Below are 57,671 nucleotides of genomic sequence, written 5' to 3' on the forward strand. Positions count from 1 at the left end.
AAAAAAGTAAAATATTCTCACCTTAAAACTCTATCTCTTTATGGGTAGAGTATTCTGAATTCTGAATTCTGTATTCTGACTCCTGTTTTATATTTTTTATGTTTTTAAAAAAAATCTTTTAAGTGTTCAGCAGTTCATTGAATCCCTGTAGCAATTAGCTCATACTTTTCTAAAGTTAGCTAAGTTACAATTAAGCGGATAAAAATTAAACTAAGCGTCACATACAAAATAAAACACAAGTTAATTTACGGATTAGAAAACAAGTAATAAAAAAATTATTGTCTGTATTATTTTTATCTTTTTAGGCTTGAATGCTTTTTAAATAATTCCGATAAATTTAAAAAAAATAGCGCTAATTATAAAAAGTTGAGTTAATCTTGGAAACTAGCAATTGTTAAGAACATACGTTGCTACTGGGTGGCAACATTGGAGATTCGCTCTGGTCTCTATGTAATCAAACCAGCAAGTAAAATGATTAACATAGAATATGCAAGAAGGAAGCTTTATTTGGAGTCATCTGGAAAAACAGCATCGCACGGTTGGCAAATGGATTGATTGGGTATGGCTAATAGTGTTGCTGTTGGCAGCAGTATTACTATTTAGCATCAATCTGGGAGGATTGCCACTGCGAGATTGGGATGAAGGGACTGTGGCACAGGTTGCTCGTGAAATTTGGCACGCACCAGCAGGTTCAATGCGTTGGCTTTACCCAACACTAGGAGGCGAACCGTATCATAACAAGCCGCCTTTGATGCATTTGCTAATTGCTTGGGCTTATTCTCTCTTAGGTGAAAATGAATTAACAACGCGTCTACCTGGAGCAATTTTAACCGCGACATCTGTACCTTTTCTGTATTGCATTGCTCGAGAGATATTTCGCCAGCGTTGGGCAGCGATTTATAGCGCTTTGATTTACCTAACAATGCTACCCGTGGTGCGTCATGGGCGGTTAGCAATGTTGGATGGGGTAATGGTAAGTTTTTTGATGGTGATGATGTTGTGCGTGTTGCGATCGCGCCGAGATTTACGTTATTGCCTTGGTGTTGGCATTAGTTTTGGCTTGATTTGCCTAACTCAAGGACTTCTAGGCGCATTTCTCGGCGCGATCGCTCTTGTATTTCTGTTTTGGGATACGCCACGACTACTCACCTGTTACTATCTTTGGATCGCAATCTTAATTGGCATTCTGCCTGTAGTTGGTTGGTATAGTGCCCAACTATTCCACTATGGTTACACTTTCGCTCAAGTTGGCCTTGCAAACCCATCAGTAGGCCGAATTGCTTCAGGTGTAGAGGAAAATTCTGAACCACCTTGGTACTATGTGATTGAACTTCTCAAGTACACATGGCCGTGGTTATTATTCTTACCACAAACTGTCCGCTTAACCTGGGAAAATCGCAACCTTAGCTGGGCAAAACTAGTAATGGCCTGGAGTGGTGTTTACCTGCTGCTAATTTCTTTCATGATTACCAAAGTTCCCTGGTATCTATTCCCGATTTATCCTAGTTTAGCTTTAGCTTTTGGTATCCAATTATCAGATACAGAAAATTCGCCTTTAATCTCATCCTATCCCCGTGCTTGGGTTGCTGGTTTGGCAATACTTGCTGTGGCTGCTTCTGCTGGTAGCATTTATTTCAGTTGGGGTACAACACCCAAAGCAGACTTACAACTGATTTTTGCAGCAGTAGCTTTAACTATGACCTTAGCCGCTATTTTAGCAGAGCGGGGCGACGGGCAATTTCTGAAGATTTTGTTTTGGGGAAGTTATATTTCGCTGCTGCTGTTAATGAAATCTAACTACTGGGTTTGGGAATTATCTGAAGCTTATCCAGTTAAACCAGTCGCCGCTATGATTGTGCGGGCAAATCCAGCTACGAAGAAGATTTACACATCTTTTCCCCACCATCGTCCCTCGTTGGATTATTATAGCGATCGCACCATCATTCCTGCTTCTGTCGGTGAACTCCAATATTATTGGCACTACAACAGCCAACCCTACTTTCTACTTCATACATCTGCTTTCACCAATCTTCAATTAGAGTCGATGAAGCTAATTGATCAAGCTGAAGGTTGGAAGTTAGTTACTAAAGATACTAATCGATTGTAAATGTTGGATATGGGGCATTGGGCATTGGGTATGGGGCATGGGGCATTGGGCATTGGGTATGGGGCATGGGGCATGGGGCATTGGGCATTGGTTATTCATTCTTATTTCCTTGTCTCCCTTGTCTCTCTTGTCTAGATAGGCATAAATAATGAATGTAAAACCGTGTCCTATTTGGGGCAATAAGACACGGTTTCACATAAGTATTTAGTTTATAATATTACAAAAATCAAAGTAAGATTTGATTTATACCAAATTAATCCATTTACTGAGATTTGTTTCCTGGTTCATTAACTTTCTCTGTTGTGGGAGATATTTGGCGATCGTAGCTTGTCTTTTCTTGGGTCAAGGCGATCGCACTAAAGAAAATAGCACTTCCTACAGCCAAGGCTACCATCGGACGCTTGAGCAAGACAAAATCTCTGATAATCCTCGCTAAAGGTCGGCTTTGCTTTCGTAGCGCCGAAGACATCATCAAGTGTCTCCAAGTAAACGGATCGCGGACATAATGACCACTCTGGCAAACTACTAGCCTCTCCTGGCAATAGGGACAGCAAAACAAGCCCATGCGCGTTTTGACTGGTTTGGGCGTAGCATTTCTTTGGCAAATTGGGCAAGTAACATAATGATTATCAAAGGTGTGTATATTCATTTACCTCGTCCGCCTAGTCCATTTACTCGCTCTATAACAATAGCTATATTCAATTGGAATCAATGTATGGTCTGAAATCAGGCATAAACTATACATACATTGTATTACTACCAAGGATGGCTCAATGGTCGCAACACGAGTATAGCTAGATTTAGGCAAGGATGACTCCTAGTTGATGTTTACGGGTGCGTCCACCCAGCCAACAAAAACTCTCTTGTCTCTATTAAAGAATAGTGTTGGCGCTCGTTTGCACCCCACTAATCGCAGCTACGCCCAAGCTAGGCATCGTTGACCCTTAAATAATAATTGTCTCCCATTTAACCATTCTCCCCACAAAAATTTCGCACAATGAAATTTTTTGCTAAAGCTTTGTAAATCAAGCAAATAAAGTCTACTTGTCTGGTTGCTAAAGAATGGCTCACAATGAGAAGTAACAGATAAAAATTTAAATTTTTTCTTACATTTACCCCGCCTCTCAATGACTCTCTTGCCTCCCACTCAACTGAGGAAGGTAACGGAACAACCTGCCTTTCCTACACCTTCCGCGCGTTTAGCTCACCTAATTAATCGTTTTCAACCATCACCAGAAACCGTAGTGCTATTTTTAGCCATGCTTATTGGCGGTGGTACTGGTATGGGTGTAGTCACCTTTCACTATTTAATCCAGTTGATTCACCAGCTGATGCTGGAAAATTTAATGGGTCAAATTGGCGTCTGGGGTGCTTGGACTCTAGCCTGCGTTCCCACCCTTGGCGGGTTAATTGTTGGCTTGATGCGCTGGCGCACTCAAGACTTTGGCCCTGGACTTTCATCTCTCATCGCCGCTTCTCAAGGAAAAGAGATTAAGCGACCACTAAGACCAGTTACAAAGATGCTGGCCGCATCTGTTTCTTTGGGGAGTGGTGCTTCTTTGGGGCCAGAGGGGCCGAGTGTCGAAATTGGCGCAAATTTTGGGATGTTGTTCTCTGTGATTCTCAATGTATCTCAAGAACGACAGCGGTTGCTGTTGGGTGCTGGGGCGGCGGCTGGACTTGCTGCGGGATTTAATGCTCCCATTGCTGGAGTATTTTTTGCCCTGGAGGTGGTGATGGGAGCTACATCTTTCGCTACTTCTGCGGTGAGTGTGGTGCTGCTAGCGGCGGTGGTAGCAGCATTAATTGCCCAAATTGGTTTGGGGGCACAACCTGCTTTTGATTTACCTGTTTACCAAGTCCGCAGTCCTTTGGAATTACCCCTTTACCTGGGATTGGGTTTAGGGGCCAGCCTAGTTTCTCTGGCTTATACTCAATCAATTCGGGGAGCAAAAGCTTGCTTTGCTGGGAATGTTCCAGGTTTTGCCTTCTTGGGACGAATTCCTCAGCCGATTCATCCAATCATTGGCGGTGTGATAATTGGCGCTGTTGCTTTGCGCTTTCCGCAAATTCTGGGTGTCGGTTATGAAACTGTAGAAGCAATGCTTCAGGATGTTGAGTTTCCACTCTACCTATTAGTTGTGCTGTTGGTAGTAAAGCTACTGATGACTGCAATTAGTACGGGTAGTGGTTTTATCGGTGGGTTGTTTGCACCAGCAATGTTTTTAGGTGCTTCTTTTGGTTCAGCTTACGCCAAAATTTTGGCTGTAGCATTCCCGACAATTTGCGATCAAATGGCAGCTCCCCCAGCTTACGCAATGGTGGGAATGGCAGCAGTACTAGCTGCTAGTGTCAGAGCGCCGTTAACAGCTATTTTAATGCTGTTTGAATTAACCCGCGACTATCGTATTGTTTTACCATTGATGGCAGCTGTGGGTTTGAGTGTTTGGCTAGTGGAAAGGATTAAACCAACTTTTAACTCTAACTCTAATCTCCAACAAATTGGTCTTTCGGCATTGAAAGATGAACAAGCAGAAATTGTGCAGCAAATTTTGGTAGAAGATGCTATGTATCCCTGTCCAAAAAAGTTACCTGCAACTCTTGGAGTGTTAGATGCAGCTGTAGAAATGACCCGCGATCGCGTCCGCAGTGCTTTAGTAATAGATGAAGCAGAGCAATTAGTTGGTATACTTTCTCTGGAAGATATTAATCGTGCCCTTAATTTTTGGCAAACATACCCAAATTCTCTAACTGAAATTCCAGATAATTTATCCAGTCAAACTCTCATAGACATTTGTACTACTGAAATTCTCTATGCATGGCAGGATGAACTATTATCTGAAGCTTTAGACAGGATGAGTCTTCGGGGTTTGCATCAATTACCAGTAGTAGCACGAGAAAAACCCGATCGCATTTTGGGTTTACTAGAAAGAGAGCAAATTGCATTAACCTGCAATTTAGCAGTAACGCGCAAGGCACTTCGCCACTATTTACCAGTTTTACCCACTACAGATATAGTCATTGGTCATTAGTCATTAGTCATTGGTCATTAGTTTTCACAAAGGACAAATGACAATTGACTAATGACTATTTATTAAGCTGTGGCTTCTATGGCTTCATCTTCTTCCCGATCTTCTGGATCTACCTGTCTCAGACGAATGTGCTTTTTGCCTAAAGTGATCAGAAACTCATCTCCTGGTTTCAGATTCATCTGTTTTGTATAAGCTGAACCTATAAGTAAGTTACCATTCGATTGCACACTAATTCTATAGCTAGCACTACGTCCACCACGCCCATTAGCACTGGGTGTACTGTCCAACTGAATGCCTTCGGCATCAATTAGGGCATTTAAGAACTTCATCATATTGACGCGCTCTATACCATTTTTGGTAACGGTATAGTAGCCGCATTTTTTGGCTTTATCTTCCTTGCTCTCGTTCTCTAGCTCTTTGACTTTTCTGAGCAGTTCTTCACCGAGTAGGGGTTCAATTTTTTTCTGTTTAGGCATCAACTTAGGTCGAAAATGAATGTTTGAAGTGTTTGAATCGATTTTATTTTAGCTGACGTTGAGCTAATAGGAACATAATCCTTTAGTTTTTATCTCAACCTAGCCAAGTATATTACACTCAGATGCACAATTGTTATGCCATTACCAATATTGCCAAGACAATCTAATTTATAGAATGCTGGCAATGCTGATAACTATATATAGTTTGTGAATTACTGCTAGACTATACAAGTTTGAAGTTTTCTAAACTAACGCTCAAAAGGTTGTCTAGTTGTTGAGGATGATAACTGAGTCACAGAATGATAAGCAAAACTGATCCTTAGTTATTGGTCATTGGTCATTGGTTATTTACAAATGACAAATGATAAAGGACAAACAACAAAGCTTGCCAAAATGAAACTAACTACCAGAGGACACTATAGTGTAAAGGCGTTGCTAGATTTGAGTTTACAGCCAAAATATGGCCCTGTATCTGTGAGAGCGATCGCAAAACGCCAAGATATCCCAGCTCCTTACCTTGAAAAACTACTAATAGAAATGCGTCGTGCTGGGTTAGTGAAATCAATTCGTGGTAGCATCGGCGGGTATCAATTGGCAAGAGAGCCTATACAAATATCTATAGGGCAAATTTTAGAAGCAGTTGGCGAGACTAGCCATTTACCCCATCACACCCCAGCACCAACACAAGCGGAAGATTGGGTAACATTTAGCCTCTGGCAGAGACTCAACCAAAAGCTCAAAGAAGCTTTGTACAGTATTACCCTCGCAGACCTTTATTACGATGCTCGTAGCTGGCAAGCTTCCCTTGGAGAAGAAGCTAGTTTTGTGGTTTAGTCATTGGTCATTGGGTGTTGAGCATTGGTTTTCACAAAGAACAAATGACAAAGAACAAATGACATCCGCTGTTGTTTTAATTATTGCTGCACTTTTAGATTATTTAATTGGTGATCCTTGGGATTGGCCTCATCCAGTGCAAGTTATGGGGTGGGTAATTTCTCGCCTGACCAAATTTTTTCTCCAATTGTGTCAAAATTCTCTAACACAACGCCTAGCTGGAATTGTACTAGGTATTATCCTAATAATTGGTAGCGGTCTTGTTGGCTTTTTGATTATTCAAAGTGCCAAATGGGTTCATCCATTGTTGGGAATTGCAATAAATAGCATTCTTTTAGCTAGTTGTTTTGCTGGTAGAAGTTTACGAGCAGCAGCGGAGGCTGTTTTACAACCTTTAACAGCAGGAGATTTGGAGAAGGCTCGGAAGATTTTAAGTAATTATGTTGGTCGAGATACCCAAAACCTCTCACAAGCAGAAATTTTACGAGCCGTTTTAGAAACCGTTGCTGAAAATACCACCGATGGGGTAATGGCTCCGCTTTTTTATGCAATTATTGGTGTCTTTATACCAGTTGTAGGGCCAACGCCCTTGGTTTTAGCATATAAAGCTAGCAGTACCCTTGATTCAATGGTCGGCTACCGAGAAGCACCCTATACTTATTTTGGATGGTTCTGTGCGCGATTAGAAGATTATTTGACTTGGCTACCTTGTCGGTTAACAGTCATGACTCTGGCGTTGTTATCGGGTAAACCAATGCATGTTTGGCGAATTTGTCGTCGGGATGCAATTAACGATCCTAGTCCCAATTCTGGCTGGAGTGAGTGCGCCTATGCGGCTTTTTTGGGAGTGCAGATGGGCGGTACAAATTGGTATCGTGGGGTAGCTAAGTACAAACCACTGCTAGGAGATGCTATTTATCCCATAACTGCAACTTCTATTCAGAATGCTTTGCAGCTGACTCGATATTGTTTTTTGCTATGGTTAGGGATAGCGATCGCTATATTCTTAATATTTCCAAACAGGGAGTAGGGAGTAGGGAATAGGTGATTAAAATTTTCATATTCTCCACTCCCCACTCCCCACTCTCCACTCCCCAAATCTCTAATATGATTCATCACTCATGGGTATCATTCTATAGCTATGTCTGCCAAAGTAGTTGAAATTCTCTCATCAGAAGAAATCCGTCGTACCTTGACTCGTCTGGCCTCTCAAATTGTGGAAAGGACACGTGATTTGTCTCAACTGGTACTTCTTGGTATTTATACCAGGGGTGCGTTATTAGCCGAATTGTTGGCGCGTCAAATAGAGACACTGGAAGGTGTTGCTGTGTCAGTCGGCGCTTTAGACATTACATTTTATCGAGATGACCTCGACAAAATTGGATTGCGGACTCCAACGAAAAGCGAAATTCCTTTTGACCTTACGGGAAAAACGGTTGTACTAGTGGATGATGTGATTTTCAAAGGACGGACAATTCGTGCTGCTTTGAACGCAGTCAACGATTACGGTAGACCAGAAGTGATTCGTTTAGCTGTATTGGTAGACAGGGGACATCGAGAATTACCAATTCACCCAGATTTTATTGGCAAAAAGTTGCCTACCGCTAAAGAAGAAATTGTCAAAGTTTACTTACAAAATTGCGATGGACGAGATGCAGTTGAATTGATTAGTCATTAGTCATTTGTCATTGGGGATTGGGCATTGGGGATTGGGCATTGGGGATTGGGCATTGGGCATTGGGTATTACAAAACTCTGAGCTAGTCCCCAGTCCCCAGTTCCCCAAACCTCATCGCAAAATTGGACTGCCATGATGATGAATTAAATACCACTTACCACCAAGAAACTGAAATATATTTGTAGCTGTTGATTGTGCTTCAAGTCTTCTACCGCCTACGACTTGGAACACATTTTCTCTCAGCACAACATAAGCGATATTATCAGTTATCTCTGTAGCAATTATATCTGTGTTTATTTCTATATAAGCGGTATTTTTAAATATCTGCTCCCAAGAGATGCGAATCTCTTTCCAACCTCGCAGTATGTTACTTCCAGGATGAATACAAAAACTACCAGTTCCTTGTGACCATACTGCACTCATTATCTCAATATCTTTTCTTTCAAAAGCTCGATAAAAAGCTGCATTAGCCGCTAAGACTTCATCCTTCGTCATGGGGGATTAAATATTAAAAGTGAAGAGTTAAGAGTTAGGAGTTACTAAAATTATAACTCTCAAGTTTGACAAATAAATTAGTAATTCCCAATGCCCAATGCCCAATCTCTAACTCTTCTTGACTGTGCTAATAGTTTGCAATAATTGGCTAGCTGTATAGGGTTTGCATAAAAAGGCTTTGATACCCATGTCATAAGCTGTATTAACTTTATCAGATGAACTAAGTCCACTGACAGCAATAATTTTGACATCTGGGTTAATTTTTCGCAGGGTACGGATAGTAGTTATGCCATCCATAGATGGCATGACCATATCAGTTAATACAAGAGATATTTCATCTTGATGTTCTGCATATAAGGCTATGGCTTCAATGCCATCACTAGCTGTGATTGCTTTGTAGTTATGGCTTTCTAGAGATGTTTTTGTCACATCTCGAATAGCAGCTTCGTCATCTACAACTAAAATTAATTCTCCTTGGCCTGGAGGTAATCCCTGTTCTTGTTCTTCTATAGTTTCTCTCGCATCTTGTGCTGGCAAATACACCTTAAATTGACTGCCTTTTCCTTGTTCGCTGTATACGTCGATAAACCCGCCGTGGCTTTTAATAATGCCAAGTACCGTAGAAAGACCAAGACCAGTACCTTTGCCGAGTTCTTTGGTAGTAAAAAATGGCTCAAATATCCGATCTAATATTTCTCTTTGAATCCCAATTCCCCCATCACTAATAGTAATTACAATGTGATGACCAACTTTCGCATCTATATGCATCTTGGCGTAATTTTCATCAATTAAGAGATTTTCCGCCAATATTTTCAAATTACCACCATTGGGCATAGCATCACGAGCATTGACACACAAATTCATTAGTACTTGGTGCAGTTGGGTGGCATCGCCGGATACAGTCCAAAGATTTTGCGGAATATGAGTAGAAACCTCAATGGATTTGGGAAAAGTTTCTTTGATAATGTGCTGGATTTCTATTATTAAATGTCTTAATTGTAAAATTGTGCGATCGCCTTCCAGCCCACGTGTAAAAGATAATACTTGTTTGACTAAATTTGCCCCACGTTTAGCGTTTGTGATCAATATTGGCAGCAGTCGCCGAGAACGCTCATCATGAAGTTGTGCCTCCAATAGTTGGGCTGTCATCAAAATGGGAGCAAGAACATTATTTAGATCGTGGGCGATACCACTGGCTAAAGTACCAATGCTTTCCAATCGCTGGGCGCGGAGGAATTGCGCTTCGAGTTGTTTTTTCTGTGTGATGTCTGTGTTAACAACGAGAAAAGATTGTGCTTTTTTGCCGAATTCATGCACTAGTGTCCAACGGCTTTCAACAATAATTTCTTTACCCAACTTTGTTTTTTGCTGTAATTCACCCTCCCAAGACCCATTTTTCATCAGAATACTGAGTGCTTCTTGAACTTGAGACAGATTTTTTTCATGCCAGAGAACTTGTGTCTTTTTATTGATAGCTTCTTCTTTCTTCCAACCGTACAGACTCTCAGCAGCTTTGTTCCAAAATAAAATTTTATCGTCTAAATCACACACAAAAATTGCATCGGTGGCAACATCTAGTAAAGCAGCTTGTTCGCGGATTTTCTGTTCTGTTTGTTTGCGCTCAATGGCGTAGCGGATAGAACGCTCTAACAACGGTGCTGTCAACTGGCTTTTTTCAAGATAATCTGCGGCTCCAGCTTTCATCGCTTCGATATCTATTTCCCAGTCGCCTTGACCAGTTAGCAAAATTATTGGAGAACAACAGCCGTTGGCAATTGCTTCGCGCAAAAGTTCCAGTCCATTATGGGGGCCCAAACGGTAGTCTACAAGATAAATGTCATGTTGGTGGCGAACGATCGCATTTCTTGCTGCTTCATAATTATTAACCCATTCCAGCTCGCAGTTTGCTACCTGAAATTCATTGAACCAATAACGAGTCAAAATATAGTCGTCTTCGTCATCATCAATGAACAGAACTTTGATAGGGCTGTTGTCCATGTTTGTCTCCCACTGCTTCTAGTGGCAGTTTCACAATTTCAAACCAGTATTTGACTAGAGTCTTCATAACTTCAACTAATGAGGCAAAAGCCACTGGCTTAATGATGAAAGAATTAGCGCCCAAATCGTAAGTATTATATATATCTTCTTCTCTTCGTGATGTTGACAGGATTACAACTGGAATTCGCCGCAGATGTGGGTCAGTTTTTATCTCTTTGAGTGCCTCAATACCGTCAATTCTCGGCATATTCAAATCTAATAAAATCAAACCCGGATGCGGTGAACTGCTGTTCTCAACATATTGACCACGATGGTAGAGATAATCCATCAACTCTTCACCATTACTCACGATGTACAGTTCAATTGGCAATTGACTTTCTGCCAACGCTTCACGAACTAAGATGCCGTCATCTTTATCATCATCAGCCATTAAGATTGTCAGGTTTGCTTTTCGACCGTTCACTATGCATCGTCTCCTTTGCATTGGTTTATTAGTATGAATCAAGTTATTAACTTGGCACAGATGGCAACTCTTACGTTGACAAAAATAGTCAAATATGCAATCTATATGTTTAGATATAAAAGGTTTATTCTGTTGCCATTTTTTTGCTATTAGCAAGCGATATCTAATTACAAACTGCCGTGGTAGTCACCAATAGCCTGAAATTATCGAATTGTATTAATAATTAACATGATGGTTGATTTGTACAATGCATGAGTCCTACAAATTACAGGGTGCAATTGTACAATTAAGCTAATTTTGGGATCTAGTATTAATCCCTCTCCAGGAATAAAAATCAAGAATGGGAATTAATTGACAATGTGATTATAAACTTTGCTCCTTGCCCAAGTTTGCTTTGGGCTGTGATATTTCCATGATGACGCTCGGCAATTTTCCGACAGATCGCTAAACCTATGCCAGTACCTTCGTATTCAATGCTACTATGCAAACGTTGAAAAACATTGAAAATCCGATCGAGATATTTTTCTTCAAAACCAATACCATTATCTTCTACGATGATTTGACAGAGTTCAGAATTAGCGGATGTGTTATCTGCTTGATTGTTTAAAACAATACCATAGATTTTGATTACAGGTGGTGTCTGGGGGCGGTGGAATTTGAGGGCGTTACCAAGCAGATTTTGCAGCAATTGGCGCATCTGCAAAGGATCAGCTTTAATGGTGGGTAACTCTGCTATTTCTACACTTGCGCCAGTTTGCTGGATATACACTTCTAAATCACACAATACCTCTTGGGCAATTTTTGCCAGATTTACTGATACAAAAGGCTGTGCCCTGGTAGTAACTCGTGAAAGTGTCAATAAGTCTTCAATCAATGTCTGCATTCTGTTGGCAGCATTCTGCATTCGTTCTAAGTAATCACGTCCCTGTTCGGTTAATGTATCGCCACAGGTGGTTTTAAGCCGATCGCCAAAGGTTGTAATCTTACGTAGTGGCTCTTGCAAATCGTGGGAGGCGACAAATGCAAATTGTTGCAGTTCTTTATTGGAACGGGCGAGTTCTTGCCGCTGCCGAGTTTCTTGTTCTAGGATTAGGCTCTGAGTTGAGGCAATGGCTATTTGATCTGCCAGCTGTTGTAAAAGTTGAATTTCCCAGTGAGTCCACTGGCGGGGATGGGCGCACTGATGGGCAATTAACAGCCCCCACAGTTGATTTTTGAGGAAAATCGGGACTACAAGGTTGGCTTGAACGGCGAATTGTTGGAGAAATTCGACGTGGCAAGGTTTGATATTAGCTTCCTTGATGTCGTTAATCGAACTAATTTGCCCTTGACGGTACTGTTCGATGTAATCGTCGCGAAAGCAAGGGTCGATAATTTGTTGCCCCAGAATAACAGGTAAACCCGGAACTACTGCCTCTTGCACCGCCATAAAAGAACCGTCTGGCTGTAGGCGCAGGATTAAAACACGGTCGGCAAGCAGTAGCTTTTGCACCTCTATGACGCTGGTTTGAAGAATTTCATCGATTTGTAAAGACTGGCGAATTTTTAGGGTAATATTAGCGAACAATTGCGATCGCATATTTTGGCGTTCTAATTCTGCTTGTGCTCGGTTGCGATCGCGTTGTGCAGCTTGCCGTTCGCTCATATCCATCATCGCCCCAATCATTCGCACTGGCTTGCCGGTCTTATCATGAATCACATAGCCGCGATCAAAAACATAGGCATAAGAACCATTGCCGCGACGAAAGCGGTATTCATTTAACCATAATGTTCTACCGCTATCTATCAGTGCCATCGTTTCTGAGGCGATTCTCTGCCTGTCATCTGGATGTATGTGTTCATACCACCAATCAGCATTCAATGTTATTTGCTCTACTGAGTAACCAAAGAGTGTTTGTAAAGCTTGATTCCACCACACCTCATTAGTCAGCAAATCCCAATCCCATAAAAGATCATTGCTAGCACGAGCAACTATTTGGAAACGTTCTTCACTCTGACGCAGTTGTTCTTCTGCCTGTTTGCGTTCAGTGATATCTGCATGGCAACTTGTCATCCGCACTACATTACCATCTTTATCCCATACTGCCTGACCGCGATCCAAAACCCATTTGTAAGTGTCATCCTTACACCGGACTCGATGTTCGCTGATAAAAAATGGGGTAATTTTGGCAAAGTGATCAGCGATCGCTTGTCTGACAAATCCAATATCATCGGGATGCACTCGTGTTGCCCATTCATCAAAATGATTGGAAATCTCATCTTCTGCGTAACCAAGCATTTCTTTCCAGCGAGTTGAGAAAAATACTTGATTATTTTTAACGTTCCAGTCCCAAATCCCATCATTATTGCCCTGCACAGCTAACTGACAGCGTTCTTCGCTTTCTCTAAGTGCGTCTTCCACCCGTTGGCGCTCAATGGCTGTCGCCAGAACGTTGGCAACCGCTTGGAGAAAAGAAACATCATCTTTGGTAAAAGTGTGGTGTCTGGTTGTGTGTGCCCCGAAGACACCAAAAGGACGCTCTTTGCCATGAATCACTACACTAATGCCGCTCACCACTTGATGGTCATGTAACAGAGGTGGCCCATTAAATCGTGTTTCGGCGCTGAGGTCATCAACAATTACCGGTTCCTGGGAAAGCAGGGTGTAACCAGCTTGAGAATTGCTTCCGGCGCTAACGGTGGCCTTTCCTACCAGTCCAGGTTGCCAACCTACTCCAGCGCGTAGCAGCAATTTATGATCGTCTGGTAATAGTTCCAAAATTTTGCAAGACTGAACTTTGAGACATTGGGCGACCATTGTCACACATGAGTTCATTAGTGTAGTCAAGTCTGTACTAGCTAAGGCCATTTGACTTAGTTCTGCCACCATTGCTTGCTGTTTAGCATGAACTTCTAGCGCCTCCTCAGCTTGCTTGCGCTTGGTGATGTCCATGTATACCCCAGACATTTGCACAGCTACCCCAGACGCATCCCCAAAGACAACTCCTTTGCTTTCTAAAAAGCGAATTCTCCCATCGGCTAAAACAACTCGAAATTCGATGTTATGTTTGGCTCGATTCTGAATAGCTTGCTGATGCGATCGCCTGACGAAATCGCGATCGTGCGGATGAATGCAACTGATGAAAGCTTCATAGGTGTAGTTGAAAGTTCCTTTTTCTAAGCCAAAAAGCGCTTCGAGATTATCTGACCAAGTAATTTTGTTCGTCAGCAGATCCCAGTTCCAGATGCCCATGCGAACCGCATCTAATGCCATGCCAAATTGTGCTTCCCGCAATTGCGCCTGTGCAGTTTGCTGTCGTAATTCCTCCACAGCCCGACTAGCTTCTAGAAGACGGCGCAATCTTTGACGTAATATTGGCCATTGAATCGGCTTGATTATAAAATCAGTTGCACCCACAGCAAAAGCTTTCTCTACAGATGCCTGATCAGAAAAAGCGCTAATCATTAACACTGGTGTGTCTTTGCCATCAGGGAGTGCTTGCAGTTGAGTGCAGCAACTAAACCCATCCATCACTGGCATGAGGGCATCCAAAAGAACTATATCTGGGTGGAGGCGAGTATAGGTAGCGATCGCCTCTAAACCATTACTTGCTTCTACCACCTGATACCCTGCTTCTGTCAGTAGCTCATTCAGATGCATCCGCATGAAATTGTCGTCGTCTACAACCAGAATCAGGTTATTCATTTGAGTCTATGCTGGCAGCGATCGCCCTTCTTTAATTTGGTCAAACTTTAGTGCTTTTAACTCAGCACTCGTCATTTTCCTAATTATCTTAACCCCTCAGTCCCCCATGCTCTATGTCCAATCTATTTGAATGAAGAGTTCTGAATTCTGAATTCTGAGTGGGTAAATTGCGGTTTTTGGCGAACCCACAATAAATTGTCATGAAAGTATGACATTTTTATCATTGCTCAACATCATATCTAGCAACAAATGTCATGAAAACATAACAACTCGATCCCGGAAGGGCTTATAAATCCGTGAACCACGCGAAAAACCTACTTGTTCCCCCTTGATCCCTAGATATGCTTAGTGGTTAATATTGACTTAACAAAAAGAAATCCTCCGATCCCAAAGAAATGCTAATTTTGGCATAACTGAGGAATTGAAAGGAAACAACCTCAATTTAAAAACAGATTAAAAAACTTAAAAACTGGGCAAAACCAGGAGTCAGGATAAGAAATTCATCTGGAATGGATGAGATTTTACATAGCATTCTTTAACCAGGGGAAATCATTTACCGCTTAAACTACTGGAGGCCAAATTAATGGCAAAAGAACGCCCGCCACTAGAGGAGATGACCTTACGCCAACTACGCAAAGTTGCTAGCGAATGTAGTATCTCTCGCTATAGCCGAATGCGTAAATCGCAACTGCTGGCATCAATACAAGAAGTACAGCGCAACAGAAATTTGCTCAGTCCATCTCGTTCATTGGAGGCACAAGAAACCGTGGAAGCTGCAAAGTTTGAATTAGGTCAGGAAGATCGTACTGGTGGATCTCTAGCTGATGTTGATGAAGGACTCGCAGATTTGCCTTCTGGATATGGTGACAGCCGGATTGTACTCTTACCGCGCGATCCTCAGTGGGCTTACACTTACTGGGATGTTCCCAATGAACACAAAGAGGAACTGCGTAGGCAAGGAGGACAACAACTCGCGCTCCGGATTTATGATGTCACCGACATCGATATCGAATACCAAAGCCCCCACAGCATTCAAGAATATCCTGCTGATGAACTAGCCAGAGAATGGTATATACCAGTTCCAGTTAGCGATCGCGATTATGTGATCGATATCGGCTATCGTGCTGCTGATGGTCGCTGGTTAGTACTAGCTCGTTCTACGAGAGTACACATTCCTCCCGTTTATCCTTCTGACTGGATAGAAGATGTCTTCATCACCGTCAACTTTGAAGAAGATTTACGTGGTAAGACTCAATACGAACTAGTTCCCCCTGCCAAGAAGGTTGCAGCTACCGCCAATGGTAATGCTGTTGTGAATGGCAACGGCAACCCCATCTACGACCAAATCTTTGGTTTAGCGGAATCTGCCGAAGCGCTACGGGTTGCTGGTTCTATCTTTGGTTCCCAGCACCAAGTACCAGGTGGAGTGCAATCCCTTAGTTCCTACGTTTTCCCCTCTGGTGTAGGTATGTGGGCAGCTCCCACCGTGTCTGGTTTAACCGCTTCCGGTGCAGGAATGTCAGGTGTTGGCTTCTCGGCTTCTGCCGTACCAATGCGTCCGCGCCAGTTCTGGTTAATTGCCGATGCTGAATTGATTGTCTACGGTGCAACCGAACCCGATGCTACCGTAACCATTGGCGGCCGTCCAATTAAGCTAAATCCAGATGGAACATTCCGCTTCCAGATGTCCTTCCAGGATGGTTTAATTGACTACCCGATTTTGGCTGTAGCTGCTGATGGTGAGCAAACCCGATCAATTCAGATGAAATTTAATCGTGAGACACCATCTCGGAATACTAACACCAAAGAAGAAGCTGTTTTAGAATGGTTCTCTTAAGTTTTGGTTGTTAGATTAACTCCAGACTGAAATTGTAAAGCAAGAATTCAGAATCCAGAATCCAGAAATCAGAATTAAGAAGACTTTGAGACTCAAGCTTAATAATTTGAATAAAATTAAGAAGCTATAGCACCCTTGATTTTCTAATCATTCTGGATTCTGACTCCTGACTTCTGAATCCTTACATTTTAAATTATTCCCCGCTATAGTAATTCTGTAGCGGTTTTTTGCATTATTATGTATACAAAAAAATTATTTTTGGTATTTAGCTTGATCATTGCAGCGAGTTTATTATCAGGTTGTCAAGAGCTTGAAGCAAATTCAGCCCCAAAAGTATCTAAAACTTGCCCTGGCAAAGATGCTAAGTTCAGTATTGATTTTTTTAAAACCAATAATCAAGGTAAAAAAAATCCTAAAGGTATTAACAATGTAATTATTTTTAATCCCAAATCAGCAGAATTAGATTTCAAAGTTAATGTTGGTCTATCTCATAAACTCTACGCCAAAGATGCGAAGGGAAAACTGCGTAAAGAATATGTGCCAAAACAGTTTCGTGAACTCATTGGCGATGAAAATGCCAAATTGAACGGACAACTACCCATTGCCGCAATTAATGCCGACTATATAGATACTGATAATAAACCACAAGGCTTAAACGTTTCTCGTGGCGTAGAGTATTCAGGAGCATTTAAAAATAAACGTTCTTCCTTTGGGATATCAGGAGGTAGACCTCAGCAGCGACAGGCTACTATCCAAGCTGGCAGAAGAAAAAGCGATATTCTCAATTACAATTTAGTGGGTGGAAATGGTAGATTCTATCGTCAGGGTAAATTTAAAGATATTTGTCAAGACTTGGGAGAATTTGCCTGTAAAAATGCAACTAATCGCTCTTTGGCAGCTATTACAAATCAAGGCTATGTAATCTTATTAGTTAATGACTTGAAAGGTAATTCAGAGATTGAATTATCTCAAGTTAATCAAGAGTTATTCCCAGATATGTTTGATAATGTCTTAGAAGGTATTGCTAGCAATAACTGTTTAGGTAAGATTCAAGAAGGGATTTTATTTGATGGGGGTATGTCTCCAGGATTATATTATAACCAGAAAACTTATGTAGAAAACTTTGGGCCGATAGGTTCAGTTTTTTTGATTTACAAAAAATAAAATTACTAGCAGTAAGTTTACTTTCATTTGGTGAAGTTTTAGAGTACAGATTCTTTAACTTTTTGCGAATTCTCAAGTTTGTTTGGATTCACCCAACGATTGACAAATTCGTTGTTGTGTTTGTACACCTTAATTTGCACTTGCTTGGAACTTAACTTAACTACTTCGGCAGGAATTCTTTGGACATCGCTAGAATCCGTGCGAGCTTTATAAAGCCAAATAACTTTTTGCCCTACTTCAAAGTAGTTAGGATTGCTAGTTAAAGAAGGTGTACTTTCTGCCCAAGAGGGGAAAGCAATTGCTAAGTTGATTAAAAGTACTAAGACCACTAAAGTGATTTGGAAAATTTTCATGATCATTGCACTTGTCTTTGGTCTTGTGGACCCATCAATTTGCTGCTCTAACATTTAGCTATTGTCCTCCTTTGTTTTTTCAAAGTTGAAAGGTAGATACACTAAAACTTCTTTGGGAAATTTGGCAGAATTCATGTTGCACCTCTTTTTTACCTAAGTTTGATCGTACTAGAGATTTGGGGAGTCAATTACTTAGCCTTTAGTTGTATTAATCGCCAGCCAAGTTTGTATTTGCTCAAAGTTCAAACCTTTACTGATTTCAGGATAAGACGACTTTGAAAATAAAATCAAATAGTCTTTTTTCTCAAAATGATAAATTAAATTTATGATTATTATGATGCTCTGACTTGAGATGGAAATTTCTATCTCAGGAGCAATAGACGTAAAAGAACACTCTGTCGTAGAAATTGAAAATGTATAGTGCTTTATAAATTTTGATCTATATGTCTCAAAGTAGAAGCCTACTTGCAGCGAAGCAACCTAATATTGGCAAACTAGTTCGTGCCCTGCGACAAGAGTTAAATCTGTCTCAAGAAAAATTTGCTGCCGAGTTTGGTGTGACTTTCCCAACAATTAACCGTTGGGAAAATGGACATGTAACACCTTCTCCTTTAGCAATACAGCGAATTAGTAGCCTACTCAATGAGTTAGGTGAACGTGGTCAAATTCTTAAGAAAACATACTTCCGAGAAGAGGAGTAGGCTTTGTGAGTTCTGCATGGGAATTAGTAGCCCCGTAAGATCGATGATATAAAGGGGGTGCTGGGGATTGGGAACTGGGAACTGGGTACTGGGGACTGGGGACTGGGGACTGGGCAAAAAAATATGAGTAACATTTGGTTGGGATCTGAATACCCATCTAAATCTTCCTAGTACAGCACGGCGGAAATAAACCACCCATTCCCAATCAACAAAACCCTTACGCTGTCTTCATTTTTAATTTTTAATTTTTAATTTTTAATTCCGCCTTGCGGTACTAGTCCCCAATCCCTACTGTAAGCAACGCATGACCAATCGAGAGGAATCAATGAAAAACGAATCAACGTCAGCAAGCAACGCCGACGTAAATTTCCTTCTCGGCGGGGGTGAAATGGGTGCGCGGATGCGAGAACGAGATTGGTCAAAAACTTCTCTTGGCCCAACACAGCAGTGGCCACAGAGTTTGAAGACTGCCGCGCGGATTATGCTGACTTCCCGTCAACCGATGTTTGTCTGGTGGGGCGAGGAACTGATTAACCTTTACAATGACGCTTACAAAGCTATTATTGGCGGCAAACATCCAGAAGCGCTAGGACAGCCAGCTTCCTACGTGTGGCGGGAAATTTGGGATCAGGTTAGGCCTCGAGCCGAATCAGCGATGCTGAAGAATGAGGGCACTTACGACGAAGCGCTGCTGCTAATTATGGAGCGCAACGGCTACCCAGAAGAAACCTATTACACTTTTTCATATAGCCCAGTTCCTAATGACCAGGGCGACACAGGTGGGATTATCTGCGCCAACACAGACGACACGCAGCGGATTATCGGTGAGCGTCAGTTGGCACTTTTGCGCGAACTAGCGGCGAGGACGGCAGACGCGCGGACATTCGATGAAGCCTGTATGCTGAGTGCAAGTTGTCTAGAAAGCAACCCTTACGACCTCCCTTTTGCAATGATTTATCTGGTTGACCCAGATAAGCAGGAAGTTTTTCTGGCCGGAACGTGTGGTATAGATCGGAATCACGTAGCAGTTCCGGAAACAGTGGCTCTCGATTCTGATTGTGTTTGGCCCTTTGGGGAAGTGATCACAACCCATCAGGCAAAACTGATTTCTGATTTGGAAGTGTCTTTTAATAGCTTACCTTGTGGTGTTTGGCAGCGATCGCCCCATCAAGCGATCGCAGTACCAATTTCCCCATCCGGTCAAACGGGAAAAGCTGGTATATTGATTGCTGGTTTGAACCCCTTCAGGCTATTCGACGACAATTATCAAGGATTCATCGATTTAGTTGCGGCTCAAATTGCAGCCAGCATCGCTAACGCCCAAGCTTACGAGGAAGAACGCAAACGCGCTGAAGCCTTGGCAGAAATTGATCGCGCTAAAACCCTCTTTTTCAGCAACGTCAGCCACGAGTTCCGTACCCCACTTACCCTGATGTTGGGGCCACTTGAAGAAACCTTAGCCAATTGTGCCACTCTGCTTCCAGCCAAAGAACGAGAGCAGTTAGAAATGGTGCAACGTAATGGAATCCGCCTGTTAAAACTGGTCAACAGCCTGCTAGATTTCTCGCGCATTGAAGCCGGAAGAGTTCAAGCCTCTTATGAACCCACCGATCTTGCCACTTTCACCGCAGAACTAGCTAGTGTATTTCGTTCAGCAGTAGAACGCGCAGGGATGCAATTATCAGTCAACTGTCCTTCCCTGCCAGCACCAGTATATGTAGATCGGGAGATGTGGGAAAAGATTGTTCTGAACCTGCTCTCAAATGCATTCAAGTTCACGATGGCTGGAAAAATCGCGGTCAGCTTGCAGTGGGCAAATGACCATATTGAGTTTGCAGTCCAAGATACAGGCATCGGTATCCCCGTAGAAGAAATTCCCCACCTTTTTAAACGATTCCACCGCGTCAAAGGGGCGCAAGGACGAACTTTTGAAGGGTCAGGAATTGGATTGTCACTGGTACAGGAATTGGTGCAAATGCATGGTGGAACAGTCTATGTTACCAGTCTTCTAGGAGCAGGCAGTTGCTTTACGGTGTCAATTCCAACGGGGTATGCTCATTTGCCTCCTGACCGAATTAGCGCTCCTCGAACTTTAGCTTCAACCGCATTAGGTGCAAAACCCTATTTAGAAGAAGCCCTGCGTTGGCGACCGGAAGAAGCAGGGGAGCAGGGAGTAGGGGAGCAGGGAGCAGGGGACAGGGAACAGGGAACAGGGAACAGGGAACAGGGAGCAGGGGACAGGGAGCAGGGAAAAATCTTACCTATCGCCTATCATCTGTCACCCTCTCGCGCCCGAATTCTTCTGGCTGATGACAATGCAGATATGCGTGATTATGTCAAGCGGCTATTAAGTCAGCACTATGAGGTGGAATCAGTATCGGATGGTTTAACTGCTTTGAATTCTGTTCGTGGGCGTGTCCCAGACTTAGTACTGACAGATGTGATGATGCCTGGATTAGATGGCTTTGGACTGCTGCAAGAATTACGATCTGATCCGCAGATGCAAAAAATTCCAATCATCCTGTTGTCAGCACGGGCGGGGGAAGAGGCACGGGTAGAAGGCTTAGAAGCAGGAGCCGATGATTATCTGATTAAACCGTTCTCTGCCCGTGAATTGTTGGCGCGGGTAGAGGCAGCCTTAAAAATGGCTCGTCTCCGCCAAGAGGCAATGGAACGTGAGCAAGAACTGCGAATTGAAGCTGAGGTGGCAAAAGCACACTTAGAGACTGTTATAGCTGGCATCCAAGACCAATTTTTTGTGTTAGATCGAGACTGGCGTTATACCTTTGTTAATGACCAGGTAACAGAAATTGTTGGCTTTTCAAAGGAAGAGTTGCTAGGTAGGATAATTTGGGAAGTTTTTCCAGATATGGTCAACAGCGAGTTTTATACTCAGGTTCAGCGGGCGATGTCTACGACGCGCTACGCCTACGCACAACAAACTGTTATTCAGTTTGAATACTTTTATCCTACTTGGCAGCGCTGGTTTGAGAATCGCGTTTACCCCTTTGCAGAAGGAGTAAGCGTTTTTGTTACAGACATTAGCGATCGCAAACAAGCAGAGAAAGCCCTTCGGGAAAGCGAAGAAAAATTCCGTAACATGGCTGACAATGCCCCCTTTATGGTTTGGGTAACAGATACCGATAGCCACTGCACCTACCTCAGTCAAAGCTGGTATGACTTTACAGGTCAAAGCGAGGAAACAGGTCTGGGATTTGGCTGGTTAAATGCTGTGCATCCAGAGGATTACAATAACACCAGGAATGTTTTTCTGGAAGCTAGTAGCAGTTATTCGGCTTTCCGTTTGGAGTACCGCTTGCGGCGCAAAGACGGCGAATATCGCTTTTGCATCGACGCGGCTAATCCCTGGTTTGGTGTGGACGGTCAGTTTAAAGGTTACATCGGCTCAGTGATTGACATTACCGAACGCAAAGTTGCAGAAGCCGAACGCGATCGCCTCCTGGAACTTGAGCAAGCTGCCAGAACTGAAGCCGAAAGAGCCAACCGGATTAAAGATGAATTTTTGGCGGTGCTTTCCCATGAATTGCGATCGCCTCTTAATCCTATTCTTGGCTGGGCGAGACTCTTACAGACTCGTGAGTTTGACGCCGCCGGATTGAAGAAAGCGATCGCAACCATCGAGCGAAATGCTAAATTACAAGCTCAACTAATTGAAGATTTACTCGATGTCTCTCGGATCTTACAAGGCAAGCTCAACCTCAATATATTTCCCGTTAACTTAGTGCTTGTCATTGAGGGAGCATTGGAGACAGTGCGATTAGCAGCAGAAGCGAAAAACATTCAAATTAAAACGATACTGGATGCTTCTTTTGGGGAAGTTTTGGGTGATTCCGGTCGTTTACAACAAATTGTCTGGAATCTGTTATCGAATGCTGTTAAATTCACTCCTGAAGGAGGAAAAATTGATATTAAACTGGAGCGTGTTGACGCTCAAGCCCAGATTACTGTCAGCGACACAGGTAAGGGAATCACCCCTGAATTTCTCCCTTATGTATTTGAATATTTTCGTCAGGCTGATGGCACGACAACCCGAAAATTTGGTGGCTTGGGGTTAGGGTTAGCAATTGTCCGTCATTTAATAGAACTACATGGCGGCACGATTTGGGCAGAAAGTTTAGGTGAAGGGCAAGGAGCTATTTTCAGGGCCAGACTACCGCTAATTAAAAAGGATTTAACCCCAAAACAAGATATAAAGATTGCTGCATTAAATCCTTCTCCGGTGATTGAAATCCTTGCAGGTATCCAAATCTTAGTTGTGGATGACGATGATGATACCCGTGACTTCCACACATTTCTGCTAGAACAGGCTGGAGCAAAGGTAACTGCTGTGGCATCAGCAAAAGAAGCACTGCAAGTATTGGCAGAGTCAGAACCAGATTTTCTGCTCAGTGATATTGGGATGCCAGAGACAGATGGTTATATGCTGATGCGCCAAGTTAAGGCATTGCAGTCCAAACAAGCCAAACAGATTCCAGCGATCGCTTTAACTGCTTATGCAGGAGAAATCAACCAGCAACAAGCACTCGAATCAGGGTTTAAAAAGCATCTATCCAAACCTGTCGAACCAGAGGAGTTAGTCAAGGCAATTGCAACTCTGATTGGCAGGAGTGGGAATGGCTGAGTGTTCAGCTGCTTTGCTTGACATCCTCACCGCCGTGAACGCATAGTGATTCTGGAGTAATGAGTAATAAGTAATAAGTAATGAGTAAATACCCATTTTTCATTCACTCATTACTCCAGAATCATTACTTTAAAGCCGTACTGGAAGCACGGGGTTTTAAACCCATTTTTCTGATAAACCCCGTAAATGCAGATGTATACAGGAGTAATTTTATGAATTTATTCGTGCAAGAAATACCAGCATCAGATATCTCCCCAAAAACCATTCAAGAAACCCCCTTGCCAAGTACAGATCCACTAATTGCCCGCAGTTTACAAAAAGAGCAGTATGTTGGCATTATCGGACTAGCGATCGCCTTGATTGCCGCTGTGGGATTTTTTAGTCGCAGAGTTGAATATGCTATTGGGTTTGCTATTGTTCTCAGCGCGATTTTAATTGCTTTCTTTTTGTTCGTATAAGAAGGGATTGGGAATTTAAAAACTTTGAGCTAGATTTCAATACTGTTCGGTTAAGGCAAGAGACGCGATGAATCGCCGTCTCTACAATAATAAGTCTTTCGTCTTGACGGCGATTTATCACAGAGTTGTGATGATTTATCGTATTCTTTGTGATCTAAAATTTTCATCAAAAAACCTTAACCGAACTGTGTTGAGATGGATTCCTTCTTCAGAAATATATATTTACTCTGAATAAATTCAACTAAAAATTATTGCTTATTTGACTGATTTATGATTTTGTTTTTTAATTTAAATTGTTCATCTAATACCAAATCCATGTGAGCCTGCATAGAATAATTACCTTAGTAATTATTTATTTTATAGAATGAATCCATGTTGTTAGTTTCTATATACTAATGTTGAGTTTTTTAGACATAAAAATCTAAGCTTTCATCATAAAATCTGAAGAAAATAAATAGATTTAACATACATCTATTGCATTGATATCAACATAACAATACTTCCCTTTTTCTGCATTCATATAAGTTACATTTTGTCAAAATAAATTAGATGCGTTTCCCCTGGTCACCTACTCCGTTAAATTATTCAGTTTACTTAACTCATCAAATCTTCATGTATTTGAAGTGTAGTTTATCTTTTACAGTAAAAATAGCGGGAATAATAGAATAAATCGGATTGAACAAATTAGTTAGCTATGAGCCAAATATGTCCTATCTCCCAAACCTGTGCTTGTCGCAATGTTGCACGTTGCCGGACTAAGGAGGCAGGTAGGCTCTTTCTCTGGTTTCCCGTTCCACATACCCTGAAAAAAGTTACCGACTACCTACAAAAGTTTGCCCTTGAGTATGAACTGATGGACGAGCGGCCAGGTTTGAGTTTGAACTGTAGATCCGGACAGTCTCTAGAAATTGCCCGTAACCTGGCCAAACTACTTGCACCGAGAGAATTAAAAGAGACGCAAGTTCTTTTCATTCAAGGCACTATCCAACCTCAACTCCACGATTTTAGTGACATAGCCTCATTACAACGCTTCATTAAGTTCAATCAATCCGACTGGCTAGTTGAAATGCTAGCAACAGAACGATTCACCAGTTACTTTCAACCAATTGTTTCAATTAACGATACATCGCAGATTTTTGGATATGAATCGCTCTTGCGGGGGCTGGACGAAGAAGGCAATTTAGTCCTACCGGCACCGATTCTGGAGTTAGCCACCGAAGCCGGAATCCTACCACAACTCGACCAAGTTGCTCGCCTCAGCACAATTACTCAATTCAGCCGCTATCAAGTGAGTGGGCATATTTTCATAAATTTTGCACCAACGTCACTTTATGACCCAGTTTTTTGCCTACGTAGTACGGTAGAGGCAATTGATGCTGCTGGCATTTCCCACGAGCGGGTTGTTTTTGAAGTCGTGGAATCAGACAATTCTCAAGATTTAGACCATCTCAAGGCACTGCTCCAATACTACCGGGATGCTGGGTTTTTAGTCGCCCTTGATGACCTGGGTTCTGGCTATTCCAGCCTAAACTTGTTGCATCAGTTACGTCCAGACTTTATCAAGCTGGACATGGAGTTAATTCGAGATGTGCATCAAGACCTTTACAAAGCCTCAATTACCGAGAAGCTTCTAGAGATTACTCAAAAGTTAAATATCCAAACTGTTGCTGAAGGAATTGAATGCATTGAGGAACTGAACTGGCTGCGAGAACGAGGTGCAAATTTTGCTCAAGGCTATTTGATTGCTCAACCCAGTGCAGTGCCTATTACTACAACCCCTCGCTTTGATCCCATCGCCTTAACTGTAGCATCGACAAATTCTCAGGTGGTTGAGCAGGTTCAGCACCAAAGCGAGTCCGAGCGAATTGTTGCGGCTGTGACGCAGCGAATTCGACAATCATTAGAGTTAAACGAGATTTTGCAAACCACAGCAGCCGAAGTGCGACAACTATTTAAGGTAGATAGAGTATTGATCTATCAGTTTCAGGAAGACTGGAGTGGTTTGGTCGCTGTAGAATCCTTAGCAGAAGAGTGTATGTCCATTCTGGGATTTCATGTCATGGACACGTGCTTTAAATCTACCCGTGCAGCTTACTATCAACAAGGTAACACCAGAGCGATCGCAGATATTGAAACTGCGGGACTATCGCCGTGTCATATTGACCTCCTGCGAAGTCTGCAAATCCGGGCTAACCTGGTTGTGCCCATTTTACAGCAAGAGCGTTTGTGGGGATTATTGATTGCTCACCAATGCCGTAGCAGCAGACAATGGCAGCAATCGGAGATTAACTTGTTTAACCAGTTAGCGGGTCAAGCTGCGATCGCTATTCAGCAATCAGAACTTTATCACCAATTACAACAAGCAAACCAGGAATTACAGCGCCTTGCCTGTTCGGATGGTCTAACTCAAGTGGCAAATCGACGCTGTTTTGATGACACGTTCAATGCACACTGGCAATGGTTGGCACGAGAGCAAGGCTCATTATCTTTGATTTTGTGTGATGTCGATTACTTTAAGCTTTACAACGATACAAATGGACATTTAGCAGGAGATGATGCACTTAGACAGGTTGCTAAGGCAATTTCTCAGACAGTTAAACACCCCGCAGATTTAGTTGCTCGTTATGGTGGAGAAGAGTTTGCAGTAATTTTGCCGAATACAGGTATCGAAAGGGCTATTGCAGTTGCAAGAGATATTCAGACCAATGTTAGTGCATTACAAATGCCTCATCCCCATTCATTGGTCAGTGAATTCATCACCCTAAGTCTTGGTGTGGCAACCATCACTCCTCATAGCCAATTATCTCCTGCAACCCTAATCGCTGCTGCTGATCAGGGACTCTACCAGGCAAAAGCACAAGGAAGAAATTGTGTGGTGCAGATGGATTGTGAGGATGCTGACCAAATAATTACTAATGGTTGAAGAAGAATTCAGAATTCAGGAGTCAGAATTCAGGAGTCAGAATGGGCTAAACGCCCCGTTACCGCTAACAGGAGTCAGAAATAAATCTATTGCATCTTATACTACTCATGCGTTAATTTTATCTAGGGATATTACGCAAATGAGGTGGTTATTGCTGGGGTTGAGTGGTAGGGGTAATTGCGGGAGTATGTAGAAATGAAAATAAGTAATATGGAAAATAGCAGTTCTGTGATGATTGCGATCGCTTGGTGTTTAGCTTGGGGAGATAAGCGAAAACCTAAGTTTGATTTGGCAATATTACAGAAAATGCGACAGGCTTTGAAGGATGGGGAAGATGTGCCAGAGGAAGTGCGACTCATTGTCGAACAAGTGCAGCAATTGCAAGGCATTGATAAAGATTACTTTCCAAAAACGCTAGATGAATTAAAGACTAATTATCCTGCTTTATGGAATCAGACTAACCGTATTGGCTTAGTTTATGGTGGTGCAACTAAGATTAAACAATATGTATTTGAGTCATCTAAAATTCAATATATTCGTGGTGCTTCTGCCTTATTAGATCGTATAAACCTGATTGATTTACCTGCATTCTTTAATAAAAATCCTAAGTCAAACCAGTATGCAATTCAGTGGAATGAAGTCAGAAAATGGCTGGATGACACTATTATCAGTGATTACAAATTCTCCGAAGCACTAATTCCAGAATTTATTATTTATTCAACAGGCGGTCATATTTTGGCATTTTGTCCAGTTGCATTTGTTGATGATTTAGCGAATGCAATTGAAAAACGCTATACCGAAGAAACTCTAACAGCTAACTCCTGCGCGGTGGGAGATACATTTAGACTGCTAGAAATTCGCTTTGGCTTGCTACAAGAGCCAATTGAAAATACCCTTTGGCTAGATTGGTATCGTCAGAAATATAAAGAGCCGCTAGTTCAAGCTTACTTTGGTGATCTGGAGAAGAATCTAGAGAATTCTCAAACAGAAAGATGTAATAATTTAGCTGTGTCTGTTGAGGATGCTTTTGCAGACCGCAAGAGTTTTAATGAACTCACAACAAAATTAACAATTCTATTTAACCAACGTCGCAGTGGTCATGACTTTTCTAGTCGTCCTAGTCGTCGTAATCCTCCCATGTTTGAAACGCATCCTTACTTAATGCGTGATGAGGGAGAACGTAGGTCTGCGGTGATGATTGTCCAACCGCCAGACCTCCCTAGAGAATCGCATTTTTCTGAAGCTTCGGCTCGAAAACATTTAGTTGGTTACAGAGCAAAAAAAGGAAAGCCAGCACAGCCTAAATGGTACGACGACTCTCAATTGACGTGGAAAAGTATCAGAGTTGAAGGCTGGTTGGATAAATTCAAGTCATTTCTTCAAAAAAATCCTAGTCTAGAACAGAAATATTATGCAGGTTTTGAACCTGATGAAATTGAAATTTCCCAAACTCTAAGCCATATTGCTAATGCTAGTAAAGGTTTTGTTGCTTATATCTATGCCGATGGCAACAACATGGGCGGTTATATCCAGAAAATCCGGACTCCACAAGAGTATCAGGAATTTAGTAGAGATGTAGGATTAGCCACGGAGTATGCGGTTTATCAAGCATTAGCAGAGAATCTGCATCCTCATAAATTGCAAAATTTTAATGATGAGGAATCAACACTAGGAAACGGCGCTTTAGTGCATCCTTTTGAAATAATTACCATTGGTGGTGATGATATTATCTTGATTGTACCAGCTAACAAAGCATTGGCGATCGCTAAAAATATTGGAGAGAGATTTGAAGAAATTCTCCTCAAACAAGTGCCATTGGGAGAAAGCGCAGAAAGTGAAAAAATAATTGGTGATTATAAAATCAAGCAAGACAATAAGCCAGTTGACTTGAAAAAATGCCATCGTTACAAACCTACAGAAGCTTCACCTTCTCAATGTCAACTCAGCACCTCAATTGGTATTTTAATTACAGCATATAATACCCCCATATACTACGCCAAAGACCTGACAGAAAAGTTGCTTAAATCAGCTAAAGACCGTGCCAAAAAATTAAAGAAAGCTGGATATTGTAGTGGGACAGTAGACTTTTTAACTATGAAATCTGTCACCATGATTTCGTCTGACATTAAGGAATTTCGTAGACAGGCATTGATAAAAAATTTAAGACCTAAGTTAAAGCTTTATGCGGCTCCCTACACCTTACATGAATTAGGAGGTTTAATCAGGGTAATAGAAGCTTTGAAAAACGCCAAATTTCCCAAGTCGCAACTTTACCAAATTCGGAGTTTATTAGAACGAGGTAAACAAACTGCTATTCTCAACTATCGTTATTTTCGAGTCCGACTAAAGCAAGACAAACAAAATTTGGATTTACAAGAACAGTTTGAAGAAGCTTGGTGTCAGCCTAAAGATTCAAAGAATAAAGGTAATTTAGCGCCGTGGATGTATGATGATGGGACACTTGAATATGACAAATCAGACTATCCACTTTTTGAGACTATTTGGCGAGATGTTGTAGACCTGTATGATTTCATTGCTTCACCAGATGATGATCATGATGCAATTGAGGCGCAAAAGGCAACTACTGAGACTGAATTATGATCTATCTTCAACAATTATCAAATCCCATCACTTCATATCAAATTACAGCTGTAATTGACACTGCTTTGTGCGTTGGTGCAGGTGGTTCTTCTGGTTCACTTGCAGATAAACCAATTGTCCGTAACTCCGAAGGAAACTTGCTCATTCCCGCTTCTCAACTAAAAGGTCGTCTGCGCCACGAATGCGAAAAAATTGCTAGAGGCTTGCATTGGGCGGTCTGTAATTCTCCCAATCCGCAAACTATGTGTCCCCAAAGAGCAGGTTTAACAGAAAACTTTCAGAGGAGACAATATCAAGTATCGGGTCATGAAAATCAGCATCATTGCCTGATTTGTCAAATATTTGGAAATCCAGTGTTACCATCCCGTGTAATATTTGATGACCTAATCTGCACAGAAGACCCAGATAACTTACCAGAAGTACTGCGTCCGGGTGTGACAATTAATCGCCGCCGCCACATCGCTGAAGAACAAAAACTCTACTTTCTAGAAACCTCACCAGCAAATGCCCAAATCAAACTTACAGGACATATTCACCTATCTGGTGCGCCCATCTATGCAGGGGCATTAATTTTAGCTGGACTGCGACATATTCATGCTTTAGGTGGTAGTAAATCAGCCGGTTTGGGCTGGCTGCATTGGGAATTACCCAAGTTACCGTTAGAACAAGGGGCGTGGGATTTTTTGGCAAAAGGGGGTGAGCAATGAAACGGATTAATTTGGAAATTAAAGCGTTGTCTCCTTTAGCAATTGGGCGACAGAAACCGGGTGGTTCTGTGAGTGAAGCCGAAAGCTATATTCCCGGTTCTGTAATTCGGGGTGCGATCGCAGCTGTAATCTTAAAATGGGCTAATACATCTATTAGTGATGGTGACAATTTTCACGAGCTATTTTTAGGTGAAAATCCGGCAATCTTTCAAAATGCTTATTCTGCAAATATTAAAGTTCAGTCAGAAGTCAGAGTTTTACCCGCTACAGCCTTAAGTTCCAAAAACAAGCCAGGTTTTAAATCTAGACCCGATGACCCTCAGCACAACGGTGTTTTTGATACCTTAATTGACCATTTCTGTGCTGAAGGCTTTGGACATCTTTACGATCCAAATTGTCCTGCTGACGGAGGTAGAGTGGATGTTTTCACTGGCTTTTACCAAATTCAGGGCAAATATTACAGCAATTCTGTAAGTACCCGCTTGTTAACGCGAGTTGGTATCAATCGACGCAGAGCAACTTCAGAAGAACGAGTTCTTTACAGCCTTGAAGTCTTAAATGAATCCCAAGATCACAAAGAAAAACCCGTCATATATACAGGGGGAATCTTTGTAGCAGATGATTTGGCAGAATCTCTACAAGCTTTTATTGCTAATCATCAAGAAGACTTACGTTTAGGTGGTGCAACTTCACGCGGATTAGGAAGAGTCAAGATTACAGCAAAGCTACCTGTAGAAATTAAACCAAGAGTCAGCAATCAAATAAAACAGTTCAATGATAAATTACATCAACGCTGGCATGAATGGAAGAGTATCTTTGGTAATCCCATAAAAGATTTGCCAAAAAATCGGGTATATTTCACCCTTGATTTACAAGCCGATACTATTCTTTCTGAAAACTGGCGACGCACTACTGTAATTTCACCACAAATGCTTCAAGAATTAACAGGCGTTACTGATTCTTCCCTAGAAATTCACGCTGCTTATAACAGCTATGATTATCGTTCTGGCTGGAATTCTGCTTGGGGACTTATGAAAGATGTGGAGTTAGTTACCAATAAAGGGTCTGTATATTTATTCAGTACCTCTGGCGAAGATTTATGGATAAAAGCTTTGGAAGATTTAGAAGTAAAAGGAATAGGCGATCGCACTTGTGAAGGCTTTGGACAAGTGGAGGTTTGTAATGAGTTTCATAATGTATTTAGGGAGAATGCTAAATGACTGAACAATTAGATCCACAAAAACAACTCCAGGTTAAAAAGGGTATTGATCAGGCTGAAGATGATCTAGTTACCTGGATTCAGAATGCTTTAGATCAAACAAAATATGGGGATTTAGAAGAATCTCAATTTCGTAACTTAGTGCGTGTATCTGATACTACTGAAAGTGCAGAAGTGATTAAAAACTTTATCCGCTATCAAGTCGGACGAGATAAAAAATGGGGAAGAGGTAAAGAATCTTTAGCTGAAAAAATAATTGAAGATATTGATGGCAGTATCAAGAAAAATGCTCAAATAATTGCCGAGTGTTGTCAAACAGACTTTAAACCGATTTGGTTAGAAATGATTCGCCGCTATTTAGGTTATGGCGCACGTCATTTGAAGTATAAGCGCGATGGTGCAGCATAATTGCAATACCTTGCTTATATGGCAGAAAAATTATTTTTTTAACTTTCAGGTATAAAACCATGAAAACAGGCTTATTGGTACAGTCAGTCCTAGTCTATTTAATAATCTGAAGTATGCAGAAGATTCAATTAAGTAATTATTTGAGTATAAGAACTGAATCAGGGCAAAATAAAGCAGAAACAAATACTATAGCCTTGTATCTACACAAAGAACTTGCAGAAAATAATTAATTAAACTATGTTTGACATTTTCAAAAATCGCCTAGAAATCACAGGTAAACTCACCACAATTACAGCATTACGCATCAGTGCAGGACGCTCCAGTGAACCAATAGGATCTGATTTACCTGTTATTAAAGATGCCTTGGGTAATCCCTTAATACCGGGTTCGAGCTTTAAAGGAGCATTGCGATCGCGCCTAGAAAGTTTCCTCAGAGGTATTGTCGGAAATAATCGCAAACTGGTTGCAAATCCAGCAATCGAAAATGAATGGTCAATCACATCCCAGGAAATGAAGCAGTTAAAAGAAAATTATGATAATGACGAAGCTTTGACAAGAGAAGTTATCAACCAGACTGATCTAGCTTCTCGTCTCTTTGGTTCACCCTGGATTGCTAGCAAATTCCAAATACGGGATTTAACAGTGATATCTGATACTTGGTTTGGACAATACCAAGAAAGAGACGGTGTAGCCATCGACCGAGATACCGAAACAGCCGCAGATGGTAAACTTTACGATTTTCAAGTAGTTCCTGCTAGTACACAGTTTGAATTTCGGGCTGTGGTAGAAAATGCCGAAGAATGGGAATTGGGACTGTTAATGATTGGGTTACACCAGTTTGAGACAGAACAAATACCTCTAGGTGGGGGGCGATCGCGTGGCTTGGGTGTCGTTAAACTAGAAATTGACAAAATGCGCTGGTTTGATGTCAATAACGATCCAGAAAAATTACTGGCATACTTACAAGAATTAGTCAGCAGTAATACAATCGATGACATATCGAGTTATGAAGACGGTAAGCAATCCAAAGAGACTTGGACTCATGCTCTCATCAATCATTTAAGAGACAATATGAATAAGAGTTCTACGGTTGAAGCAACACAAAATTCTTGAAGAGGTCAACATGGCTTTCAGTAGTTTCAAAACCATTGGTGAAGTTGTCAAAGCATTTCAAGTCACCTATACAGAATCAAATTTCATTAGTGAAGTTCAGTTCAATATTCCTGATTACTTCCGCGAGGATTTAGAATTGATGATGCGGGATGCTGTCGTTGATAACTCGGAGTTTGCTATTTGTGAAAATCTGATTTATCCCGTACTCAAAGAAATTTGGAAAACCTACCGTCATTATTTTCTTTTATGGAGTCATCAATCCTTAAATTATGATGAAAATTTATCTGGTTTTCCTGAATATATTTTAGCTAAACGTTCACCATTGGGTAAAGTTGTCTTTGACAAGCCATACTTTATCTTAATTGAAGCAAAACAAGACAACTTTGAAGCAGGTTGGGCGCAATGTTTAGCAGAAATGATTGCTGCTCAAAGACTAAATGGAGAATATCAAATAGTCATTTTTGGTCTTGTTTCTAATGGTGCAACATGGCAATTTGGCAAATTAGAAGGAGAAATATTTACTAGAAATGTCACTCCTTGCACCATTTACGAACTAGATAAGCTATTTGCTGCTGTTAATTTTATCTTCCAACAGTGTGAAGCACAGCTAAATACTTTAGTAGCAGCTTAATCTGTATATTTGCCCCAATAAATCCAGTCATGCACAAAAAATTTGTTAATCACTGCACCATTAATTTAAGTATTATTCCCGATGGGCCAATTCTTATCAAATCAGGTAAAGAAGGAGCCGATCCAACTAAGCCTGATATGGAATTTGTAGAAACCTATCATGCTGGTGGACGTTCTATATATTTACCTGGAAGCAGTTTAAAAGGTGCAATTCGCGCTCATGCAGAAAGGATTGTGAGAACGGTGGGTAAAGAAAGACGCAATCCAAATAATTCAGATATACTTTGGGCTAATGATCCGTTGAGTGATAAGTACGATTATCTCCAGAAAAAATCAGCATCAGATATTTACAAACTTTCTAGTTTTACAGACCAAATGTTTGGTAATACTTCCATTGCTAGCCGAGTCAGAATTGAAGATGCTTATCCTGATAAATCTCAGCCTCTCAAAATTGAAGAACGTAATGGTGTAGCAATTGATAGAGTATTTGGTTCTGTAGCTGTTGGGCCTTTCAATTATCAAGTTTGTACTGCTGGGGAATTCCACACAAAAATTCATTTGAAAAATTTCACTTTGGCACAATTAGGTTTAATTGGTTTAGTGTTGCGAGACTTGAATGATGGCTGGTTTGGTTTAGGTTTTGCCAAATCTCGCGGATTAGGTACTGTGCAGGTGAAATTAAATCAAGCCGTGGTGCAATATCCAGGTTGTGAATTGAAAGATAAACAAATTAACGCCTTTGGTAGTCAAAAGCAATGGCCTCATACTTTTCTTTTAGGTGCTGGAGAATTTTTAGAATCTGAAGAAGCAAAATTATATAGTTTCCCTAAACCAGATAGCCAAGATACACCTGTTGCTGCACAAGAAATGGATTTGGGTTTTGGTGTGCAACTCACTTGGCGAGAAGGTACTGTTAATGATTTATTTGAGCGAGGCGTTAGGTCTTGGAGTAGTCTACTTGTGGGGTCAAGATGAATCCTTTTGTTGGTGTTAGCAAAGAATCTTTATCACTACCTAAATTGCTAAAGTTAATCGCAAAATTGGCAACTCAACCTAGCTATTACTTCTTACGCTGGACTCATAAAGTTAGTAAAGATTGGGAAATAGCACCCATAGAAACTGACTTTCCCATGATTGAGGGCCAGATGTTTAATCAAAATTTTGAACTGAGATGGAAGCTAAAATGCAAGGATAGTTATGAAGTTCTACTTTTGAGTGTAGCTGGTGAATATCCTGATTTTGCAAAAGTAGGTGAAGAGTGGCAGACTCAAGACCGAGATGCTCATTTATATTCTTCTACTGAAACTCGTTTTCCTAAAGGTTTTCCCTCTAAAAAATTGGATATTGCCCAGCGCTATTTTATCGATAAACAAACGGCAACGGTACACTTTGTTGCTCTCACAGTTAAAAAATAAATATGACTAGTAACCGTCCTCAAAGACCTCAGCCACCAAGTAGACCTAATCGTTCTAGTAGTGGAGGTTCATCGCCTGAACTTGCACCGAAACCTTATGAATTCGTCTCTTTTCCCAAAGAACGCCCTAACTTACAGCGTCCTGTTGGACATCACAAATATTTTAGCGATCGCTTGCATGGCACTTTATATCTTACCCTAAAAGTGCAGACATCCCTCCACGTCTCCACAGGGGTAGTTTTCATGGGTAGCGACATTGGCAACAATCGCATTCCCTTAATCAAAACAATGGTACAGGGTATTGACCAAAAGCTCTCAATACAAGGTAGTTCCCTTAAAGGCTGCATCAGGTCTGTGTATGAGGCAATTACTAACAGCACTTTAGCAGTAATTACTAATAAATATAGAAGTCAAATCCCTACCGAACGTTTACCTTGTCGCAACAAAGAACAACTTTGCCCAGCTAGTCGAGTATTTGGTGCATTAGATTGGCAAGGTTTGCTTGATTTCAACGATGCTAAATGTGAAAACATGGGCTTTTCTACAGGATTTATGCCTTCCTTGTATCGTCCCCGCCCAGATGAAAGTAGTGCATACTTTATTCAAGGTAGAGTTGCAGGACGAAAATTTTACTACAACACAATTAGAGCAATTGATAAAGGGCAAAATTCTGGTATTCCTGTACAGCAAGCGGGAAGAGAATATATCTTCAAAACTAAATTAAATTTTAAGAATTTGCTACCAGAAGAGTTAGGAACTTTGTTAATTGTCTTAGGACAAGACTCTAAATGTCCTATCGCTTTAAAAGTAGGTGGCGGTAAACCGATTGGCATGGGAACTATGACAGTCAGTATAGACAAAATTGCCCGATCGCAAAGTCTGCAAAAGCGATATTCTGCCTATCAACTGAATGAGTTTGATGAGTTAATGGGGGATGCTTTACAACAGTTTATGCAAACACAAATCAAAGCAGCTTACTCGCGCTTGATTCAGCAACCCCAACTAGACGAACTTAAAGCTGTGCTGCGCTATCCAAGCGATCGCGAACCCCCATCTGGAATGTATTAATTATGACTATGGTTGAATTTACCTCCGAAACTCTGACAGATGCACAGTGGGAAATTGCCCATGCGATCGCTCAAACACTGGTAAAAGAAAATACAGATGTTAACGAGTTAGGTAAAACAATTGCTTATCTCCGTGCATCTATTCACCAACCAGATGCTAATTCCAGGTTTTTCAAATATCTGAAAACCTTAGTGAGTAATGGTAAACAAATTGGGCACAGTGGTAGAACCCCAGATTATTACCGCAGTATCGATAAAGCTTGTGGTGATTATCTCAAAAATGTTCAAGATGCCTACACAATACTGCAAATATTAGGCTGGGTATCTCGTTTGATGCGTTACTACAAAGATGCGGGGCCAATTGGAGAAATTCAAACTCCCAGCACAGCTACTTTTGAGTCACCCCGCCAAGCGGAAATTAGCAAAGTTGCTAAATCCCAAAATTTTAAAGTTGACCAGATATTAGAGGCAACAGTGACCAAAATCAATGGTATCAAAGTCACCTATGAAATTTTGGGGACGATTAAGCTAACCGAGAAAGAACCTAAAAAGGCACAATCTCTTTGTGAGGGGCAAATAGTCAAAGTAGAGATTGTGGACATTAAGGAAGACGGAAGTATCAAAAAAGTAAAATTAGTTGGGTAAATAAAATAATTTTTTTATTTCAGCTTTAATATAGAAGGGAAGGCATATGTATAATTGTGCCTTTTTATTATTTCAACAAGAAAAATGTCCAAACCAAAATATTCACAAGTAACTGCTCCACCCCTGGAAGCAGCTACAAATGTTCATCATCCACCAGGTATCAACCTTAACTCTGATTTAACTGTTAATTCACCGTATAGTTCCTGTTTGCAAAAAGGTAATACAGCTATGACAGAATACTCACACTTCTTCACTAAGCAATTTAAAGAAGACCTGAAATACTGGAAGAAGCACTGTCCAGCAAAGTATAACCGCATTCAGGAACTAATACGTGAAATTCAAGCGAAACCTTTCGAGTGTATCGGGAAAGGGAATCCAGAAATTCTAATACATGAGTATTATCAAGGTTACAAAAAACGTTCGCGTCAGATAAACGGCACACACCGCCTTGTGTATGCAGTATCAAACGACACAATTTATTTTCTCCAAGCTCGCTTCCATTACTAGTCTAAATTCCAGAAATAAGTAACTGAAATTGTAGTGTTTATTGCCAGCCAGAGCAGGTTCACTCTCGGTTCTGGTTGGTTTCATTGTTAGATGCTTTCAATTCTTGGATGATTTTAACTATGATCCTTGTAGTAGAAACCATAGCTGTTTAAGGTATTTAGGAAAATGTCCAACATTTGTCAAAAAATAAATTATGCTGAAGCTCAAGCTAATCTAGACGAACTTTGCAATCAAGTTGTTTTAAGCCGCGATCCCGTGATTATTGAAAGAGAAGGTAGTGAAAATGTGGCTATTATTGCTGCTGACGAGTTAATTAGCATGAAAGAAACTCTTTATCTACTTAGTTCTCCTGAAAATGCAACTCGTCTATTTGCTGCTTTGGAAGAAGCAGAGTCGGGTACACTTAAACCTCAGACACTAGATGAACTACTTGAAGAATTAGAGAATGATGAGGAAGATTAGTTAGTGACTTGGCATACATCAACAGTAAGATTTTGCTGCTTTCACATTGTGACAGCTTGATTTAAATTTTGATTGCTGCTAATATTAACCCCTATAGAGACCTTTGTTTCATTTATAAATTTCCCCCCTGCAAAGGGATTGAAACAGGTTTCTATAAGGTGAAAATACTGTTATGTCAGAGTTCACTGCTTCCCCGCAAGGGGACTAAACTCAGAAATGAATCTACCAAGAAGTATTAAAAGAGTTTAAAGATGAACAATTAATATGAAAACAAAGCCTTTTAGTGAATTGCGAAAGAGAATGACACCTGAAAGGAGGGCAGAGAGCAAAACTCGCGCTCAAATCATGCTACTTCATCTTGCCCTTTTAGAAGTACAAGAGTCCTTGGGACTGACGCAGGATGATTTAGAAAAAGACCTCAGCATTGTTGAGTCTACTCTCTCGGAGTTGGAGAACAAACAGGATATTCAAGTTTCCGCCCTCTCACGTTATATCAAGGCTCTTGGTGGAAATCTAAAACTAGTAGCTCATTTCCCTAACGAAGAGATTTTTCTTGCTCAATTTGAGTGATGGTTAATTATCTTGAGCATTAACTTGACTTTCTTAAAAAGTTAAGGTTGATAACTACAATAATTAGATTAATGCATCTTCTTCCCCTAAAGGGGACGGAAAATGATTACAATATTTGACATCATTTGCATAGCAATTAGCGATGCCAAAAGCAGCTATATCCACTAGACGCAAAACCGAGACACAGCCAGAGTCTCTTCCCACATGGGCAGATGACACTGAACTGGTGGGATTAGTGTTTGAACTTGAGCCAACCACTTCCACTTCCCTCTACTCTCAATACACCATTGGACTCCATGCCTGGTTTCTTGACCAAGTAAGGCAATTCAACCCAGAACTTTCTGCATATCTCCATGACGGAGAGTCAGAAAAGCCCTTCAATATTTCGGCGCTGGAAGGTCAACTCCTCGCCAGTGGAAGACAACTGCAATTGGAAGCCAAGCAAATTTACTGTTGGCATGTTAATGCTTTGTCTCCAAGAGTGGTGCAGTTTCTCAAACAATGGTTAACCCAATTGCCCCAAATTCTGGACTTAAGAGGCGCTCCCTTGCAAATAAAACAGGTGAGTATCGCCCATCCACCCACTACCTACGCGCAATTATTGCAGTCACAGCCAGAGAAACCCTCTAATGTTAACTTCAGCTTTGTCTCGCCTACCAGCTTTCGCCGCAAGGGTCATCATTTCCCCCTGCCGGTGCCAGTAAATCTCTTTCACAGCTATCTGCGTCGCTGGAATGACTTTTCAGGAATCCCAATTGCACAAGAAGCTTTTCTCGATTGGATAGATGAAGGGGTAATTATCCATCAGCATCGCTTGGAGTCGGTGAAGGTGGCGGCTGGCAAGCGGGGTTCGGTAACTGGATTCACAGGGGCAATGTCTTGTAGTTTGACTAAGGCGGCTTTAGCAAATTCTGAGTTTACCGAGTTGTTTTATGCTTTGGCTCGACTGGCTCCCTACTGTGGTACGGGACACAAAACTACTTTTGGATTGGGACAAACTCGCTTAGATTGGGTGGAACCAGAGATAAACTTACCGACTCAGGTGCTAACAAATCTGCTGGGAGAACGCATTGATGAGTTGACAGCAGTATTCACCGCACAACGAAAACGCACAGGAGGCGATCGCACTGATAAAATTGCTTCTACTTGGGCAACTATCTTAGCACGCAGAGAGATGGGAGAATCATTGCAGGTTATATCCCAAGATTTAGAGATGCCCTACGCAACGGTGAAAACTTACGTAAAGTTAGCTCGGCGGGCGCTCAAGGATAATGTCAATCACTGAAGGGGATTGGTTGAGATTGAGAAGAATATAAATTTCCGTTGAATAAGCCAAGCGAAAAATGTGCCCATTTATACAACAAAACAGTAATGATTGTTATAGGCTTGAAAAGCCCTTTACTTTTATACTTTTGGCGAAACTTCACCGCCAAAAAAGCACCAGAGCGATAGGAAATTACCTATGACCAAATGCGATTGATATTTATCAAACGTTAATCTGGTTAAGTTGAACATATTCCTGTCAGCAGCATAGGTGACTTCCTACGCCCTGGTTATCTCTTTTAATTATTTTAGGTCAAGGGAACTAACGTAATAGCCAATACCATCCAGAACCTTTACGGGTTAGCCAAGAGTCATCTAAGTAGGGATGATAAACGGGGACATCAGAAAAATCTGAGTCGTTTTGAGAGCGAATCCTGAAATTGCGACAACTTCCCTCTACTTCAATGATAACAGTGTGATTGCGATCGCTAGGAGTAGGTTGCAGGATGTTATCTCTAATACTTTGTCGGTTTTTATGTATGTAAAGACAACGCACTCTTACCAACGAGTTTTCATTGGGATTATCTAGCAAATAGGGAAGAATTTGAGACTCACGAATTGTGCGAGAAGGATTGGCAGTTTGTGCGCTTGCCAAAGATGTTATGGACAAAAACATGGTTGTAGTCAGGATAATAATTTTCCCTCTTAGCCTGTTTTTCATAGTCTCTCCTAACGGCTAAAGAAAGCAATTGTTTGTTGTCCTTTGACTCCTGAATTATTCTTCAGTAACAGCTTATTTATTTTCCAACAGTTGATTGACTTGCTGTCCCCGACGACCAGTTTTTATTTCATAGCGCTGGGTGAGGTTATCTTCGTAATTCATATCTCTAGCAGCGGCGGAGTTAACAAAAGCATCGCAATTCCTGCCTTGAACAACTGTTGAAGAACTACTACTATTTTCCTCTGTGCGGTTGCTGCTTTGATCGCGGGAATTACTATTATTTTTACTACCTTGACTAGAACCACTACCGCTAGCACCAATACCCAAAAAGCTAAAACCTCCACCACCACCGTCATTGTGGCTTTCGGCAGAACTAGAACGAGTATTGTTAAAGTTTGCCAAAGCAAGTTTGCTAGAACTGCTGCGGGTGCTATTACCCAAGCCAACATCACTGCACAAAGCGCGGGGGTCATTTGCTAGGGTTTTCGGGTCAACCCAAGATTGATGGTCGCCTAATCCTTGAATTTCAGTATTACCAACTGGATTGCTAGGTGAGCCAGGAGTTGGAGTACTAGGAATTGCATTCCCTACAGCGGCTCCGGGGGTAATAGTAACTGGTTTGAAGATACCAGTTGACTTGACATCAAAAGGGCCGGCGAAAGCTGGTAGTGTACTGGTTAGAAGTGCGGTAGCTGTTAGCAAAGAACTAGTTAAGTGACGGAATTTCATGGTCATTTTCCTAATGTTTAAGTGTTAGTGTGTTTTGGGTTTTAACCCCTTCACTTACCTAATAGGTTGACCTTTATTTGTTTATGCACTTTTGACTAAAATTTTTTAACTGCTGCTAGCAGTCACCAGGATTAATGTCAATACGCTTGGGTTAAGGGCTAATTGTACAAAATTGTGGGTTTTCGAGACGCGATAAATTGCCGTATCTACAAGACGCGATAAATCGCCGTCTCTACAAGTGTTTTGGTCTTATCTGAACTGTATTGGGATTAATGTTACTTTTTCCCTAGAATTGGGATTAATAGGATGATAATTTTCATGTTTTACCCAAAACTATGCAGTATCCTCTGGAGCTTACCTTTAAATTCTGGGCTTTAGCACCACAAATATCTGTTGTTGATGGTCAAGGTAATTTGGCTTTCTATGTCAAACAGAAACTCTTCAAGCTCAAGGAAGCAATTACAGTTTTTGCTGATGCTGAACAAAGTCGTCCTATATACTACATCAAAGCAGATCGCATTATTGACTTCTCGGCACGCTATAACTTTACCGATAGCAAGGATACTTACATTGGTTCAGTAAAACGACGCGGATTAAAATCTCTTTGGCGTGCGCGTTATGACATCTTTGATGGCGACACGACTGTTTTGAACATCCAGGAGAAAAATCCGTGGGTGAAAATTGCTGATGCTCTCTTTGCAGAAATCCCAATTGTGGGTATGTTCACTGGTTATGTTTTTAACCCAGTCTACTTGGTTAGCCGAACTGATGGCACGATTGTGATGCGTTTGGAGAAAATCCCCACTTTCCTCTCCAGAAAATTTATCATCAAAGCTGTGGATCAACTCAGCGATCGCCAAGAGCAGCAAATTTTGTTAAGTTTGATGATGATGCTACTGCTAGAACGAAACCGTGGCTAATCCGACTAAAAGCTGAACTATGAAGACACCCCACTGAACCTATACTCAGTTCAGTGGTGGGTAGTTTACGCTTTACACTTCAAACAGCTTTAGTCTAACCGATTAATTTCTGCCAGCTAGCAGGCCCGATAATACCATCGGCATCTAAACCATTTTGCTTTTGAAAGTTCTTAACTGCAACCTCTGTTTGCGGGCCATAGACGCCATCATTATCAACTCCTAAACGGTATTGCAAGTATCTGACAACTCCACCACCAGCATGGTTTGGTCGGATAATTCGTTTTGCCAAAATTAGATTGATAGCATTCCATGTAGTTGTATCAGCAACTCCAGTCGGCTGAACTCCAACAATTGTCTGAAATTTTTCTGTGGCAGATTTTGTGTTAGCCCCGATGAAGCCATCTTCTACTAAAACCTTACCATTTCTATCAGTTATTTTGAATCTATTTAAGGCTTTTTGCAGTCTGAGAATAGTTTCATCTACATTATCTTCTTCATCTTGTACAGGGGGAACAGGAGCACTTGGCAGTTTACCAGTTAAGCCTTTAACAATTGCATTGGCCATTGTTTCTGGATTAAAAAGATTCATATCTTTTTGCGAATCAATGAAGCAACATTCTACAAGAATCGCAGGCATATTTGTATTTTTCAGGACATACAAGTGGGAACCACTCTTAACACCACGATTAAAAAATCCCAACTTGACGATTTCATCTAATACAGGTTTAGCGATTTTTCTCCCATTTTCGCTAGTTGCAAATACTTCTGTGCCATTGGCTTGTCTGTTAAAAGCATTAAAATGAATCGAGACGTAAATATCTACTCTACTGGCATTAGCTGTAGAACATCTTTTTGATAGTGATTCGGTTACTGTTCTAGCACTACTTGGTTTACATACTACGACTTCATGTCCTAAAGCTCTTAACTTAGCAATAACTCTATTACCTACATCTAGAGTTAAATTATCCTCAACTTTGATTCCTCTAGCTCCTGTGTCTGGTGGACAATTGTGCCCACTATCAATTCCAATTTTCATGATTTCATCCTCAACTTACTTATTTTTATGCTAGTTCAAAACTTTTACAATTATAGAGACAAAGTTTTGTTAATAAATTTGTTGAAGTACTTGTTAGCAACACCTGCATTATTTTCAGCATTACTACGCTAGTAAACAAAATAAGTTTTTGTGCGAACCTGAACAGCAAATTTTATGTGTGAAATTCACTAATCCAAAGTGTATTGCCACAAAAAACACAACCATTATAATTTATCAATATCGGGAATAACCAGTTAATTTTTGCAATAAATTGCAATGCGGTAATTGCCTCCATTATTCAGATAATAACTCTTTATAAAAGTAGAAAGCTATGACAAATGTACCTAGTAAACTGTGGCGGAACTTTATTTAGGGCTTAAGCACCTTATTAAGTCCTAAGTCTTGTTAATTGAGATGGTGCATAGGTTTACACTGTGCTGTAGTAGTTTAATGCCCAAATCCCTAGACCGAACGCACCCTTTGATGTGAACGTGGGCTGATAAAGTCGTAAAGTATTTACAGACTCTACCCTAGGCTTTTTGTTAACCCTGAGCAGCTTAACACATAATGCTTTACAGTATTAACTAATACCTGATGGCTTCTAGACATCTGCGGGAGATTAATCAGATAAACTGCTCAAGAAACGAGGCTCAACATGGGATCTTTAAATTTTGTGAAGTTACTGGAGAATTCCATCAATGAACCCGGTTTAGGGTGGACTCTCTGCTTTATAGGGGAAGATCAATCTAACAAACTTGCAGAACTCACGCAGGAATTGAGAGGCGAATTTTCCACCACAGGCGATGGAAAAGAGATTTTATCTGGTTTTTCCTATTGGGGAATAGGCCCAACGATCGCATGGGATCATGCTTGCAATGATCGATTCTATCTCGTGATGAAAGAGAGTATAGAGTCTTTTAGATATCGATGGCATCAAATTCATTCTAATAATATCAGAGATCAGAAATATCATTATGTAAGTTTAGGTGTCGGCACAGGTGAAAAAGACCAAAATATTTTAAGTTTATTACTCAACTCAAATCCCGATTTACTCTATTTTCCAGTTGATATGAGTTCGGAGATGTTAAGGCTAGGTGTGCAACGGTCAATTCGAGGTTCACAATTGCAAGGTAGTCATGTGCTGCCAATTCAAGTTGACTTTTCAATCGAGAGAAATGTTGACAAATTACGAAAACTACTAGATAAAGTCATCAATGATAGTCCTGTACTATTTTCTCTATTGGGAAACACATTAGCTAATTTTCAACGAGATACAGAACTGCTGGAAAGTCTTTCTAAGTTAATGCGACCTGAGGATAGGCTACTCCTAGAAGTAGCAACCACTGAAGATTTAAGCGAAGAAGCAGCCCAAAAGGCAGCGAAAGAGTACGCTAAAACTAGGTCTTTTAAAGAGTTTGTCACAAGTGCCTTGCTGCAAAACACTGATTTACATATCGATTTGAATAGTGTATTTTTTGATGGTTCTATAGAGACTGATAGAGGAATTTTAATAAAAATCCTGTATCGTAACCTCACTGGAAACAAAATTGAAGTGGTGTTACCTGACCGGTCAGTAATGAATTTTGAAGACCAAGATACGATTCGTTTGCTTCTAACTCGGAAATATACTTCTAATGGTATCGACAAAGCTATATCAGACAGTAAGCTAGTGCTTGTTGATAGGCTACATACAGTATTGGAACCACGTTTGAAGAATGGATTTGGTATGGATTTAATCTTAGTTGCCCCTGACTCTTCAGGAATTAACAAGAATTCTTCTGTAGCAAATAGTATATGGTCTAAACGGTAAGATGTGATATGAGTATGAAAAACTTAGTAACCTTTATCACGTTTTTCCCTTTACTTCTAGGATTTATTCTAGCTGCCGTCTGGTGGACTCAGGGAGGAAGTTTTGAGTCACTACTGACAGGCTTGGGATTATTAGCAACAATTACTGGGATTTTTGGCGAACGATGGGCATCAGCTAACGAAAAGAGGATAGAATTTCTGCGTGCTTTACTGAATGAGTGCAGATCAAATGAGGTAATTTTATCTGATAGCCGCTTCAACCCAAACTCGCATAAGCCGGGACGACCAATAGTCTTTCCGCGATTAATTATATCTGTTACCGAAACTGCGATCGCATCTAATGTTTTTGCAGAACGTCAAGATAGAGAGTTGTTTTCGCTTATACATCAATGGCGACATACTGCTAATGAGTTTAACCGGAGATTAGATATTACCGAGTTGCGTACATTCACAAACCTGTCACCACAAGAAATTCGTTCACTATACGAAGCACTACAGGAATCAAAAGAGTTCAATGAAGCACTGAATTTGACTCAACACATCACAACTTTTTTGAAATCAAACTATCTAAAAGGCTTTGGTGATAGTGAAGTCTTAACTCCTTCAAGGAACTAATGACCGAAATCTGTGGGTAGATATTTAACAATCAGCCTGAAAGCAAGTTTAAAATTTAAGTAAAGAAATATTTCGTAGCTTACAGGCATGAAACGCATCGTCTTGGTTGCTGGGTTTGAATCGTTCAACGCTGACTTGTATAGAAAAGCAGCTTTTTTGGCTAACTCTCGTTGTCTAGAGTTGGATATTCGGGTATTTAGCGATCGCGATCTTACCAACAAACGCACCGAGGTAGAAGCAGCACTTGATGGCGCTGATGTGTTTTTCGGCAGCCTCCTATTTGATTATGACCAGGTTGTGTGGTTGCGCGATCGCATTTCCAAAATTCCCATCCGCCTAGTTTTTGAGTCAGCCTTGGAATTGATGAGTTTAACCAAGCTGGGGGACTTTGCCATTGGCGACAAACCCAAAGGAATGCCCAAACCAGTTAAATTCATCCTCGACAAATTTAGCAATGGACGAGAAGAAGACAAACTCGCTGGTTACATCAGCTTCTTAAAAATTGGCCCCAAGCTACTGAAATACGTGCCAGTGCAAAAAGTCCAAGACTTACGCAACTGGTTAATTATCTATGGTTACTGGAATGCTGGCGGCCCAGAAAACGTCGCTTCATTATTCTGGACACTGGCAGAAAAATACTTGGGTTTAAAAGTCGGCGACATTCCCCCACTAATCGAAACCCCCAACATCGGATTACTCCACCCCGACTATCAAGGATTTTTTGAATCGCCCCGCGACTATTTGGAATGGTATAAAACCCATTGTAGAGACGCGATTCATCGCGTCTATTGGGAAGACGCGATGAATCGCGTCTCTACAAAACCGATTGTTGGGATTTTACTCTACCGAAAACACGTCATCACCAAACAACCCTACATTCCCCAACTGATTCGCAGTTTTGAAAAAGCCGGCTTAACTCCTTTACCCATTTTCATCAACGGCGTAGAAGGACACGTAGCAGTACGAGATTTGATGACAACCGACTATGAAATTCAGCAACGACAACTAGGTAATATAGAGACAGCCTCACTTTCTAGTGAAGCAGTAAAAGTAGATGCGATCGTTTCGACAATTGGCTTTCCTTTGGTGGGTGGCCCGGCTGGTTCAATGGAAGCAGGGCGTCAAATAGAAGTCGCAAAACGCATCCTCACAGCCAAGAATGTACCTTATATTGTTGCAGCACCTCTATTAATTCAAGATATTTCCTCGTGGACACGCCAAGGTGTCGGCGGATTGCAAAGTGTGGTGTTGTACGCGTTACCAGAATTGGATGGGGCAATTGATACCGTTCCCCTCGGTGGTTTGGTGGGCGAAAATATTTATCTGGTTCCCGAACGGGTGCAGCGATTAATTGGTAGGGTGAAAACTTGGGTGTCTTTACGGCAAAAACCTGCATCAGAACGCAAGATTGCCATAATTTTATACGGGTTTCCTCCAGGTTATGGCGCTGTGGGTACAGCTGCATTATTAAATGTACCGCGTAGTTTGCTGAAGTTTCTCCACGCACTCAAAGAACAAGGTTATACCGTGGGGGATTTACCGGAAGATGGGGAAGAATTGATTCGCTGGGTGAAAGAAGCGGATGAGGCTAATCCTCTTGTGGGGCAGTCGTCTCGCCTGCCCCTAGATAATGGCGGGCAAGATGCCCACCCCACAAGAACTGTAAATGTCCGCACATTAGAAAAATGGCTGGGATATCTGCAAACATCTCGCATCGAAAAACAATGGCAATCTCTTACCGGGACTGGAATTAAGACATATAGTGATGAATTTCAGATTGGCGGTGTGCAATTAGGAAATGTGTGGATAGGAGTACAACCACCTTTGGGGATACAAGGCGACCCCATGCGCTTAATGTTTGAACGAGATTTAACGCCCCATCCGCAATATGTCGCTTATTATAAATGGCTGCAAAATGAGTTTCAAGCTGATGCTCTAGTTCACTTTGGGATGCATGGGACGGTGGAATGGTTGCCTGGTTCTCCTTTGGGTAATACTGGTTATTCTTGGTCAGATATACTGTTAGGAAATTTGCCTAATCTATATATATATGCAGCAAATAATCCGTCTGAGTCTATGTTGGCAAAACGTCGCGGTTATGGTGTATTAATTTCTCATAATGTACCGCCTTATGGTCGCGCAGGTTTATATAAGGAATTGGTGTCATTGCGGGATTTAATCTCGGAGTATCGGGAAGATCCGCAAAAGAATTATCTGCTTAAGGAAGGGATTTGTAAAAAAATTGTGGACTCTGGTTTAGATGCAGATTGTCCGTTTGAAGATGCGAAAAAGTTAGGTATAGCCTTTACTCCCGAAAATGTTCGGATGTTTAGCAGCCATGCTTTTGATGATTATTTAGTGGAGTTGTATGAGTATTTGCAAGTTTTAGAAAATCGGTTGTTTTCTTCTGGGTTGCATATTTTGGGAGAAGCACCAAATGAGGAGGAATTGGCGTCGTATTTGGAGGCTTATTTTGGGGATGAGAAAGAAATAACTGAAGAAAGAGAAAAAGAGGAGAGACTAATAAAAGATTTGTTAATGCAATCTACGGATGAGTTAACGAATTTATTAAGGGGTTTGAATGGGGAATATATTCCGCCTGCGCCTGGTGGGGATTTGTTGCGGGATGGGGCTGGTGTGTTACCAACTGGGAGAAATATTCATGCTTTAGATCCTTATCGGATGCCTTCACCTGCTGCATACCAACGCGGACGAGAAATTGCTCAAAAAATTATTGCCCAGCATTTGGATGAACATGATAAATATCCAGAAACGGTGGCGGTGATGTTATGGGGATTAGATGCAATTAAAACTAAGGGAGAATCTCTGGGTATTCTGCTGGAATTAGTGGGGGCTGAACCTATTAAGGAAGGAACTGGCAGAATTGTTCGTTATGAATTGAAACCGTTGATAGAAGTTGGCCATCCCCGCATTGATGTGTTGGGTAATTTATCTGGGATTTTCCGGGATAGTTTTGTAAATATCATCGAATTGTTGGATGATTTATTTCAACGGGCGACTGATGTTGATGAATCGGAAGATCAGAATTTTATTAGGAAACACGCTTTAGCTTTAAAAGCCCAAGGTGTGGAAAATGCATCAGCGAGATTGTTTTCTAACCCGGCGGGTGATTTTGGTTCTTTGGTAAACGATCGCGTTGTGGATGGTAACTGGGAATCTGGTGAGGAGTTGGGGAATACTTGGCAAAGTCGCAATGTGTTTAGCTACGGGAGAGAAGACAAAGGTCAAGCTAGACCAGAAGTTTTGAATACGTTGTTAAAAACTAGCGATCGCATTGTTCAAGAAATCGATTCGGTAGAATATGGTTTAACGGATATTCAAGAATATTACGCCAACACCGGCGGTTTGAAAAAGGCGGCAGAAAAACAAAGCGGTAAGAAGGTTACAACTAGTTTTGTGGAAAGTTTCTCGAAAGATACTACACCCCGCAATTTAGATGATTTGCTGCGAATGGAGTATCGCACCAAATTGGTAAATCCCAAATGGGCGCAAGCGATGGCCAATCAAGGTTCTGGTGGTGCGTTTGAAATTTCCCAACGGATGACGGCGTTGATTGGTTGGGGTGGTACTGCCGATTTTACCGATGATTGGGTTTATGACCAAGCGGCTGATACTTATGCATTGGATGCAGAGATGGCGGATAAATTACGCAAGGCAAATCCTGAAGCTTTTCGCAATATTTTAGGGAGAATGTTGGAGGCGCATGGGCGGGGTTTCTGGGAAGCTGATGGTGATAAGTTAGATAAATTGCGCCAATTGTATGAGTTGACAGATGAAGAGTTGGAAGGAGTAACGGTTTAGTGAATTGGGTACATTAGTGTACGTCAGCATTTGATGTCTGTCTTAGAGGTTATTTGAAAAGTGTTTCGCTGTGACTTTAGACACTTTTAGATCCCCCTAAATCCCCCTTAAAAAGGGGGGCTTTGAGAATTTTTTGCCCCCCTTTTTAAGGGGGGTTGGGGGGATCTAAAATTTTTGATGCCGACAAGAGGACTTTTAAAACATCCTTTTATCAATTCAAAATATACCAAATACCATCATTACTTTTGGATAAAATACGATATCTTTTCTCAATCAATTCTAGAATCTTGGGAAACCCTTTTTTAATGCCACTTTCATCGTTATCACTAATAAATATATAAGGAGGCTTGGATAAATCTAACTCCTGTAGAAGTTGTGGCCATTGCTCAGATAGAAATAATTCCAGTGACCATCCATTTAATGATGTTGCTTGAGTCCGACCAGATAAGTAGTAAATAGACGGGTCACCAGCAACAAAAATCTCACCAGGTAAACTTCCTGGTTGAGAGAGAAACTCAACCTCAGAACGAAGCAATGTATAGTCTTCTCTAAATACATTCTGATATTTAAATCGTGTATCTTCAGTTAAAGCAAAATTATTCTTCACTAAAGCCACACCCTTGAATTGGAAATTTAATAATAAAGGTAATAAAAATAAAAATGACACCAGAATCTTAATTCGTCGTGAACTCAATTCCTTGAAAGGCTGCCATAATATATCTAAACCTTTAGTTGCTAAAATACCTGTAGGCACAAATAGTAGTAAATAATGGTAACTCCATAGTGACCTGGTTTGTATAACAATAATACCCAACCCTAAAACAAACCACACAACAAGTAACAAAGTCAATAAATTCTTACCCTTACGCAAGGATATATTGACTGCAACAATAGCAATTAAAACTAAAGTTACAAAATTCTTTAAGAACCATGCTGTTCCAAAAACTAACTTGAATATATTAAAAGTGCCATCAGCAACCACTTGCCTGGGATATACAAAAAATGTCTTATATACAATTGATAAACTATTAACTCCAGCAAAGTAGCTGACAACCAATAGAATGGGAAAGATAAGTCCTAAAAAAATTGGCACGCAAATTTCAATAAATATTTTCTGGAAACTTTGATGTTTGATCAATACAGAATGGAATAAGATAGTTAGCCAGAAAGCAAGCAAAATAGGTAGAAATATTAATTTAAATATCAGGACGATTCCACCCATAAAGCCTGATATTAAAAGTTGAATAAATCTTGCCTTGCCTTCATGATTAAAAGATTGATAAGTCAGCCAAAGGCAGATAAACAAAGGAAAACCAACTAGTCCTTCTACTTGAGTAAATTGCCGATGATATGAAGAAATATAGTAAACACCAACCGTTAACAACGGTACTAAACTTGCAATTATCCGATGCTGAAAATAAGTTTTTAAAGTCAGTTGCAATATTATGGAGAAAAGCATCATATACATCAGTTCAAATATATGGATGCCAATCTCATTAAAACCAAACAAATTTCCTGCTAAAAAATAAAAGTAATAAATTCCAGGTTGCTTTAGATCCCAAAAATCCCGATATAGTACTTTTCCTTGTTGCATCTCCAAAGCACCTGTTGTAAATAGTGCTTGATCTCCTGAAAATGGAAAAGGTAAATGTATCAAACCAATTATGACAACAGAAATTAAAACCAGAAAGTCAATTTTGCTTAATTTAGGAAGATTAATCATGAAAATTTACTCCTGTTGAATAAATATAATATAGGACTTACGCATTGACAGAAAATACCAAATATGGATTTTTTGAAAAAGCACGTCTGTCGTAGGGGTAAAGCACATTGCTCATTGGTGTCAACTTAAGCTAAAACCCTTTTCAAATCTCGTTTTCAGCCTCTAGCTGGAAATGCGGCTCCTGGCGGCTCTGCCGCCAGTAAGCGAGGCGGAGCCTCAACGACGAGCATTCCCAGTCGGAGACTGGGAACGAGGCAAATGGGCTAAACCTTAGCTATCCGCTCACAAAATGAATTTTGAACTTCATAGTGGATAGCGCCGGCGGTAAGCGAGTCCGCGTACTCTGTAAGAGTTGCAAGCTACGCTTTTAGCATCTCGTAGAGAGCGTCTTCATTCTGAATTCTGAATTCTTCTTCTTAAGGCTATGAAAATTTAAACATTTGCAGCTAATGTTACTTCATTTATAAGAAAGGCTTAAGTTTTTCTTGCAAATGTATAAGCCATTGCAGCAAATGCTTAATACTTTGCAACAAATGTTCTTCCATATATAAGAAAGGCTTAAGTCTTTCTTGCAAATGTATAAGTCGTTGCTGCAATTGTTTAATACTTTGCAACAAACGTTATTCCATATATAAGAAAGGCTTAAATCATTGCAGCAATTGTTGTAACGAACTTATGTATCTATTTATTGCCGGAAATAAAATATAGTCTAAGTGAAATTAACTAAATTTTTTGAGATGCAATCGCAACTGATTTGCTATATTTTCCCATGACAATTAGAAATATTTTGGTATAAAACAGTACTAACAACCTAGTGGCAGAGATGCATTATGGCACGTCGTAAAAGAAATTCCAGCATTTTAGAACGAGCCGATCGCCGGATTGAAAGTTTGCAATCTATCAGTGTAGAACTTGACTTTGGCGAAGGATTGACTATCCAAGCTTACACCATGACAATTAACGATCTCCGGTCTAAACTTGCTGCTTACAACACTGCATTATCTACCATTGACAAACTTACAGATGACGTGAATAACGCAGAAAAGGCTGTAATAGCGATGTCAGAAAAAATGTTACTAGGAGTTGGCAGCCGTTACGGTAAAACCAGCCCACAATACGAGATGGCAGGTGGTGCGCGACGAGGTAATACCAAGAAGAAGCAAAGCGTACTAAGTAATTCCAAACTCACCAATTCTTTAGCAGCTGATTCTGTGAAGCTTTCTTCCACAAATGGATCTATGAATGGGGTGTCGGGTGCGATCATGAGTTGAATGAAGAGTGCTGAGTTTTATCGAGGATGTTGGAGGCAGAGGGCAGGATAGCGCAGCGGTAGGGGTAAGGGGAAAGAAAAAACTTTTACCCTTTACCCTTTAACCTTTTCCCGAAACCCAATTCCGAGTTAAAAATGCTTTACCTAAGCAGTATTGCACCGTAGCCTTATTAAGGGGGGAACCGGAAAAACATCTATTAAAGTCTTCCTTAATAAGGGGGAGTTAGGGGGATCAAGATATGTGCAACTTCACATAAAATTGGTATAGGACTCATAATCGAATGGCACTAAGAAAAGCCCAAAAGCTTGTGTTGTCTTGTTTCCAGCCTCCAGGCTGGGAATGTATTTAAAAGAGGCTCTGCCTCAATTCAAGCTACTGGAGGCGGAGCCTCCCAGAATGGATTCCCAGCCTGGAGGCTGGGAACTAGTCAGAATCCTTCGAGTTGCCAGATATTTATGACTTTAGCAAACCTCAGTTATCAGTTAGAATTTGTTGATTTGCTGCTTTCCTCAAATTCCAAAAATCAAAAAACGTAATCTTAATTGTCATTGTGTGTTCTACTGTGCGATGCTGTATTCGCCGACGGTTGATGCTGCATAACAGTGTCCCACTAGCTATCATTAGCTAAGTGGGATGTCAGATACGACGGCAATACTATTTAGTTTGCAGTCTTTATTAACTGCTTACACTCGCACCCATCAAAATTAGTTTAATCCACTTTCTATTCCCTACTCTCTATTTTTATCCGCATTACCTAAAAGTTATCTCACTAGGTACGGGGTGCAAAAAATACAAAAAATTCCTCAAGATTCAAGATTAAGGATAAGGCTATGGCAACCGAACAGTTAACTAGAGACAGCGACAATCTAGATTTAAATCAGCTATTGAGAACGCTGAATGCTGTTAAACAGGGTGACTTCTCGGCTCGGATGCCCATAGATCATACTGGTGTGGCGGGGAAAATTGCTGATACGCTCAATGATATTATTGATCAAAATGAGCGGCTGGCGGCAGAGCTACAACGGATTGGTAATGTTGTCGGCAAAGAAGGCAAAATTGCCGATCGCGCCTCTCTCGGAAATGTTCGCGGTTCTTGGTCAGATTGTGTTACTTCTGTCAATACTCTGATTACAGATTTAGTTCAACCAACTGCTGAAACTACTCGTGTAATTCGGTCAGTCGCCAATGGTGATTTATCCCAGACGATCGCAACAGAAATTGACGGCAGACCCCTTCAAGGTGAGTTTCTCCAAACTGCTAATATTGTCAACACAATGGTAGAACGGCTTGGTTCCTTTGCATCGGAAGTAACGCGAGTTGCCCGTGAGGTGGGAACTGAAGGGAAGTTGGGCGTTCAAGCCGAAGTCCAAGGTGTGGCGGGTACTTGGAAAGATTTAACTGATAACGTTAACTTGATGGCGGGTAATCTCACCGGACAAGTGCGAAATATTGCCGAAGTTGCAACTGCGATCGCAAATGGCGATCTATCAAAAAAAATCACCGTCAATGTGAAAGGCGAAATTCTGGAACTCAAGAACACCGTCAACACGATGGTGGATCAACTGAATTCCTTTGCATCGGAAGTCACAAGAGTAGCGCGTGAGGTTGGAACTGAAGGAAAGTTGGGCGTGCAAGCTGAAGTTAGAGGAGTGGCTGGTACTTGGAAAGATTTAACTGATAACGTTAACTTAATGGCGGGTAATCTCACCGGACAAGTGCGAAATATTGCCGAAGTTGCAACTGCGATCGCCAATGGTGATCTATCGAAAAAAATCACCGTCGATGTCAGAGGTGAAATTCTCGAACTCAAAAACACCATCAATATTATGGTGGATCAACTCAGTTCTTTTGCTAGTGAAGTAACGCGGGTTGCCCGTGAGGTGGGAAGTGAAGGTAAACTGGGCGTTCAAGCAGAAGTCAAAGGTGTAGCCGGGACTTGGAAAGATTTGACCGACAGCGTAAACTTTATGGCGGGAAGCTTAACGGCACAGGTGCGGAATATTGCCGAAGTGACTACTGCTGTGGCAAATGGCGATCTTTCCAAAAAAATCACCGTTGATGTCAAAGGCGAAATTTTGGAGTTGAAAAACACCATCAACACAATGGTGGATCAACTTAGTTCCTTTGCTAGTGAAGTAACGCGGGTGGCGCGGGAAGTAGGAACTGAAGGAAAACTGGGTGTGCAAGCAGAAGTTAGAGGAGTGGCTGGCACTTGGAAAGATTTGACCGACAATGTAAACTCAATGGCCGGGAACCTCACCGATCAAGTGCGAAACATTGCTGAAGTTGCAACTGCGATCGCAAATGGTGACTTATCCAAGAAAATTACTGTTGCTGTCAAAGGTGAAATTCTCGAACTTAAAAATACCATCAATATTATGGTGGATCAACTCAACTCCTTTGCAAGTGAAGTCACAAGGGTGGCGCGGGAAGTGGGAAGTGAAGGTAAATTGGGTGTCCAAGCAGATGTGCGCGGCGTGGCTGGTACTTGGAAAGATTTAACCGACAGCGTGAATTTCATGGCGGGAAGCTTGACGGCACAGGTGCGAAATATTGCCGCCGTTACCACCGCCGTAGCGAATGGCGACTTATCTAAAAAAATCTCCGTTGATGTCAAAGGTGAAATTTTAGAGTTGAAAAATACTGTCAACACGATGGTAGATCAACTCAATTCCTTTGCAAGTGAAGTGACGCGAGTTGCTCGTGAGGTGGGAACTGAAGGTAAATTAGGCGTACAAGCAGAAGTCAAAGGTGTAGCCGGCACTTGGAAAGATTTAACTGACAGTGTAAACTTCATGGCGGGAAGCTTGACAGCGCAAGTGCGGAACATTGCCGAAGTTACCACAGCCGTAGCAAATGGCGATTTATCTAAAAAAATCACCGTCGATGTCAAAGGTGAAATTCAGGAACTTAAAAACACCATTAATACAATGGTGGATCAGCTAAATTCTTTTGCATCAGAAGTTACCAGGGTTGCCCGCGAGGTGGGAACGGAAGGTAAATTGGGCGTACAAGCTTACGTCAGAGGAGTTGCTGGAACCTGGAAAGATTTAACGGATAACGTGAACTCAATGGCGGGGAACCTCACCGGACAAGTTCGCAACATTGCCGAAGTTACGAAAGCAGTAGCAAATGGCGACCTTTCCAAGAAAATTACCGTCGATGCCAAAGGTGAAATTTTGGATTTGAAGAACACCACCAACACGATGGTAGATCAACTCAGTTCCTTTGCCAGTGAAGTGACGCGGGTGGCGCGGGAAGTAGGAACTGAAGGGAAATTGGGCGGACAAGCGCAAGTCCAAGGTGTCGCGGGTACTTGGAAAGATTTAACAGATAACGTTAACTCGATGGCGGGGAACTTAACAGCCCAAGTACGCGGGATTGCCAGAGTTGTAACCGCAGTTGCTAACGGTGACTTGAAACGGAAACTGATGCTAGATGCCAAAGGAGAAATTGAAACCTTGGCAGAGACAATTAACGAGATGATTGATACCCTAGCGACATTTGCCAATCAAGTAACCACAGTGGCGCGGGAAGTGGGAATTGAAGGGAAGTTAGGCGGACAAGCGAGAGTACCGGGGGCGGCTGGGACTTGGAAAGATTTAACAGATAATGTGAATGAACTTGCTGCTACACTAACAACTCAGTTAAGAGCGATCGCAGAAGTTGCTACAGCTGTAACTAAAGGTGATTTAACTCGTTCAATCGCCGTCGAAGCATTAGGCGAAGTAGCAATACTTAAAGATAACATCAACCAAATGATTGCCAACCTGCGGGAGACAACGCAGAAAAATACCGAACAAGACTGGTTGAAAACTAACCTAGCCAAGTTTACCCGAATGCTCCAAGGTCAGCGAGACTTGGAAACCGTATCTAAATTAATTCTCTCAGAACTAGCACCTTTAGTAGGAGCGCAACACGGCGTATTTTTCCTCATGGAGTCTGGGGACAATATGCCGTATTTGAAACTAATTAGTAGCTATGCTTACCGCGAACGCAGACATCTAGCTAACCGCTTCTACTTGGGTGAAGGTTTGGTGGGACAATGCGCCCTAGAAAAAGAGCGAATACTGCTGACGGAAGTACCAAACGATTATGTCAAAATTACCTCTGGTTTAGGAGAAGCCACGCCCCTCAATGCCGTGGTGTTACCTGTACTGTTTGAAGGACAGGTGACAGCAGTGATTGAATTAGCCTCCTTTCGCCGCTTTAGCGAAATTCATCTGACATTCTTCGACCAACTTACCGAAAGTATAGCGATCGTCCTCAACACGATCGCAGCATCGATGCGAACGGAAGAATTACTCAAGCAATCCCAATCTTTAGCCGAAGAACTACAAACCCAACAAAGCGAACTCCGAGAAACCAACCAGCGTTTAGAACAACAAGCCCAATCACTCAAAGCCTCCGAAGATTTACTCAAAGGACAGCAAGAGGAACTGCAACAAACCAACGCCGAATTAGAAGAAAAGGCAGAATTGTTAGCTCAACAAAAGAAAGAAGTCGAGCGCAAAAATCGTGAAATTGAACAATCAAGACTGTCTTTAGAAGATAAGGCGGAACAACTCGCCCTTTCTTCAAAATACAAATCAGAATTTCTCGCCAATATGTCCCATGAACTACGGACACCGCTAAATAGCTTGTTAATTTTGGCAAAATTGTTAACAGATAATATTGATCGCAACCTCACCGCCAAGCAAGTCGAATACAGCCAAACAATTTACTCAGCCGGTACTGACTTGTTGACGTTAATTAATGACATTCTGGATCTCGCCAAAATCGAATCTGGAACGATGTCCATTGACATGACTCAAATGCCATTAGGAGAGTTGGGTGATGTAATTGAGCGCAACTTCCGGCAAATTGCTCAGAGTAAAGGACTTGCTTTTGCAATTGAATTTGCTCCCGAATTGCCAAACACCATCTATTCAGATATAAAACGTATACAACAGGTGTTGAAAAATCTCCTTTCCAACGCTTTTAAATTTACAGAGCAAGGAGAGGTACGCTTACGGATTGCGGTAGCCAAGCTGGGCTGGAGCAACGATCATCAAACTTTAAATAGTGCCCAGATGGTAATTGCCTTCTCAGTCAGCGATACAGGCATTGGTATTCCCCCCGAAAAACAGAAAGTGATTTTTGAAGCATTCCAGCAAGCCGATGGCTCTACCAGTCGCAAATATGGCGGCACCGGATTAGGCTTATCAATCAGCCGTGAAATTGCTCGTCTCTTCGGCGGTGAAATTAAACTCATCAGTCAACCCGGTGAAGGTAGCACCTTTACATTCTATTTACCACAATTTAGTGCTGAGTCTAGATCGGCACTCCCCACTCCCCACTCCTCACTCCCCACTCCCTACTCCCCACTCCCCACTCCCCACTCCCCACTAATAAATGACGATCGCACTACTATAGAAAGAGGCGATCGCGTCTTACTAATTGTCGAAGATGACGTAAATTTTGCGCGTATCCTTCTAGAGATGGCGCAACAGCAAGGATTCAAAGTGATAGCTGCCCAAACCGGCAGTACAGGTTTGATGTTAGCCCAGCAATTCCTGCCTTCAGCCATCTTGC

The 57,671-nt window shown here is 41.4% G+C and carries 43 protein-coding genes (1 of these 43 running past the window's edge); 31 read left to right on the forward strand and 12 right to left on the reverse strand.

Features of this window, described 5'->3' with window-relative positions; translation table 11 throughout:
- The first annotated feature begins 487 nt into the window (after positions 1-487).
- The gene (locus A4S05_RS20385; RefSeq protein ID WP_069071628.1) at positions 488-2,107 is read left to right on the forward strand and encodes an ArnT family glycosyltransferase; all 1,620 of its coding nucleotides are present in this window, start codon (positions 488-490) and stop codon (positions 2,105-2,107) included.
- A gap of 262 nt (positions 2,108-2,369) precedes the next feature.
- Here the strand turns inward: A4S05_RS20385 and A4S05_RS20390 are convergent, their stop codons facing one another.
- Positions 2,370-2,756 (reverse strand): hypothetical protein, encoded by a 387-nt coding sequence (locus A4S05_RS20390; RefSeq protein ID WP_069071629.1) that lies wholly within the window; start codon positions 2,754-2,756, stop codon positions 2,370-2,372.
- Between the two features lie 478 nt (positions 2,757-3,234).
- Between A4S05_RS20390 and A4S05_RS20395 the strand changes: the two genes are divergently transcribed.
- Positions 3,235-5,139: a chloride channel protein gene (locus A4S05_RS20395; RefSeq protein ID WP_069071630.1), complete on the forward strand. Its 1,905-nt coding sequence runs from the start codon at positions 3,235-3,237 to the stop codon at positions 5,137-5,139.
- Positions 5,140-5,201: 62 nt separating this feature from the next.
- Here the strand turns inward: A4S05_RS20395 and A4S05_RS20400 are convergent, their stop codons facing one another.
- Entirely contained in the window at positions 5,202-5,615 is a 414-nt protein-coding gene (locus A4S05_RS20400) for an AbrB family transcriptional regulator (RefSeq protein WP_069071631.1), read from the reverse strand.
- A 393-nt stretch (positions 5,616-6,008) separates the two neighbouring features.
- Here A4S05_RS20400 and A4S05_RS20405 point away from each other — a divergent pair, with 393 nt between their 5' ends.
- The 3 genes from A4S05_RS20405 (at position 6,009) to pyrR (ending at position 8,127) form a co-directional block, all read left to right on the forward strand.
- Positions 6,009-6,449: an Rrf2 family transcriptional regulator gene (locus A4S05_RS20405; RefSeq protein ID WP_069071683.1), complete on the forward strand. Its 441-nt coding sequence runs from the start codon at positions 6,009-6,011 to the stop codon at positions 6,447-6,449.
- A gap of 58 nt (positions 6,450-6,507) precedes the next feature.
- Entirely contained in the window at positions 6,508-7,479 is a 972-nt protein-coding gene (gene cbiB, locus A4S05_RS20410) for an adenosylcobinamide-phosphate synthase CbiB (RefSeq protein WP_069071684.1), read from the forward strand.
- A gap of 111 nt (positions 7,480-7,590) precedes the next feature.
- A complete protein-coding gene (pyrR, locus tag A4S05_RS20415; RefSeq protein WP_069071632.1) occupies positions 7,591-8,127 on the forward strand; it encodes a bifunctional pyr operon transcriptional regulator/uracil phosphoribosyltransferase PyrR in 537 nt (178 codons plus the stop codon).
- Positions 8,128-8,134: 7 nt separating this feature from the next.
- On the opposite strand, the gene A4S05_RS43440 is transcribed toward pyrR, so the two are convergent.
- From A4S05_RS43440 to A4S05_RS20435, 5 genes are all read right to left on the reverse strand, one after another.
- Complete coding sequence (locus tag A4S05_RS43440) at positions 8,135-8,260, reverse strand: hypothetical protein (protein WP_256091054.1); 126 nt, start codon at positions 8,258-8,260, stop codon at positions 8,135-8,137.
- Positions 8,238-8,621 carry a nuclear transport factor 2 family protein gene (locus A4S05_RS20420; RefSeq protein WP_069071633.1) on the reverse strand — a complete coding sequence of 128 codons (384 nt, stop codon included), beginning with the start codon at positions 8,619-8,621 and terminating at the stop codon, positions 8,238-8,240. Before A4S05_RS20420 ends, A4S05_RS43440 begins: the two co-directional genes overlap by 23 nt.
- A gap of 108 nt (positions 8,622-8,729) precedes the next feature.
- Entirely contained in the window at positions 8,730-10,619 is a 1,890-nt protein-coding gene (locus A4S05_RS20425) for a hybrid sensor histidine kinase/response regulator (protein WP_069071634.1), read from the reverse strand.
- Positions 10,585-11,049, reverse strand: coding sequence for a response regulator (locus A4S05_RS20430; protein ID WP_069071635.1), 465 nt, complete (start codon positions 11,047-11,049; stop codon positions 10,585-10,587). The genes A4S05_RS20425 and A4S05_RS20430 overlap by 35 nt, the downstream gene beginning before the upstream one ends.
- Positions 11,050-11,416: 367 nt before the next feature.
- On the reverse strand, positions 11,417-14,767 hold the full coding sequence (locus A4S05_RS20435; protein ID WP_069071636.1) for a PAS domain-containing protein: 3,351 nt from the start codon (positions 14,765-14,767) through the stop codon (positions 11,417-11,419).
- A gap of 583 nt (positions 14,768-15,350) precedes the next feature.
- Between A4S05_RS20435 and A4S05_RS20440 the strand changes: the two genes are divergently transcribed.
- Positions 15,351-16,604, forward strand: coding sequence for a DUF4912 domain-containing protein (locus tag A4S05_RS20440; RefSeq protein ID WP_069071637.1), 1,254 nt, complete (start codon positions 15,351-15,353; stop codon positions 16,602-16,604).
- 237 nt (positions 16,605-16,841) lie between these two features.
- Positions 16,842-17,768: a phosphodiester glycosidase family protein gene (locus A4S05_RS20445; protein ID WP_069071638.1), complete on the forward strand. Its 927-nt coding sequence runs from the start codon at positions 16,842-16,844 to the stop codon at positions 17,766-17,768.
- 38 nt (positions 17,769-17,806) lie between these two features.
- On the opposite strand, the gene A4S05_RS20450 is transcribed toward A4S05_RS20445, so the two are convergent.
- The gene (locus A4S05_RS20450; protein WP_256091055.1) at positions 17,807-18,175 is read right to left on the reverse strand and encodes a hypothetical protein; all 369 of its coding nucleotides are present in this window, start codon (positions 18,173-18,175) and stop codon (positions 17,807-17,809) included.
- 389 nt (positions 18,176-18,564) lie between these two features.
- Here A4S05_RS20450 and A4S05_RS20455 point away from each other — a divergent pair, with 389 nt between their 5' ends.
- The 18 genes from A4S05_RS20455 to cas6 all read left to right on the forward strand — a co-directional run bounded on the left by A4S05_RS20455 (position 18,565) and on the right by cas6 (position 39,473).
- On the forward strand, positions 18,565-18,822 hold the full coding sequence (locus tag A4S05_RS20455) for a helix-turn-helix domain-containing protein (protein WP_069071639.1): 258 nt from the start codon (positions 18,565-18,567) through the stop codon (positions 18,820-18,822).
- Positions 18,823-19,147: 325 nt separating this feature from the next.
- Positions 19,148-23,464 carry an ATP-binding protein gene (locus A4S05_RS20460; RefSeq protein WP_069071686.1) on the forward strand — a complete coding sequence of 1,439 codons (4,317 nt, stop codon included), beginning with the start codon at positions 19,148-19,150 and terminating at the stop codon, positions 23,462-23,464.
- A gap of 212 nt (positions 23,465-23,676) precedes the next feature.
- Positions 23,677-23,922, forward strand: coding sequence for a hypothetical protein (locus A4S05_RS20465; RefSeq protein ID WP_069071687.1), 246 nt, complete (start codon positions 23,677-23,679; stop codon positions 23,920-23,922).
- Between the two features lie 694 nt (positions 23,923-24,616).
- Positions 24,617-26,845, forward strand: coding sequence for an EAL domain-containing protein (locus tag A4S05_RS20470; protein WP_069071640.1), 2,229 nt, complete (start codon positions 24,617-24,619; stop codon positions 26,843-26,845).
- A gap of 195 nt (positions 26,846-27,040) precedes the next feature.
- Positions 27,041-29,446, forward strand: a complete 2,406-nt coding sequence (gene cas10, locus A4S05_RS20480) for a type III-B CRISPR-associated protein Cas10/Cmr2 (RefSeq protein WP_256091056.1) — start codon at positions 27,041-27,043, stop codon at positions 29,444-29,446.
- Entirely contained in the window at positions 29,443-30,153 is a 711-nt protein-coding gene (locus A4S05_RS20485; RefSeq protein ID WP_069071642.1) for an RAMP superfamily CRISPR-associated protein, read from the forward strand. The genes cas10 and A4S05_RS20485 overlap by 4 nt, the downstream gene beginning before the upstream one ends.
- Positions 30,150-31,373 (forward strand): type III-D CRISPR-associated RAMP protein Csx10, encoded by a 1,224-nt coding sequence (gene csx10, locus A4S05_RS20490; protein ID WP_069071643.1) that lies wholly within the window; start codon positions 30,150-30,152, stop codon positions 31,371-31,373. Before A4S05_RS20485 ends, csx10 begins: the two co-directional genes overlap by 4 nt.
- A complete protein-coding gene (locus A4S05_RS20495) occupies positions 31,370-31,780 on the forward strand; it encodes a hypothetical protein (protein WP_069071644.1) in 411 nt (136 codons plus the stop codon). Before csx10 ends, A4S05_RS20495 begins: the two co-directional genes overlap by 4 nt.
- Positions 31,781-32,017: 237 nt before the next feature.
- The gene (gene csx7 / locus A4S05_RS20500; RefSeq protein WP_069071645.1) at positions 32,018-32,893 is read left to right on the forward strand and encodes a type III CRISPR-associated RAMP protein Csx7; all 876 of its coding nucleotides are present in this window, start codon (positions 32,018-32,020) and stop codon (positions 32,891-32,893) included.
- 10 nt (positions 32,894-32,903) lie between these two features.
- Entirely contained in the window at positions 32,904-33,524 is a 621-nt protein-coding gene (locus A4S05_RS20505; protein WP_069071646.1) for a hypothetical protein, read from the forward strand.
- Positions 33,525-33,553: 29 nt separating this feature from the next.
- Positions 33,554-34,498, forward strand: coding sequence for an RAMP superfamily CRISPR-associated protein (locus A4S05_RS20510; RefSeq protein WP_069071647.1), 945 nt, complete (start codon positions 33,554-33,556; stop codon positions 34,496-34,498).
- The gene (locus A4S05_RS20515; RefSeq protein WP_069071648.1) at positions 34,495-34,938 is read left to right on the forward strand and encodes a hypothetical protein; all 444 of its coding nucleotides are present in this window, start codon (positions 34,495-34,497) and stop codon (positions 34,936-34,938) included. Before A4S05_RS20510 ends, A4S05_RS20515 begins: the two co-directional genes overlap by 4 nt.
- A gap of 2 nt (positions 34,939-34,940) precedes the next feature.
- Positions 34,941-36,005 (forward strand): RAMP superfamily CRISPR-associated protein, encoded by a 1,065-nt coding sequence (locus tag A4S05_RS20520; RefSeq protein ID WP_069071649.1) that lies wholly within the window; start codon positions 34,941-34,943, stop codon positions 36,003-36,005.
- Between the two features lie 2 nt (positions 36,006-36,007).
- Positions 36,008-36,649, forward strand: a complete 642-nt coding sequence (locus A4S05_RS20525) for a hypothetical protein (RefSeq protein WP_069071650.1) — start codon at positions 36,008-36,010, stop codon at positions 36,647-36,649.
- A gap of 84 nt (positions 36,650-36,733) precedes the next feature.
- Entirely contained in the window at positions 36,734-37,156 is a 423-nt protein-coding gene (locus tag A4S05_RS20530; RefSeq protein ID WP_084227177.1) for a Txe/YoeB family addiction module toxin, read from the forward strand.
- Positions 37,157-37,321: 165 nt separating this feature from the next.
- Positions 37,322-37,618 (forward strand): type II toxin-antitoxin system Phd/YefM family antitoxin, encoded by a 297-nt coding sequence (locus A4S05_RS20535; RefSeq protein ID WP_069071651.1) that lies wholly within the window; start codon positions 37,322-37,324, stop codon positions 37,616-37,618.
- Between the two features lie 264 nt (positions 37,619-37,882).
- On the forward strand, positions 37,883-38,188 hold the full coding sequence (locus tag A4S05_RS20540; protein ID WP_069071652.1) for a helix-turn-helix domain-containing protein: 306 nt from the start codon (positions 37,883-37,885) through the stop codon (positions 38,186-38,188).
- A gap of 142 nt (positions 38,189-38,330) precedes the next feature.
- Entirely contained in the window at positions 38,331-39,473 is a 1,143-nt protein-coding gene (gene cas6 / locus A4S05_RS20545; RefSeq protein WP_069071653.1) for a CRISPR-associated endoribonuclease Cas6, read from the forward strand.
- Positions 39,474-39,773: 300 nt separating this feature from the next.
- On the opposite strand, the gene A4S05_RS20550 is transcribed toward cas6, so the two are convergent.
- Together A4S05_RS20550 and A4S05_RS20555 are read right to left on the reverse strand one after the other, a co-directional pair.
- Positions 39,774-40,172, reverse strand: coding sequence for a hypothetical protein (locus A4S05_RS20550; RefSeq protein ID WP_069071654.1), 399 nt, complete (start codon positions 40,170-40,172; stop codon positions 39,774-39,776).
- Positions 40,173-40,244: 72 nt separating this feature from the next.
- Entirely contained in the window at positions 40,245-40,901 is a 657-nt protein-coding gene (locus A4S05_RS20555) for a hypothetical protein (RefSeq protein ID WP_069071655.1), read from the reverse strand.
- 335 nt (positions 40,902-41,236) lie between these two features.
- On the opposite strand from A4S05_RS20555, the gene A4S05_RS20560 reads away from it, so the two are divergent.
- Positions 41,237-41,821 (forward strand): LURP-one-related family protein, encoded by a 585-nt coding sequence (locus tag A4S05_RS20560; protein ID WP_069071656.1) that lies wholly within the window; start codon positions 41,237-41,239, stop codon positions 41,819-41,821.
- A gap of 94 nt (positions 41,822-41,915) precedes the next feature.
- Here A4S05_RS20560 and A4S05_RS20565 read toward each other — a convergent pair whose 3' ends face one another.
- The gene (locus A4S05_RS20565) at positions 41,916-42,857 is read right to left on the reverse strand and encodes an N-acetylmuramoyl-L-alanine amidase (protein WP_069071657.1); all 942 of its coding nucleotides are present in this window, start codon (positions 42,855-42,857) and stop codon (positions 41,916-41,918) included.
- A gap of 655 nt (positions 42,858-43,512) precedes the next feature.
- Here A4S05_RS20565 and A4S05_RS20570 point away from each other — a divergent pair.
- From A4S05_RS20570 to bchH, 3 genes are all read left to right on the forward strand, one after another.
- A complete protein-coding gene (locus A4S05_RS20570; protein ID WP_069071658.1) occupies positions 43,513-44,667 on the forward strand; it encodes an L-histidine N(alpha)-methyltransferase in 1,155 nt (384 codons plus the stop codon).
- 14 nt (positions 44,668-44,681) lie between these two features.
- A complete protein-coding gene (locus A4S05_RS20575; RefSeq protein ID WP_069071659.1) occupies positions 44,682-45,281 on the forward strand; it encodes a hypothetical protein in 600 nt (199 codons plus the stop codon).
- Positions 45,282-45,368: 87 nt separating this feature from the next.
- Positions 45,369-49,103 (forward strand): magnesium chelatase subunit H, encoded by a 3,735-nt coding sequence (gene bchH / locus A4S05_RS20580; protein ID WP_069071660.1) that lies wholly within the window; start codon positions 45,369-45,371, stop codon positions 49,101-49,103.
- A 211-nt stretch (positions 49,104-49,314) separates the two neighbouring features.
- Here the strand turns inward: bchH and A4S05_RS20585 are convergent, their stop codons facing one another.
- On the reverse strand, positions 49,315-50,826 hold the full coding sequence (locus tag A4S05_RS20585; RefSeq protein ID WP_069071661.1) for a glycosyltransferase family 39 protein: 1,512 nt from the start codon (positions 50,824-50,826) through the stop codon (positions 49,315-49,317).
- An 830-nt stretch (positions 50,827-51,656) separates the two neighbouring features.
- Here A4S05_RS20585 and A4S05_RS20590 point away from each other — a divergent pair.
- Together A4S05_RS20590 and A4S05_RS20595 are read left to right on the forward strand one after the other, a co-directional pair.
- Complete coding sequence (locus A4S05_RS20590; RefSeq protein ID WP_069071662.1) at positions 51,657-52,097, forward strand: hypothetical protein; 441 nt, start codon at positions 51,657-51,659, stop codon at positions 52,095-52,097.
- Between the two features lie 830 nt (positions 52,098-52,927).
- On the forward strand, positions 52,928-57,671 hold the 5' portion of the coding sequence (locus A4S05_RS20595) for a HAMP domain-containing protein (protein WP_069071663.1). The gene runs 1,022 nt beyond the window's last position; only the first 4,744 of its 5,766 coding nucleotides appear in the window; the start codon lies at positions 52,928-52,930; the stop codon falls past the right edge of the window.

The organism is Nostoc sp. KVJ20 (assembly GCF_001712795.1).
In the GTDB taxonomy this organism is placed as follows: domain Bacteria; phylum Cyanobacteriota; class Cyanobacteriia; order Cyanobacteriales; family Nostocaceae; genus Nostoc.

What these genes read in the sequence shown, in the direction of transcription:
- A4S05_RS20385 (WP_069071628.1), top strand. Translation starts at nt 488, where the DNA reads ATGCAAGAAGGAAGCTTTATTTGGAGTCATCTGGAAAAACAGCATCGC.
- A4S05_RS20390 (WP_069071629.1), bottom strand. Translation starts at nt 2,756, where the DNA reads ATGAATATACACACCTTTGATAATCATTATGTTACTTGCCCAATTTGC.
- A4S05_RS20395 (WP_069071630.1), top strand. Translation starts at nt 3,235, where the DNA reads ATGACTCTCTTGCCTCCCACTCAACTGAGGAAGGTAACGGAACAACCT.
- A4S05_RS20400 (WP_069071631.1), bottom strand. Translation starts at nt 5,615, where the DNA reads ATGCCTAAACAGAAAAAAATTGAACCCCTACTCGGTGAAGAACTGCTC.
- A4S05_RS20405 (WP_069071683.1), top strand. Translation starts at nt 6,009, where the DNA reads ATGAAACTAACTACCAGAGGACACTATAGTGTAAAGGCGTTGCTAGAT.
- cbiB (WP_069071684.1), top strand. Translation starts at nt 6,508, where the DNA reads ATGACATCCGCTGTTGTTTTAATTATTGCTGCACTTTTAGATTATTTA.
- pyrR (WP_069071632.1), top strand. Translation starts at nt 7,591, where the DNA reads ATGTCTGCCAAAGTAGTTGAAATTCTCTCATCAGAAGAAATCCGTCGT.
- A4S05_RS43440 (WP_256091054.1), bottom strand. Translation starts at nt 8,260, where the DNA reads ATGGCAGTCCAATTTTGCGATGAGGTTTGGGGAACTGGGGACTGGGGA.
- A4S05_RS20420 (WP_069071633.1), bottom strand. Translation starts at nt 8,621, where the DNA reads ATGACGAAGGATGAAGTCTTAGCGGCTAATGCAGCTTTTTATCGAGCT.
- A4S05_RS20425 (WP_069071634.1), bottom strand. Translation starts at nt 10,619, where the DNA reads ATGGACAACAGCCCTATCAAAGTTCTGTTCATTGATGATGACGAAGAC.
- A4S05_RS20430 (WP_069071635.1), bottom strand. Translation starts at nt 11,049, where the DNA reads ATGGCTGATGATGATAAAGATGACGGCATCTTAGTTCGTGAAGCGTTG.
- A4S05_RS20435 (WP_069071636.1), bottom strand. Translation starts at nt 14,767, where the DNA reads ATGAATAACCTGATTCTGGTTGTAGACGACGACAATTTCATGCGGATG.
- A4S05_RS20440 (WP_069071637.1), top strand. Translation starts at nt 15,351, where the DNA reads ATGGCAAAAGAACGCCCGCCACTAGAGGAGATGACCTTACGCCAACTA.
- A4S05_RS20445 (WP_069071638.1), top strand. Translation starts at nt 16,842, where the DNA reads ATGTATACAAAAAAATTATTTTTGGTATTTAGCTTGATCATTGCAGCG.
- A4S05_RS20450 (WP_256091055.1), bottom strand. Translation starts at nt 18,175, where the DNA reads ATGTTAGAGCAGCAAATTGATGGGTCCACAAGACCAAAGACAAGTGCA.
- A4S05_RS20455 (WP_069071639.1), top strand. Translation starts at nt 18,565, where the DNA reads ATGTCTCAAAGTAGAAGCCTACTTGCAGCGAAGCAACCTAATATTGGC.
- A4S05_RS20460 (WP_069071686.1), top strand. Translation starts at nt 19,148, where the DNA reads ATGAAAAACGAATCAACGTCAGCAAGCAACGCCGACGTAAATTTCCTT.
- A4S05_RS20465 (WP_069071687.1), top strand. Translation starts at nt 23,677, where the DNA reads ATGAATTTATTCGTGCAAGAAATACCAGCATCAGATATCTCCCCAAAA.
- A4S05_RS20470 (WP_069071640.1), top strand. Translation starts at nt 24,617, where the DNA reads ATGAGCCAAATATGTCCTATCTCCCAAACCTGTGCTTGTCGCAATGTT.
- cas10 (WP_256091056.1), top strand. Translation starts at nt 27,041, where the DNA reads ATGAAAATAAGTAATATGGAAAATAGCAGTTCTGTGATGATTGCGATC.
- A4S05_RS20485 (WP_069071642.1), top strand. Translation starts at nt 29,443, where the DNA reads ATGATCTATCTTCAACAATTATCAAATCCCATCACTTCATATCAAATT.
- csx10 (WP_069071643.1), top strand. Translation starts at nt 30,150, where the DNA reads ATGAAACGGATTAATTTGGAAATTAAAGCGTTGTCTCCTTTAGCAATT.
- A4S05_RS20495 (WP_069071644.1), top strand. Translation starts at nt 31,370, where the DNA reads ATGACTGAACAATTAGATCCACAAAAACAACTCCAGGTTAAAAAGGGT.
- csx7 (WP_069071645.1), top strand. Translation starts at nt 32,018, where the DNA reads ATGTTTGACATTTTCAAAAATCGCCTAGAAATCACAGGTAAACTCACC.
- A4S05_RS20505 (WP_069071646.1), top strand. Translation starts at nt 32,904, where the DNA reads ATGGCTTTCAGTAGTTTCAAAACCATTGGTGAAGTTGTCAAAGCATTT.
- A4S05_RS20510 (WP_069071647.1), top strand. Translation starts at nt 33,554, where the DNA reads ATGCACAAAAAATTTGTTAATCACTGCACCATTAATTTAAGTATTATT.
- A4S05_RS20515 (WP_069071648.1), top strand. Translation starts at nt 34,495, where the DNA reads ATGAATCCTTTTGTTGGTGTTAGCAAAGAATCTTTATCACTACCTAAA.
- A4S05_RS20520 (WP_069071649.1), top strand. Translation starts at nt 34,941, where the DNA reads ATGACTAGTAACCGTCCTCAAAGACCTCAGCCACCAAGTAGACCTAAT.
- A4S05_RS20525 (WP_069071650.1), top strand. Translation starts at nt 36,008, where the DNA reads ATGACTATGGTTGAATTTACCTCCGAAACTCTGACAGATGCACAGTGG.
- A4S05_RS20530 (WP_084227177.1), top strand. Translation starts at nt 36,734, where the DNA reads ATGTCCAAACCAAAATATTCACAAGTAACTGCTCCACCCCTGGAAGCA.
- A4S05_RS20535 (WP_069071651.1), top strand. Translation starts at nt 37,322, where the DNA reads ATGTCCAACATTTGTCAAAAAATAAATTATGCTGAAGCTCAAGCTAAT.
- A4S05_RS20540 (WP_069071652.1), top strand. Translation starts at nt 37,883, where the DNA reads ATGAAAACAAAGCCTTTTAGTGAATTGCGAAAGAGAATGACACCTGAA.
- cas6 (WP_069071653.1), top strand. Translation starts at nt 38,331, where the DNA reads ATGCCAAAAGCAGCTATATCCACTAGACGCAAAACCGAGACACAGCCA.
- A4S05_RS20550 (WP_069071654.1), bottom strand. Translation starts at nt 40,172, where the DNA reads ATGAAAAACAGGCTAAGAGGGAAAATTATTATCCTGACTACAACCATG.
- A4S05_RS20555 (WP_069071655.1), bottom strand. Translation starts at nt 40,901, where the DNA reads ATGAAATTCCGTCACTTAACTAGTTCTTTGCTAACAGCTACCGCACTT.
- A4S05_RS20560 (WP_069071656.1), top strand. Translation starts at nt 41,237, where the DNA reads ATGCAGTATCCTCTGGAGCTTACCTTTAAATTCTGGGCTTTAGCACCA.
- A4S05_RS20565 (WP_069071657.1), bottom strand. Translation starts at nt 42,857, where the DNA reads ATGAAAATTGGAATTGATAGTGGGCACAATTGTCCACCAGACACAGGA.
- A4S05_RS20570 (WP_069071658.1), top strand. Translation starts at nt 43,513, where the DNA reads ATGGGATCTTTAAATTTTGTGAAGTTACTGGAGAATTCCATCAATGAA.
- A4S05_RS20575 (WP_069071659.1), top strand. Translation starts at nt 44,682, where the DNA reads ATGAAAAACTTAGTAACCTTTATCACGTTTTTCCCTTTACTTCTAGGA.
- bchH (WP_069071660.1), top strand. Translation starts at nt 45,369, where the DNA reads ATGAAACGCATCGTCTTGGTTGCTGGGTTTGAATCGTTCAACGCTGAC.
- A4S05_RS20585 (WP_069071661.1), bottom strand. Translation starts at nt 50,826, where the DNA reads ATGATTAATCTTCCTAAATTAAGCAAAATTGACTTTCTGGTTTTAATT.
- A4S05_RS20590 (WP_069071662.1), top strand. Translation starts at nt 51,657, where the DNA reads ATGGCACGTCGTAAAAGAAATTCCAGCATTTTAGAACGAGCCGATCGC.